General features: G+C 60.8%; 56 protein-coding genes, 2 tRNA genes and 1 pseudogene (1 of these 59 only partly in view). 44 read left to right on the plus strand and 15 right to left on the minus strand.

The window, feature by feature from the left end; all coding sequences use genetic code 11:
- Nucleotides 1–134: 134 nt before the first annotated feature.
- Nucleotides 135–863: a phosphonate metabolism transcriptional regulator PhnF gene (gene phnF, locus FXB40_RS23625; RefSeq protein WP_148774607.1), complete on the minus strand. Its 729-nt coding sequence runs from the start codon at nt 861–863 to the stop codon at nt 135–137.
- A gap of 119 nt (nt 864–982) precedes the next feature.
- Here phnF and phnG point away from each other — a divergent pair, with 119 nt between their 5' ends.
- From phnG to FXB40_RS23670, 9 genes are read left to right on the plus strand one after another with little or no spacing between them, the layout of a single operon-like run.
- On the plus strand, nt 983–1447 hold the full coding sequence (phnG, locus tag FXB40_RS23630) for a phosphonate C-P lyase system protein PhnG (RefSeq protein WP_187437091.1): 465 nt from the start codon (nt 983–985) through the stop codon (nt 1445–1447).
- A 4-nt stretch (nt 1448–1451) separates the two neighbouring features.
- Nucleotides 1452–2060 carry a phosphonate C-P lyase system protein PhnH gene (gene phnH / locus FXB40_RS23635; RefSeq protein ID WP_187437092.1) on the plus strand — a complete coding sequence of 203 codons (609 nt, stop codon included), beginning with the start codon at nt 1452–1454 and terminating at the stop codon, nt 2058–2060.
- A gap of 3 nt (nt 2061–2063) precedes the next feature.
- Nucleotides 2064–3179, plus strand: coding sequence for a carbon-phosphorus lyase complex subunit (locus FXB40_RS23640; RefSeq protein WP_148774609.1), 1116 nt, complete (start codon nt 2064–2066; stop codon nt 3177–3179).
- The gene (locus FXB40_RS23645) at nt 3176–4072 is read left to right on the plus strand and encodes an alpha-D-ribose 1-methylphosphonate 5-phosphate C-P-lyase PhnJ (RefSeq protein WP_148774610.1); all 897 of its coding nucleotides are present in this window, start codon (nt 3176–3178) and stop codon (nt 4070–4072) included. Before FXB40_RS23640 ends, FXB40_RS23645 begins: the two co-directional genes overlap by 4 nt.
- Complete coding sequence (gene phnK, locus FXB40_RS23650; protein ID WP_148774611.1) at nt 4065–4862, plus strand: phosphonate C-P lyase system protein PhnK; 798 nt, start codon at nt 4065–4067, stop codon at nt 4860–4862. Before FXB40_RS23645 ends, phnK begins: the two co-directional genes overlap by 8 nt.
- Before the next feature lie 22 nt (nt 4863–4884).
- Complete coding sequence (gene phnL / locus FXB40_RS23655; RefSeq protein ID WP_187437093.1) at nt 4885–5583, plus strand: phosphonate C-P lyase system protein PhnL; 699 nt, start codon at nt 4885–4887, stop codon at nt 5581–5583.
- Between the two features lie 12 nt (nt 5584–5595).
- On the plus strand, nt 5596–6753 hold the full coding sequence (locus tag FXB40_RS23660) for an alpha-D-ribose 1-methylphosphonate 5-triphosphate diphosphatase (protein ID WP_148774613.1): 1158 nt from the start codon (nt 5596–5598) through the stop codon (nt 6751–6753).
- A complete protein-coding gene (gene phnN, locus FXB40_RS23665; protein ID WP_148774614.1) occupies nt 6750–7346 on the plus strand; it encodes a phosphonate metabolism protein/1,5-bisphosphokinase (PRPP-forming) PhnN in 597 nt (198 codons plus the stop codon). Before FXB40_RS23660 ends, phnN begins: the two co-directional genes overlap by 4 nt.
- 27 nt (nt 7347–7373) lie before the next feature.
- Nucleotides 7374–7985 (plus strand): pyridoxamine 5'-phosphate oxidase family protein, encoded by a 612-nt coding sequence (locus FXB40_RS23670; protein WP_148774615.1) that lies wholly within the window; start codon nt 7374–7376, stop codon nt 7983–7985.
- Nucleotides 7986–8188: 203 nt separating this feature from the next.
- Here FXB40_RS23670 and FXB40_RS23675 read toward each other — a convergent pair whose 3' ends face one another.
- Nucleotides 8189–8920 (minus strand): SDR family NAD(P)-dependent oxidoreductase, encoded by a 732-nt coding sequence (locus FXB40_RS23675; protein WP_148774616.1) that lies wholly within the window; start codon nt 8918–8920, stop codon nt 8189–8191.
- Between the two features lie 386 nt (nt 8921–9306).
- On the opposite strand from FXB40_RS23675, the gene FXB40_RS23685 reads away from it, so the two are divergent.
- Nucleotides 9307–9528 carry a hypothetical protein gene (locus tag FXB40_RS23685; RefSeq protein WP_148774617.1) on the plus strand — a complete coding sequence of 74 codons (222 nt, stop codon included), beginning with the start codon at nt 9307–9309 and terminating at the stop codon, nt 9526–9528.
- 10 nt (nt 9529–9538) lie between these two features.
- Here FXB40_RS23685 and FXB40_RS23690 read toward each other — a convergent pair whose 3' ends face one another.
- The 3 genes from FXB40_RS23690 to FXB40_RS23700 all read right to left on the minus strand — a co-directional run bounded on the left by FXB40_RS23690 (nt 9539) and on the right by FXB40_RS23700 (nt 12513).
- On the minus strand, nt 9539–10321 hold the full coding sequence (locus FXB40_RS23690) for an alpha/beta fold hydrolase (RefSeq protein WP_148774618.1): 783 nt from the start codon (nt 10319–10321) through the stop codon (nt 9539–9541).
- A gap of 4 nt (nt 10322–10325) precedes the next feature.
- On the minus strand, nt 10326–11621 hold the full coding sequence (locus FXB40_RS23695; protein ID WP_148774619.1) for an O-acetylhomoserine aminocarboxypropyltransferase: 1296 nt from the start codon (nt 11619–11621) through the stop codon (nt 10326–10328).
- Nucleotides 11622–11718: 97 nt separating this feature from the next.
- On the minus strand, nt 11719–12513 hold the full coding sequence (locus FXB40_RS23700) for an IclR family transcriptional regulator (RefSeq protein ID WP_148774620.1): 795 nt from the start codon (nt 12511–12513) through the stop codon (nt 11719–11721).
- 130 nt (nt 12514–12643) lie between these two features.
- Here FXB40_RS23700 and FXB40_RS23705 point away from each other — a divergent pair, with 130 nt between their 5' ends.
- The 7 genes from FXB40_RS23705 (at nt 12644) to FXB40_RS23735 (ending at nt 19141) form a co-directional block, all read left to right on the plus strand.
- The gene (locus FXB40_RS23705; RefSeq protein ID WP_148774621.1) at nt 12644–13609 is read left to right on the plus strand and encodes a Bug family tripartite tricarboxylate transporter substrate binding protein; all 966 of its coding nucleotides are present in this window, start codon (nt 12644–12646) and stop codon (nt 13607–13609) included.
- On the plus strand, nt 13609–14226 hold the full coding sequence (locus tag FXB40_RS23710) for a flavin reductase family protein (RefSeq protein ID WP_187437094.1): 618 nt from the start codon (nt 13609–13611) through the stop codon (nt 14224–14226). The genes FXB40_RS23705 and FXB40_RS23710 overlap by 1 nt, the downstream gene beginning before the upstream one ends.
- 49 nt (nt 14227–14275) lie before the next feature.
- Nucleotides 14276–15136, plus strand: coding sequence for a fumarylacetoacetate hydrolase family protein (locus FXB40_RS23715; protein ID WP_148774623.1), 861 nt, complete (start codon nt 14276–14278; stop codon nt 15134–15136).
- 3 nt (nt 15137–15139) lie between these two features.
- Nucleotides 15140–15943 (plus strand): 2-oxo-hept-4-ene-1,7-dioate hydratase, encoded by an 804-nt coding sequence (gene hpaH / locus FXB40_RS23720; protein ID WP_148774624.1) that lies wholly within the window; start codon nt 15140–15142, stop codon nt 15941–15943.
- Nucleotides 15944–15968: 25 nt separating this feature from the next.
- Nucleotides 15969–16361 carry a RidA family protein gene (locus FXB40_RS23725; RefSeq protein ID WP_148774625.1) on the plus strand — a complete coding sequence of 131 codons (393 nt, stop codon included), beginning with the start codon at nt 15969–15971 and terminating at the stop codon, nt 16359–16361.
- A gap of 12 nt (nt 16362–16373) precedes the next feature.
- Nucleotides 16374–17249, plus strand: coding sequence for an amidohydrolase family protein (locus FXB40_RS23730; protein ID WP_148774626.1), 876 nt, complete (start codon nt 16374–16376; stop codon nt 17247–17249).
- Nucleotides 17250–17431: 182 nt separating this feature from the next.
- Nucleotides 17432–19141 carry a methyl-accepting chemotaxis protein gene (locus FXB40_RS23735; RefSeq protein ID WP_148774627.1) on the plus strand — a complete coding sequence of 570 codons (1710 nt, stop codon included), beginning with the start codon at nt 17432–17434 and terminating at the stop codon, nt 19139–19141.
- Nucleotides 19142–19179: 38 nt separating this feature from the next.
- Here the strand turns inward: FXB40_RS23735 and FXB40_RS23740 are convergent, their stop codons facing one another.
- Nucleotides 19180–19521, minus strand: coding sequence for a hypothetical protein (locus tag FXB40_RS23740; protein ID WP_210352177.1), 342 nt, complete (start codon nt 19519–19521; stop codon nt 19180–19182).
- 51 nt (nt 19522–19572) lie between these two features.
- Nucleotides 19573–20574 (minus strand): LLM class flavin-dependent oxidoreductase, encoded by a 1002-nt coding sequence (locus FXB40_RS23745; protein WP_148774628.1) that lies wholly within the window; start codon nt 20572–20574, stop codon nt 19573–19575.
- A 285-nt stretch (nt 20575–20859) separates the two neighbouring features.
- Here FXB40_RS23745 and FXB40_RS23750 point away from each other — a divergent pair, with 285 nt between their 5' ends.
- From FXB40_RS23750 to FXB40_RS23760, 3 genes are read left to right on the plus strand one after another with little or no spacing between them, the layout of a single operon-like run.
- The gene (locus tag FXB40_RS23750) at nt 20860–21363 is read left to right on the plus strand and encodes a peptidase associated/transthyretin-like domain-containing protein (RefSeq protein ID WP_148774629.1); all 504 of its coding nucleotides are present in this window, start codon (nt 20860–20862) and stop codon (nt 21361–21363) included.
- A gap of 11 nt (nt 21364–21374) precedes the next feature.
- On the plus strand, nt 21375–22001 hold the full coding sequence (locus FXB40_RS23755; RefSeq protein ID WP_148774630.1) for a ferric reductase-like transmembrane domain-containing protein: 627 nt from the start codon (nt 21375–21377) through the stop codon (nt 21999–22001).
- A gap of 53 nt (nt 22002–22054) precedes the next feature.
- Nucleotides 22055–22543, plus strand: a complete 489-nt coding sequence (locus tag FXB40_RS23760; protein ID WP_148774631.1) for a Crp/Fnr family transcriptional regulator — start codon at nt 22055–22057, stop codon at nt 22541–22543.
- Nucleotides 22544–23574: 1031 nt separating this feature from the next.
- Here FXB40_RS23760 and FXB40_RS23765 read toward each other — a convergent pair.
- Nucleotides 23575–23649, minus strand: a tRNA-Thr gene (locus FXB40_RS23765).
- A 315-nt stretch (nt 23650–23964) separates the two neighbouring features.
- Between FXB40_RS23765 and FXB40_RS23770 the strand changes: the two genes are divergently transcribed.
- The 5 genes from FXB40_RS23770 (at nt 23965) to FXB40_RS23790 (ending at nt 27889) form a co-directional block, all read left to right on the plus strand.
- Nucleotides 23965–24147 carry a hypothetical protein gene (locus FXB40_RS23770; RefSeq protein WP_148774632.1) on the plus strand — a complete coding sequence of 61 codons (183 nt, stop codon included), beginning with the start codon at nt 23965–23967 and terminating at the stop codon, nt 24145–24147.
- 85 nt (nt 24148–24232) lie between these two features.
- Nucleotides 24233–25900, plus strand: a complete 1668-nt coding sequence (locus FXB40_RS23775) for an FAD-dependent oxidoreductase (protein WP_246207859.1) — start codon at nt 24233–24235, stop codon at nt 25898–25900.
- Between the two features lie 122 nt (nt 25901–26022).
- Nucleotides 26023–26331, plus strand: a complete 309-nt coding sequence (locus FXB40_RS23780; protein WP_063985878.1) for an EthD family reductase — start codon at nt 26023–26025, stop codon at nt 26329–26331.
- A gap of 197 nt (nt 26332–26528) precedes the next feature.
- The gene (locus tag FXB40_RS23785) at nt 26529–27038 is read left to right on the plus strand and encodes a hypothetical protein (RefSeq protein WP_148774634.1); all 510 of its coding nucleotides are present in this window, start codon (nt 26529–26531) and stop codon (nt 27036–27038) included.
- A gap of 26 nt (nt 27039–27064) precedes the next feature.
- Nucleotides 27065–27889 carry an alpha/beta fold hydrolase gene (locus tag FXB40_RS23790; RefSeq protein WP_148774635.1) on the plus strand — a complete coding sequence of 275 codons (825 nt, stop codon included), beginning with the start codon at nt 27065–27067 and terminating at the stop codon, nt 27887–27889.
- Between the two features lie 12 nt (nt 27890–27901).
- Here FXB40_RS23790 and FXB40_RS23795 read toward each other — a convergent pair whose 3' ends face one another.
- Entirely contained in the window at nt 27902–28543 is a 642-nt protein-coding gene (locus tag FXB40_RS23795; RefSeq protein WP_148774636.1) for a TetR/AcrR family transcriptional regulator, read from the minus strand.
- Nucleotides 28544–28627: 84 nt separating this feature from the next.
- Here FXB40_RS23795 and FXB40_RS23800 point away from each other — a divergent pair, with 84 nt between their 5' ends.
- The 9 genes from FXB40_RS23800 (at nt 28628) to FXB40_RS23840 (ending at nt 34579) form a co-directional block, all read left to right on the plus strand.
- Nucleotides 28628–29566 (plus strand): SDR family oxidoreductase, encoded by a 939-nt coding sequence (locus FXB40_RS23800; RefSeq protein ID WP_148774637.1) that lies wholly within the window; start codon nt 28628–28630, stop codon nt 29564–29566.
- Between the two features lie 26 nt (nt 29567–29592).
- On the plus strand, nt 29593–30252 hold the full coding sequence (locus FXB40_RS23805) for an NAD-dependent epimerase/dehydratase family protein (RefSeq protein WP_187437095.1): 660 nt from the start codon (nt 29593–29595) through the stop codon (nt 30250–30252).
- 82 nt (nt 30253–30334) lie between these two features.
- Complete coding sequence (locus FXB40_RS23810) at nt 30335–30784, plus strand: DUF2948 family protein (protein WP_187437099.1); 450 nt, start codon at nt 30335–30337, stop codon at nt 30782–30784.
- Nucleotides 30785–30942: 158 nt separating this feature from the next.
- Nucleotides 30943–32238 carry a histidinol dehydrogenase gene (gene hisD, locus FXB40_RS23815; protein ID WP_148774640.1) on the plus strand — a complete coding sequence of 432 codons (1296 nt, stop codon included), beginning with the start codon at nt 30943–30945 and terminating at the stop codon, nt 32236–32238.
- Complete coding sequence (locus tag FXB40_RS23820) at nt 32235–32732, plus strand: UPF0262 family protein (protein ID WP_148774641.1); 498 nt, start codon at nt 32235–32237, stop codon at nt 32730–32732. Before hisD ends, FXB40_RS23820 begins: the two co-directional genes overlap by 4 nt.
- 5 nt (nt 32733–32737) lie before the next feature.
- Nucleotides 32738–33205 carry an arsenate-mycothiol transferase ArsC gene (locus FXB40_RS23825; protein ID WP_148774642.1) on the plus strand — a complete coding sequence of 156 codons (468 nt, stop codon included), beginning with the start codon at nt 32738–32740 and terminating at the stop codon, nt 33203–33205.
- A gap of 156 nt (nt 33206–33361) precedes the next feature.
- The gene (locus FXB40_RS23830; protein ID WP_148774643.1) at nt 33362–33991 is read left to right on the plus strand and encodes a Maf-like protein; all 630 of its coding nucleotides are present in this window, start codon (nt 33362–33364) and stop codon (nt 33989–33991) included.
- Between the two features lie 145 nt (nt 33992–34136).
- Nucleotides 34137–34319, plus strand: coding sequence for a DNA gyrase inhibitor YacG (gene yacG, locus FXB40_RS23835; protein ID WP_148774644.1), 183 nt, complete (start codon nt 34137–34139; stop codon nt 34317–34319).
- A 184-nt stretch (nt 34320–34503) separates the two neighbouring features.
- Nucleotides 34504–34579 (plus strand) — tRNA-Phe (locus FXB40_RS23840).
- 61 nt (nt 34580–34640) lie between these two features.
- On the opposite strand, the gene FXB40_RS23845 is transcribed toward FXB40_RS23840, so the two are convergent.
- Complete coding sequence (locus FXB40_RS23845) at nt 34641–35678, minus strand: tyrosine-type recombinase/integrase (protein ID WP_187437096.1); 1038 nt, start codon at nt 35676–35678, stop codon at nt 34641–34643.
- A 397-nt stretch (nt 35679–36075) separates the two neighbouring features.
- On the opposite strand from FXB40_RS23845, the gene FXB40_RS23850 reads away from it, so the two are divergent.
- The 4 genes from FXB40_RS23850 (at nt 36076) to FXB40_RS50410 (ending at nt 40105) form a co-directional block, all read left to right on the plus strand.
- Entirely contained in the window at nt 36076–36654 is a 579-nt protein-coding gene (locus FXB40_RS23850) for a hypothetical protein (RefSeq protein WP_148774646.1), read from the plus strand.
- Between the two features lie 137 nt (nt 36655–36791).
- Nucleotides 36792–37799 carry a ParB/RepB/Spo0J family partition protein gene (locus FXB40_RS23855; RefSeq protein ID WP_148774647.1) on the plus strand — a complete coding sequence of 336 codons (1008 nt, stop codon included), beginning with the start codon at nt 36792–36794 and terminating at the stop codon, nt 37797–37799.
- Nucleotides 37789–39834: a phage/plasmid primase, P4 family gene (locus tag FXB40_RS23860; RefSeq protein ID WP_148774648.1), complete on the plus strand. Its 2046-nt coding sequence runs from the start codon at nt 37789–37791 to the stop codon at nt 39832–39834. The genes FXB40_RS23855 and FXB40_RS23860 overlap by 11 nt, the downstream gene beginning before the upstream one ends.
- Nucleotides 39716–40105, plus strand: a complete 390-nt coding sequence (locus tag FXB40_RS50410; protein WP_430647950.1) for a primase-like DNA-binding domain-containing protein — start codon at nt 39716–39718, stop codon at nt 40103–40105. Before FXB40_RS23860 ends, FXB40_RS50410 begins: the two co-directional genes overlap by 119 nt.
- A 1179-nt stretch (nt 40106–41284) precedes the next feature.
- Here FXB40_RS50410 and FXB40_RS23870 read toward each other — a convergent pair.
- The 4 genes from FXB40_RS23870 to FXB40_RS23885 all read right to left on the minus strand — a co-directional run bounded on the left by FXB40_RS23870 (nt 41285) and on the right by FXB40_RS23885 (nt 44901).
- Complete coding sequence (locus FXB40_RS23870) at nt 41285–42571, minus strand: caspase family protein (protein ID WP_148774650.1); 1287 nt, start codon at nt 42569–42571, stop codon at nt 41285–41287.
- Nucleotides 42572–42762: 191 nt separating this feature from the next.
- The gene (locus FXB40_RS23875; RefSeq protein WP_148774651.1) at nt 42763–43092 is read right to left on the minus strand and encodes a DUF3768 domain-containing protein; all 330 of its coding nucleotides are present in this window, start codon (nt 43090–43092) and stop codon (nt 42763–42765) included.
- A gap of 132 nt (nt 43093–43224) precedes the next feature.
- Nucleotides 43225–43758, minus strand: a complete 534-nt coding sequence (locus FXB40_RS23880) for a hypothetical protein (RefSeq protein ID WP_148774652.1) — start codon at nt 43756–43758, stop codon at nt 43225–43227.
- An 87-nt stretch (nt 43759–43845) separates the two neighbouring features.
- Nucleotides 43846–44901 carry a hypothetical protein gene (locus tag FXB40_RS23885; protein ID WP_148774653.1) on the minus strand — a complete coding sequence of 352 codons (1056 nt, stop codon included), beginning with the start codon at nt 44899–44901 and terminating at the stop codon, nt 43846–43848.
- A gap of 933 nt (nt 44902–45834) precedes the next feature.
- Here FXB40_RS23885 and FXB40_RS23890 point away from each other — a divergent pair.
- Genes FXB40_RS23890 through FXB40_RS23905 form a run of 4 tightly spaced genes read left to right on the plus strand, consistent with a single transcriptional unit; the run spans nt 45835 to nt 52202 of the window.
- Entirely contained in the window at nt 45835–49260 is a 3426-nt protein-coding gene (locus tag FXB40_RS23890) for a caspase family protein (RefSeq protein ID WP_148774654.1), read from the plus strand.
- Between the two features lie 25 nt (nt 49261–49285).
- On the plus strand, nt 49286–49909 hold the full coding sequence (locus FXB40_RS23895) for a DUF1353 domain-containing protein (RefSeq protein WP_210352178.1): 624 nt from the start codon (nt 49286–49288) through the stop codon (nt 49907–49909).
- Nucleotides 49876–51132, plus strand: a complete 1257-nt coding sequence (locus FXB40_RS23900; RefSeq protein WP_148774655.1) for a hypothetical protein — start codon at nt 49876–49878, stop codon at nt 51130–51132. Before FXB40_RS23895 ends, FXB40_RS23900 begins: the two co-directional genes overlap by 34 nt.
- Nucleotides 51129–52202: a hypothetical protein gene (locus FXB40_RS23905; RefSeq protein ID WP_148774656.1), complete on the plus strand. Its 1074-nt coding sequence runs from the start codon at nt 51129–51131 to the stop codon at nt 52200–52202. The genes FXB40_RS23900 and FXB40_RS23905 overlap by 4 nt, the downstream gene beginning before the upstream one ends.
- A 380-nt stretch (nt 52203–52582) precedes the next feature.
- Here the strand turns inward: FXB40_RS23905 and FXB40_RS23910 are convergent, their stop codons facing one another.
- Entirely contained in the window at nt 52583–53785 is a 1203-nt protein-coding gene (locus tag FXB40_RS23910) for a caspase family protein (protein ID WP_187437097.1), read from the minus strand.
- 787 nt (nt 53786–54572) lie between these two features.
- Between FXB40_RS23910 and FXB40_RS23925 the strand changes: the two are divergent.
- Nucleotides 54573–55448 (plus strand): annotated as a pseudogene (locus FXB40_RS23925) (IS1182 family transposase); the annotation flags it as partial.
- Nucleotides 55449–55524: 76 nt separating this feature from the next.
- Nucleotides 55525–55659 carry the start of an ABC transporter substrate-binding protein gene (locus FXB40_RS23930; protein WP_148774658.1) on the plus strand. 852 nt of this gene lie beyond the right edge of the window, so only the first 135 of its 987 coding nucleotides appear in the window; the start codon lies at nt 55525–55527; its stop codon lies beyond the right edge, outside the window.

Genomic DNA, 55659 nt, shown 5'->3' on the forward strand with positions numbered 1-55659 from the left:
TCGCGCTATTACAAGGGTGGGTAAAGCGAAGCGTGCCCACCAGCTCTGTCTTGATGTCGATAGATGGTGGGCACGGCGCAAACGCGCCTTTGCCCACCCTACGATTCCAGTTTCGTGGAGAGAGGATCGGCCCCCTACGGCTCGACCAAAAACTCCACCCGCTCCGCCGCGAAGCGCGAGTGCTTCGTCACCAGCGGCTTGCCCTCGAGATCGAGGTCCGTCGCGTCGACCACCAGGATCGGCCGCCCCAGCGGCAGATCGAGCCGCGCGGCGTCGGTGGCGTCAACGATGCCGGCGGTGATCCGGGTGGCGCCGCGGCGGTAATCGCCGATCCCGTAATGCTCGAGCATCTTCGTCATCGAGCGCGTCGCGGCAAACACCGTGCCCGCGCCGGGAAACAGTTCCGCAGACAGCCAGGTGGTGGAGACGCAGATCGGCGTGCGGTCGGCGAGGCGGATGGCCTCGATCCGCACCAGCGGCGCGCCGGTCTTCAACCCCAGTTCCCGCGCGACCTCGCGGGTCGCGACGTCTTCTGACGCCTCGATCATCCGGCCATGCGGCTCACGGCCGTCGGCGCCGACGATCTCCGAGAAGCGCGTGCGCGAGCGCAGCGGATAAGCGAGCTTCTGCGCCTCGACATAGGTTCCGCTGCCGCGCTCGGCGCGCACGATGCCGCGCTCGGCGAGCGCTGCCAGCGCACGTCGCACGGTGTGGCGATTGACGCGATAGGTTTCGGCGATCTCCATCTCGCCCGGCAATTTGTCGCCTGCGGCAAAACGGCCGTCGGCGATGCCGCGCTCGATGCCGTCGGCAACGAGGCGCCACAACGCGACGCCTGAGGAGGCGGTGTCCTGCATGCTCATGTCGGCGGCCAGCCTAGCCCGAAAATCACACGTTTGTCACGAAACAGTCATGGCGCTTCCGTATCAAGTTGTCTATTATCATAGACAACTTGAGTTCGGCAAGTTCTGTCAAAAGGTCGATGGATTCGGTGACCCAGCACAACACCCAGCAAGCCCAGCGCCAGGCCGCCATGGCCGTGCTGGCGCACGCGGAGGCGGGCGAGATCGCCGCCCGCCTCCGCACGATCCCCTTGCCCGGCCATCAGGATTTGCGCGAACCGGAGAACGGTCTGGTGATGCTGCGCGGCCGGGTCGGCGGCGACGGCGCGCCGTTCAATCTCGGCGAAGCGACGGTGTCGCGCGCCGCGGTGCGGCTTGCGAGCGGCGAGGTCGGCTTCGGCTACACGCTCGGGCGCGACGGAGAGAAGGCGCGGCTGATCGCGCTGTGCGACGCGCTTGTCCAATCGCGCGATTTTGGCGGGCTGGTGGAGCGCGACGTTATCGCGCCGTTGCGAGAGCAGCTTATGATTCGGCGCAAGCAGGCGGCGGAAGAGACCGCTGCGACGAAGGTTGATTTCTACACCATGGTGCGCGGTGAGGGGTGAGGCCATGACCACGATTGCGGAACTGCCGCCCGGTTTCGTCGACAAGGTATTGTCGGCGCAATCGACCTTTCGCTCAGTGATGGATGCGATGGCGCGGCCGGGTGCGGTCCAGCGCATCGTGCCGATGGCGGGAACGGCCGGCCCGATGATGCGCGGCACCGCCGCGATCGCGCTGACGCTGTTCGACCACGACACGCCACTCTGGCTCGATGCGGGGATGTCGGAAAGCTCCGACGTCCTGAAATGGCTCAAGTTCCACACCGGCGCGCCGGTGATCCAGGATTCCTCGATCGCGGCCTTCGCGCTGATCAGTGACGGCGGTGCGCTGCCCTCGCTCGAGCGTTTTGCGCTCGGCACCAACGAGTATCCGGATCGTTCGACGACGATAATCATCCAGGTCGAGAGCCTGGCCTCAGGACGGAGCTTCGAGCTGCGCGGCCCCGGCATCGACGGTGTCGCAACGCTCCAGGCGTCGATCAAGCCGTTCGACCTGTTTGAACGTCTGCATCTCAACGAGACGCTGTTTCCGCGCGGTATCGACGTGGTTCTGGTCGCCGATGATGCCGTGGTGGCGATTCCGCGCACCACGCGTGTCATGAGCAAGGGAGGCTGACGCATGTATGTCGCAGTCAAAGGCGGCGAACGCGCCATCGAGAACGCTCATCGCCTGCTCGCCAACGCGCGGCGCGGCGACCAGAGCGTTGCGGAAGTCTCCCTCGACCAGATCTCGGAACAGCTCGGGCTCGCCGTCGACCGCGTCATGAGTGAAGGTTCGCTCTATGACCGCGAGCTTGCTGCGCTCGCGATCAAGCAGGCGCGCGGCGATCTGATCGAGGCGATCTTCCTGGTCCGCGCCTTCCGCGCCACCTTGCCGCGCTTCGGCGCCAGCGCGCCGGTCAACACCGGCGCCATGCGGGTGCAGCGGCGGGTGTCCTCGACCTTCAAGGACATTCCCGGCGGCCAGATCCTCGGACCGACCTTCGACTACACCCATCGCCTGCTGGATCCCTCGCTTAGCCAGGGCTTTGTGCCGGAAGCGCCGGCTGTGGCCGCAGCCTCGACGGCACCGACGCCGCGCGTGACGGATATCCTGGGCCGCGATGGGTTGATCGAATCCTCGCCCCAAGCCGAAGACGGCGCCAGCGTCGGCGATCTCACCCGCGAGCCGCTGAACTTTCCTGCGGACCGCGATCTGCGCCTGCAAAATCTCGCCCGTGGCGACGAAGGCTTTCTGCTGGCGATGGGCTACTCCACCCAGCGTGGCTACGGCCGCAACCATCCCTTCGCCGGCGAGATCCGCTTCGGCGAGGTCGAGGTCGAATTTGCAGCCGAAGATGTCGGCTTTGCCGTGCCGCTCGGCTCGATCGAGCTGACGGAGTGCCAGATGGTCAACCAGTTCAAGGGTTCGGCGACGGAAGCGCCGTGCTTCACCCGCGGCTATGGCCTCGCCTTCGGCCAGAGCGAGCGCAAGACCATGTCGATGGCGCTGGTCGACCGGGCGCTGCGCGCTCGCGAGCTCGGTGAAGAGCTCGGAGCCCCGGCGCAAGATGAAGAATTCATATTGTCGCATTCGGACAACGTCCAGGCGACCGGCTTCGTCGAGCATCTGAAGCTGCCGCATTATGTCGACTTCCAGTCCGAGCTCGGCCTGCTGCGCAAGCTGCGAAAGGAATTTGCCGAAGCTTCTGCCGAAGCCAATGCGCCTGATGCCATGAAGGAGGCCGCGGAATGAACGCGCCCGCCTACAATTTCGCCTATCTCGACGAGCAGACCAAGCGGATGATCCGCCGCGCGATCCTGAAGGCGATCGCGATCCCCGGTTACCAGGTGCCGTTTGCCAGCCGCGAAATGCCGATGCCCTATGGCTGGGGCACCGGCGGCGTGCAGGTGACCGCCGCGATCCTGGGACCGCAGGACGTGCTAAAGGTGATCGACCAGGGCTCCGACGACACCACCAACGCGATCTCGATCCGCAAATTCTTTGCCAAGACGGCCGGCGTTGCCACGACGACCTCGACGGACGAGGCGACCGTGATCCAGACGCGCCATCGCATTCCCGAGGTCGCGCTGCACGCGAACCAGGTGCTGGTCTATCAGGTGCCGATCCCGGAGCCCCTGCGCTTCCTCGAGCCGCGCGAGACCGAGACGCGGCGCATGCACGCGCTGGCCGAATACGGCCTGATGCATGTGAAGCTGTACGAGGACATCGCCCGCTTCGGCCATATCGCGACCGCCTACGCCTATCCGGTCAAGGTGAATGGGCGCTACGTGATGGATCCGTCGCCGACTCCGAAATTCGACAATCCCAAGATGGACAATTGCCCGGCGTTGCAATTGTTCGGCGCCGGCCGCGAGAAGCGCATCTATGCGATCCCGCCCTATACGAAAGTTGTGTCGCTCGATTTCGAAGACCACCCGTTCGAGCCCTATCGCTTCAACGCGCCCTGTGCGCTGTGCGCCGCTGAAAATTCCTATCTCGATGAGATCGTCACCGACGACAAGGGCAGCCGCATGTTCGTCTGCTCGGATACAGATTATTGCGAGGGACGTCAGGCCGCCGGCCATCACGGTGCCCTGAGTGCTGCGCCGTACAAGGACAAGGCGCAGGGAGGTGCAAATGGCTGATCAGGATCTGCTCGAAACCGATCAGCCGCTGCTCGTTGCGAACGCGCTCAGCAAGTCCTACGGCCGCATTGCGGCGTGCCGTGACGTATCGTTCTCGCTCTATCCCGGCGAGGTGCTGGCGATCGTCGGCGAATCCGGCTCCGGCAAGTCGACGCTACTGCAACTCCTGTCGGGCCAGCTTGCCACCAGCGGCGGGCAGGTGTCCTACCGGATGCGCGACGGCGTCACCCGCGACCTCGCCGCGCTTGGCGAAGCCGAGCGGCGCCTGCTGTTCCGCACCGATTGGGGCTTTGTGCATCAGGATCCGGCGCAGGGCCTGCGCATGGCGGTCTCCGCCGGCGCCAATGTCGGCGAGCGGCTGATGGCGGTGGGTTGGAATCATTACGGCCGGATTCGCGAGTCCGCCTCCGACTGGCTGACGCGGGTCGAGATCGACGTCGCCCGTATCGATGATGCGCCGCGCACCTATTCGGGCGGCATGCGCCAGCGCCTCCAGATCGCGCGCAACCTCGTCACCGGTCCGCGGCTGGTGTTCATGGACGAGCCGACCGGCGGGCTCGATGTTTCAGTGCAGGCCCGCCTGCTCGATCTCCTGCGCAATCTCGTCGCCGAACTGCATCTCGCCGTCGTCATCGTCACCCACGATCTCGCGGTCGCGCGCCTTCTGTCGCATCGCGTGATGGTGATGAAGGGTGGCCGCGTCATCGAGACCGGCCTCACCGACCAGGTGCTGGACGATCCGCGCGAGCCTTACACCCAGCTTCTCGTCTCGTCGATTCTGCCGCCATAAGCCTTCTCACATGAGCCTTTCTATGACCGCCATGATCGACATCGCCGACGCCAACAAGACCTTCACGATGCACCTGCAAGGCGGCATCGAATTGCCTGTCGTGCGCGGCGTGAACTTCCACGTCAATCCGGGCGAATGCGTCGTGCTGTCCGGTCCGTCCGGCGCCGGCAAATCCTCGATCCTGAAGATGATCTTCGGTAATTATCGCTGCGACTCCGGCCGCATCGGCATCCGCCATCGCGGCGAGGTGATCGACCTCGCCACCGCCGAGCCGCGGCAGGTCCTCAACGTCCGCCGCGCCACTATTGGCTATGTCAGCCAGTTTTTGCGTGCGGTACCGCGGGTCGCCACAATCGACGTCGTCGCTGAGCCCTTGATCGTCAACGGCATGGCTCGCGTCGATGCGCAGGCGCGCGCAGGCGAGCTCCTGCATCGTCTCAACATCCCTGAAAGGCTCTGGCAGCTTCCGCCCGCGACCTTCTCCGGCGGCGAGCAGCAGCGCGTCAACATCGCGCGCGGCTTCATTTCGGACCTGCCGATCCTGCTGCTGGATGAGCCGACCGCCTCGCTTGATGCCGCCAACCGCGCCGTCGTGGTCGCGCTGGTCGCCGAGAAGAAGCGCCAGGGCGTCGCCATGGTCGCGATTGTGCATGACGACGAAATCCGCCATTTGATTGCCGACCGCATCGTCGATGTCACCAGCTTTGCCGCCGCGGCCTGAAGGAAGAGGGACATGAACGCCAAGCCGAAGGACATCGTGATCGCCAATGCCAGGATCGTGCTGGCTGACCGGGTGATCGAACAGGGCTGGCTTGCTCTCGCGGACGGACGCATTGCCGAGATCGGCGAGGGCAGGGCGCCTGCAGGCGCCGAGGATGCCGGCGGCGATCTCATCATGCCCGGCCTGATCGAGCTCCACACCGACCATCTCGAAGCGCATTACGTGCCGCGCCCAAAGGTGTTCTGGAATCCGGTCGCTGCCGTCATCTCCTATGACGGCCAGCTCGCGACCTCGGGCATCACCACCGTGTTCGATTCGCTGCGGGTCTGGCGCGAGGACGGTGCCGAGGAGGTCGATGGCCGCGCCGGCGTGCTCGCCGCCGCGATCACGACCGCACGCGATTCCGATTTGCTGCGCGCCGACCACTTCCTGCATCTGCGCTGCGAAATCCCGATGCCGAGTGTGGTCGAGGAAGCCAAGGAGCTGATCGACCGGCCCGACGTCAAGCTGATGTCGCTGATGGACCACACCCCCGGCCAGCGCCAGTTTCGCGACGAGGTCAAGCTGCGCGACTATTACCGCGGCAAGGGCGGCGGCAAGACCGATGCCGAGCTCGACGAGCTGTTCGCGAAGCGGTTCGACTACCAGAAGAAATACGCCGCGGCCAATATGCGCGAGATCGTGTCGCTGGCGCATATGTACAAGATACCGCTCGCGAGCCATGACGACACCACCGAGGAGAATGTCGCCGACGCCGTGCGTGACGGTGTCGCAGTGGCGGAATTCCCGACCACGTTGGAGGCGGCGCGCGGCCTGCATCAGGCCGGCATCGATATCCTGATGGGGGCGCCCAACGTCGTGCGCGGCGGCTCGCATTCGGGCAACATCGCAGCGGTCGATCTCGCCCGCGAGGGCCTGCTCGACATCCTGTCGTCGGACTACATCCCGTCCAGCCTGCTGATGGGCGCGCTGCAACTGCCCGAGCATGCGCCCTCGATCAGCCTGCCGGCGGCCGTTCGCACCGTGACCAAGGCACCCGCCGACGCCGTCGGCCTCACCGACCGCGGCGAGATCGCAATCGGCAAGCGCGCCGATCTGATCCGCGTCCACGTCGCAGGCAGCGTTCCCGTGGTTCGCAGCGTCTGGCGGGAAGGGGGCCGTGTCGCATGAGCGAGACCGTCACGACGGCGACGGACGCGGCGGGCGCGATCGGGCCAGGGCGGCTGGTGCTCGTGGTCGGCCCGAGCGGCGCCGGGAAGGACACGCTGCTGCGGCTGGCGCAGGCGGCCTGTGTTGACGATCACGATGTCGTCTTCCCGCGCCGCGTCGTGACGCGCGCGTCCTCTGCCGACGAGGACAATATTGCGGTGAGCGCCGACGAATTCGCCCGCGCGCGCGATCATGGCGATTTCGCCGTGTATTGGGACGCGCATGGGCATTCCTACGCCCTGCCGCTGGAGATCAACGACGACATCCGTGCGGGGCGGGCCGTCGTGTCCAACGTCTCGCGCACCGTGATCGCTGCGCTACGCCAGGCCTATGCAAATGTCATCGTGGTCGCGATCACCGCGCCGCCGGACGTGCTGGCGCAGCGCCTTGCCGCGCGCGCGCGTCACACCGACGGCAATATCGCGGACCGGCTCGCGCGCAGCGTCGATGACGCCTCGGCCAATGCCGACGTCACCATCCTCAATGCCGGCAGCGCGGACTATCACGGCCGCCAGCTTGTGCGCGTGATCAGGAATGAAAGCTGGCGCGAGTGACGGCCGGCGCAACACGGAGAGAGTGGAATGACGGTGATCAAGACGGTCGAGGAACTCGAGGCCATCTACGGCGCCGTTGGTGACGCCTCGACCGTGAAAGTCGCCGACCACGTTACCCCGCTCTACCGCATCTTTATCGAGAAGGCGCCGTTCGCGGCGCTGGCCACCATCGGGCCCGAGGGCATCGACTGCTCGCCGCGCGGCGATCTCCCCGGCTTCGTCCGCATCCACGATCAGCATACTCTGATGTTGCCCGATCGTCGCGGCAACAACCGGGTCGATTCGCTGCGCAACATCGTGCGCGATCCCAGGGTGTCGCTGATGTTCCTGATCCCCGGCTCCGGCAACGCGGTTCGTGCCAACGGCCGCGCGCATCTCTCGGTCGATCCGGACTTGCTTGCTTCGTTCAAGGTCGAGGGCAAGCCGCCGCGCAGCGTCATGGTGATGCATGTGGAAGAGATCTACTTCCAGTGCGCCCGCGCCATCGTCCGCTCCGACCTCTGGAATCCCGACAAGCGCATCGACCCCAAGACGCTGCCGACACCAGGGCAGATCCTTGCCGAGATGAGCCAGAACACGGTTGGCGGCGAGGAGTATGACAGCATCTGGCCGGAGCGCGCCGCGGCGACGATGTGGTGAATGCTGTCTTTCCCTCTCCCCTTGCGGGAGACGGGTGAGGGGTTTGTCTCCGCGAGTCTGGAATCGTAGGGTGGGCAAAGGCGTACTTGCGCCGTGCCCACGATCTCTCCGTGGTCGCGAGAAATGGTGGGCACGCTTCGCTTTGCCCACCCTACGGCGTTCCCCGAGCTTGGAAGAGGAAGCCCGCCGCAGACACCAAACGTCTAATTAAACGCCATCCCGCCGCTCAATGCGATCGACTGCCCGGTCATGTAGGCGTTGTCGACCAGCAGCATCACGGCTTTCGCCACCTCGTCCGCCGTGCCGAAGCGGCCGAGCGGGATGCGGCTGATCAGTTGCGGCTGGCCGCTCATCATGTCGGTCTCGATCAGCGACGGCGCCACCGCGTTGACGGTGATGCCCTCCTTCACCAGCCGCGCCGCGTAACCTCGCGTGAGCCCTTCCATGCCGGCCTTGGAGGCATTGTAATGTGGCCCGATCGAGCCGGCGCCTCGCGCGGCACCCGAGGAGATATTGACGATGCGGCCCCACTTTCGCGCGCGCATCGACGGCAGCACCGCCTGTGTGCAGAGGAAGGCCGATTTCAGATTGACCAGCATGGTGCGGTCGAAATCGTCCTCGGTGAGATCGTCGACGCCGCGCGTGATGGCGATGCCCGCGTTGTTGACGAGAATGTCGATCGGCCCGAGCCCTTTCGTGACACGCTCGACCATGTTGTCGACGGCGTCGCGCTGTGAGACGTCGGCCGCAACCACGATGGCGCGTCCGCCTTGTTTGCCGATCTCGCTCGCCAGCTTCTTGGCCTGTCCGATCTGCTCGCGACAGTTGATGGCCACCGCCGCGCCGGCCTCAGCCAGCGCACGACAGACGGCGGCGCCGATCCCGCGCGAGCCGCCGGTGACGAGCGCCACGCGCCCTTTCAGATCGTCCGCCATATCAGGATCTCCCTATCTTTGCTTTGCGTTAGCCGGAGTTTACCATGCTGACCGTGCGGGCGTATTGAACTCATCACGAGATGAATCCGACTGTCAGCGCTTGTGGCGGGAGAAGCGCGCAAGCGCGCCGCTGCCAAATATGGATAGCCATTTCATTGACCAAACGCGCCAATCACTCGATATTCGAAGCATCGAAACTGCTCCTTGGGTCGAAGCCGCAATATGAGAATCGGTCACCAGCGCAATCACAACGGCATGCACGCGTGCATGATGCGGCGCTGTTTCTCCGCGGCTACCGGCGCTTGTTGTTGCTGACCGCCTTCTAGCAACGCGCCACACCACAAATCCCAAGACAGAAGCGCCGAAAGTCCGGCGAACGAGCAGTCATGTCCCAGCCACAGTCCAACGCCTACATCATCGAAATCCACGATCGCGCCGCCGGCATCATCACAAGAGAAGAGCGCGGCTTCCGTTTCTTCTCGTCCGAGCGCCTGTTCGACAGTCTGGAAGGCCGCCAATTTCGCTCGGCACGCGAGGCCGAGCGTGCCGCCCGCGCCGTGTTTTCCGAGCGGGGCCGGCGCGCAAGTTCCCCGCTCTTTGCCAACTGATCGCTAGGACTCAGCCTTTCAGCGCCGTCAGCAATTCATCCGGGCGCTCGGCCATGATCATGTGGCCCGCGCCCGGCACGACGACGGTCTTCGCGTGCGGGATCGCGGTCGCAAGCGCCTTGCCGGCCTTCGCCGGCGTCATCATGTCCCGCTCGCCGAGGATGAGGGTCGCAGGCACCTTGACGGTCGCGGCCGCTTGAAGCGCATTCGCGTAGGCATTGCAGGCCGACAAATCCTTGAACAGCACGCCGGGCTCGCAAGACTTCAGCACCGCCTGTGCACCGCCATGCATCCAAAGGCCCGGTGCGAGGCTACCGCCGAGTTCGGCGTTGAAGCCAAGGCCCCAGATTGAGACCATGTCGTTGGCATCCTGTGAGTTGGCTTCAGCAGCCTTCAGCAGGTCGGGGCCGACCGTCATGGTCGCGGCCGTGCCGATCAGGCTCAGTGCGGAGACCTTGGCGGGGTGACGCGCGGCGGTTTCCAGCGAGATCAGCGATCCCATGGAATGGCCGATCAAGTGTGCTTTGGCGCTACCTGCCGCATCGAGCAGCGCAGCCGTCCAGTCGGCCATGTCGGCGATGCTTCCGAGCGACGGACCGGCCGAGCGGCCGTGGCCGGGCAGGTCGGGCGCCAGCACGCCAAAGCCGTGATGGGCGAACCAGCGTGTATGCAGCGCCCAGGTCGAATGGTCGAAGCCCGCGCCGTGGATGAAGATGACCGTTGGCAGCGACTTGTCGAATTCGCGGCCGCCGGTTGCGACAAACACCTCGGCGCCGTTAACGGAGAGCTTCATCGTGTCAAACCTTCTGCGAGATGCGCAGCGCCTGCGCGAGATCATCGATGATGTCGGAGACGGTCTCGATGCCGACCGACAGCCGCACCAGCTCCTCGCCGATGCCGGCGGCCCTAAGCTGCTCGGCGTCCATCTGCTGATGCGTGGTCGAGGCCGGGTGGATCACCAGCGTCTTGGCGTCGCCGACATTGGCGAGATGGCTGATCATGCGCAGCGACTCGATGAACTTGCGCCCCGCAGGCCGGCCGCCCTTGATGCCGAAGGAGACGATCGAACCGGCGCCACGCGGCAGCAGCTGTTTTGCGAGCTGATAGTCCGTGTGGTCTTCAAGCGAGGGATGCAGCACCCAGTCGACCGCCTTGTTGGCCTTGAGCGCCTCCAGCACCAGATGCGTGTTCTGCATGTGGCGATCCATGCGCACGCCGAGCGTCTCGACGCCTTGTAGCAGCTGGAACGCGTTGGTCGGCGACAGGCAGGCGCCGAAATCGCGCAGGCCTTCGGTGCGCGCGCGCATGATGAAGGCGGCGGTTCCGAACTGCTCGTCGAAGACGATGCCGTGATAGCCGCCATACGGCTCGGTCAGCACGCCGAACTTGCCGGAGTCGCGCCAGTCGAAGCGGCCGCCATCGACGATGGCGCCGCCGATCGCGATGCCGTGGCCGCCGATCCATTTGGTTGCCGAGTGCATCACGATGTCGGCGCCGAGCTCGATCGGCCGGCTGAGATAGGGCGTCGCAAAAGTGTTGTCGATCAGCAACGGAATTTTTGCCTCATGCGCGATCGCCGCGACCTTCGGAATGTCCAGCACCTCCAGTCCGGGATTGCCGATGGTCTCGCCGATCACGAGTTTTGTGTTCGGCTTGATCGCCTTCCGGAACGCGTCGTGATCGCGCGGCTTCACGAACGTCGTGGTGATGCCGAAGCGCGGCAGCGTGTGCGCCAGCAGATTGATGGTGCCGCCGTAGAGCGAGCTCGACGCCACGATGTGGTCGCCGGCATTCAGCAGCGTGGCAATGGCGAGATGCAGCGCGGCCATGCCGCTCGCGGTGCAGATCGCGCCGACGCCGCCCTCCAGCGCCGCGAGCCGCTCTTCCAGCACGCCGGTGGTGGGGTTGGAGATGCGCGTATAGATGTGGCCGGCGCGCTCCAGATTGAACAGCGCGGCGGCGTGATCGGAATCCTGGAACACGTAGGACGTGGTCTGGTAGATCGGCACCGCGCGGGCGCCGGTCGCGGGATCCGGATGCTGGCCCGCATGCAGGCTCAGGGTCTCGAAGGCAGGCGGTTTTGGCGCGGGCATGCGGGGCCTCGTTGGTCGATCGGCGATGGCGGCCCTTGTGCCACAAAATCGCGCGCTACGTCAGCCCATTGACAGCCTGGCGCGGGCGCGCGCAGCGTCAGGCACTCGCGCGAATGGCCTGCTCGATCACGCGGGCTTCGCGCAACAAGATCTCTGCAACCTCCTGCTCGCGGCGCGGGCCGAGCCTCGTCCGAACGGCGGAGACGGTCATCGCCGCTGCAGGCCGGCCGTCCGGCGTCTTGATCCAGGTCGAGATCGATTTCGTGCCTTGCACGAGACCGATTTCCCGCATGCCATATCCGCGACGCCGCGCCGCGGTGACCTGGCCGAGCACCGTCGCGGCCTCGGTCCGATAGGCTTCGAACCGCTTCTCATTCGCTGTGACGATTTTTCGCGCGTCCTGCGCCGGCAGCGCGGCGAGGATGGCGACGCCCGCGCTGGAGACGCCGAGCGGGCGGCGCGCGCCGACCTCGATCGATAGCACCTGGATCGGATAGGCGCCGATCCTGCGATCGACGCACAGCGTGTCGTTGCCGGTCCGCACCGTCAGGAACAGCGTATCGCCGATCTCGGCGGAGGCGCGTCGCAGCGACGGACCTGCGGCGACCAGCAGCGGCGAGGGTCGGGGGCGCGCAAGCGCCAACTCCGGCACCTGGTTGCCGATCGCGTAGCGACCGGTCCTGTCGTGCCGCTCGACGATGCCTTCTTCGATCAGCACGTGAACGATGCGGTGCACGGTCGGGCGCGTCAGGCCGGTCGCCTGCACCACTTCGGTTAATGGCACGCCGTCTTCGCGGCCTGCGGCAAGAATACGCAGTACGGCAAGCGCGCGGCGGATCGCCTGCGCGCCTTGTCGCGGTTCTGTCGCGCTTGAGGAAGTTCTTCTGTCCATAATATGGACAAGAACGCCACAATTCGCTCGACAGGTAAAGGGCGCATCTGGAGATTGCGCTCCGATCGGGATGCCTTGCGCGACGTCAGGGCAATCGACGTGAAATTGGAAGCGCCGTCGGGAGGTTAACATGAGATTAATCGGGATCGCCATCGCTGCTGTCGCCGCGATGCTGGCGGGGCCCGCGTCGGCCCAGCAATGGCCGGCGCGCAGCGTCAAGCTGCTGGTGCCCTATCCGGCCGGCGGCAATGTCGACAGCGCCGCGCGCATCATCGCCGACAAGCTCCAGGAAAAGCTCGGCCAGCCCTTCATCATCGAGAACAAGGCCGGCGCCGGCGGCATGATCGCGGGCGAGGCTTTTGCGAAATCGGCGCCCGACGGCTACACGCTGTTCGTCGGCGCCAACGGCCCGGTGCTGTTCGCGACCGAGATCAACAAGCGCGATGCCTATAACTGGAAGAAGGACTTCTTGCCGATCTCGACCATCTCGATGACGCCGCTGGTGCTCGAGGTCCATCCGTCGGTGCAGGTCACGAGCTTCAAGGAATTCATTGAGCTTGCCAAGCGCGAGCCCGGCAAGCTGACCATGGCCTCGCCCGGTCCCGGCACCACCAACCATCTGCTCAGCGAGCTGATGCAGTCGAGTCTCGATCTGCAATGGGTCACCGCGCATTACCGCGGCAACGCACCGGCGATCAACGACCTGCTCGGCGGTCAGGTGCAGTTCGCATTCGACCAGCTCACGGTCAGCCTCCAGCACATCAAGGCGGGCCTCTTCCGCGCACTTGCCGTCACCAGCCCGCATCGGTTGAAGTCGCTGCCTGATGTGCCGACCTTCGCCGAGCTCGGCTACAAGGATTTTGACGGTCAGACGTTTACGGGCCTGTTCGCACCCGCTGGCACGCCTGCGCCCATCGTGGACAAGCTGCACGAGACGCTGGTTGCGATCCTGAAAGACCCGGGCGTGATCGACAAGTTCGACAAGCTCGGCGGCGAAGCCGTCGCGATGACGCCCGATGAGTTCAAGGCCTATCTCGAGCGCGAGGACGCCAAATGGATTCCAATCGTGCGCAAGGCCAACATCAAGGCTGACTGATGCGGATCGACCCCACCGAGCTCGGCGCGGAGCGCATCTACCGGCTGATGACCGGCATCGTGGTGCCGCGCCCGATCGCGTGGGTGACGAGCCTGTCGCGCAGCGGCGTGCTCAACCTCGCGCCGTTCAGCGCCTTCACTTTCGTGTCGCAGAAGCCGCCGATGCTGGCCATCAGCGTCGGCCGCAAGGGCGCCGACTACAAGGACACTGCGCACAACATCCTCGATACCGAGGAATATGTCATCCACATCGCTGACACGCCGCTAATGTCTGCGGTGCACGACAGCTCGGTGGAGCATCCGCCTGAAATCAGCGAGGTCGAGCATCTCGGGCTGGAGACGCTCGCCTGCGAGCGCATCAAGGTGCGCAGGCTCGCCGCCGCGCCGGTCGCGATGGAATGCCGCTTTCGCCAGTGCCTCGAATTCGGCGAGGCGCGCAGCCGGCTGATCGTCGGCGAAGTCGTGATGTTCCACATTCGCGACGGCCTTTTGAATGACGGCAAGGTCGAAACCAAAGCACTCGATCCGATCGCCCGCATCGGCGGTCCGCGTTACGCCACTCTCGGAGAGATCGTGACGCTGAACACCGTGTTCCAGACTCCCAAATCGAAGGACTGAGCGCGCGGACGCCTAGCGTACGCCGCCTGAAGACCATTGGAGAACGACGATGCGACTGTTGAGCTATCTTGTTGACGGAGAGCAGCGCTACGGCGCGGCCGTTGATGGCGGCGTCGTCGATCTGACCAAGCGGATCGGCCGCGAATTCTCCGACGTGAAGGCGTTAATCGCTGCCAACGCGCTGGCCGAGGCGCAGGGGGCGGTGGCCGGCCAGAAGCCGGATTATGCGCTGGACAAGCTCACGCTATTGCCGCCGGTGCTGGCGCCGGAAAAGCTCTGGTGCATCGGCGTCAACTACGCCGAGCGCAACGCCGAATATAAGGACAATTCGGACCTGCCCAAATATCCGAGCCTGTTCGTGCGTAGCATGTCGTCCATGACCGGCTCCGGCCAGCCACTCGAAAAGCCGCACGTGTCGGAGCAGCTCGACTACGAGGGCGAGCTCGTCATCGTGATCGGCCAGGGCGGCCGTCATATCGCACGTGAAAGGGCCTGGTCGCACATTTTCGGCATGACGCTGTGCAACGAGGGCACCATCCGCGACTGGCTACGCCACGGCAAGTTCAACGTCACGCAGGGCAAGAATTTCGATCGCTCCGGCAGTATCGGCCCGTGGATCGTCACGGCGGACGAACTCGACCCGCGCGGACCGCATGACATCATGACCCGCGTCAACGGCGAGGTGCGACAGCAGGACACCACCGAGCGGCTGATGTTCCCGTTCGATTTTCTGATTTCCTATCTCTCCACCTTCGCCACCCTGAAGCCCGGCGACATGATCGTGACGGGCACGCCGACGGGAGCGGGCGCGCGCTTCGACCCGCCGCGCTGGCTTAGGGACGGCGACGTCGTCGAGGTCGAGTCCAGCCGCATCGGCGTGCTGCGCAACGTCGTCGCGGCGGAGCAATAGATCATGCTCGACACCGTCACGATCGAACGCCTTGCCGCGCGCCTCGATGAGGCCGATCGCACCAAGGCGCTGATCCCGATGTTCTCCAGGGACTATCCCGGCTTCAGCATCGAGGACGCCTACGCCGTCCAGCGCGCCTGGACCAAGCTGCAGCTTGGCCGCGGCCGCGTCATCAAGGGCCACAAGATCGGCTTGACCTCGAAGGCGATGCAGAACGCGGTCGGTATCTCCGAGCCTGACTACGGCGTGCTGTTCGCCGACATGTTCTATGCCGACGCCACGCCGATTCCGTTCGATCGCTTCCACGCGCCACGGATCGAGGTCGAGCTCGCCTTCGTGCTGAAGGCACCGCTGCGCGGGCCGGACTGCACCATCTTCGACGTGCTCAACGCCACCGATTACGTCACACCCGCGCTGGAGATTCTGGAGACGCGCATGCATCGCGTCGATCCCGAGACCGGCAAGACCCGAAAAGTCATGGACACGATCTCGGACAACGCCGCCAATGCCGCGCTGGTGCTGGGCGGCCGGCCGTTCCGTCCGCTGGATGCGGATTTGCGCTGGATCGGCGCGCTCTTGTTCCGCAACGGCGAGGTCGAGGAGACCGGGCTTGCGGCCGGCGTGCTCAACCATCCCGCCAACGGCATCGCCTGGCTCGCCAATCGGCTGACGCCGCATGACGAGCATCTCGCCGCCGGCGAGGTCGTGCTGGCGGGGTCGTTCACGCGTCCGGTCGATATCCGCCGCGGCGACACGTTCCATGCCGACTACGGCGCCTTCGGCTCGGTGTCGTGCCAGTTCGTCTGAACCAACAATAAAGAGGAAGCGCATCATGACAGGCCCAACACGGCGCAAGAGCATCCATATCGGCGGCTTCAAGCACGCCAATCCGATTCCGAACGCCTGCCGCATCGGCAATCTCGTGATGTCCGGCGTCATCCTCGGTCGCGATGCTGCGGGTGCGATGCCGGAGAGCCTGGACGCCCAGTGCGCCAACATGTTCGGGCACATGAAGGCGACGGTGGAGGCGGCCGGCGGCACCACCGATGACATCATCAAGATGACGGTGTGGCTGAAGGACCGTGCGCAGCGCGCCCCGGTGAATGTCGAATGGCTGAAAATGTTTCCGGATGAGCATTCGCGCCCCGCGCGCCACGCGCTGCCGATGGACAACATGGACGGCGGCGCGCTGGTGCAGTGCGACTTCACCGCCGTGATCGACTGAGGAGTTTTGCGCATGCCGACCTATCTGCCGTTCGATCCGAACCCGCGCCGTCCGATCAAGGCGCCGCCGCCGAAAACCGTCGACAGCCAGTTTCATGTGCTCGGCCCCGTGGACAAATATCCGGAACGTCCTGGCGCGGCCTACCGGATGCCGACCGCAACCTGGGAAGCGGCGCTGCGTGTGCACAAGACGCTCGGCATCGAGCGTGGCATCATCGTGCAGACCACAACCTACGGCGCCGACCATTCCGTCGTGCTCGACGGTCTCGCTGCGATGGGCCCGAACTATCGTGGCTGCGCCAATGCCCTGGTGTTTGCCGAAGCGAACGACGCTTATCTTGCCAAACTGCACGACGCCGGCGTGCGCGGCGCGCGCTTCAGTTTTCGACAGGAGCTGGGCGCGGTATTGTCGGACGCCGATTTCGCCCGCGCCATCGCCCGCATCCGTGAGCTCGGCTGGTACGTCAAAATCCAGCCGGAGAAGGACGGCATCGTCTCCAGCGTGGCGAAGTACGAGAATCTCGACGTGCCCGTGCTGATCGATCACATGGCCCGCCCCGAGCCCTCGCGCGGCAAGGACGATCCGAACCTGCGCAAGATGCTGGAGCTGCTGAAGAAGGGCAATTTCTGGGTCATGCTCTCGCTCGGCGAGAAGACGTCGCAAGCGGGCCCTCCTTATGACGACGTGATCCCGATCGCGCGGACGTACATCGAGGCCGCCATCGACCGCTGCGTCTGGGCCAGCGACTGGCCGCATCCGGTCTCCGTCAAGCAGCCGCCCAACGACGCCGATCTGCTCGAACTCATGTTCCGCTACGCGCCCGACCAGGCGGAGCTGGAGAGGATTTTGGTGCACAATCCAGCGAAGCTGTTTGGGTATCTGGACTAGCGCGCCGTCATTGCTGGGCGCCGCGGCATTAACCCTTCAGTAACACCCGCGGCGCCGTGTGTGGCGCCTTCGTGGCGTAACTGAGTTCTTAACGAATTGCCTCTAGTTTGCGCATTCCCACCTCGTGATGGCCTGCCGCCTGATTCCGTGGGCGCCGCGCCCAGCAACATCGAAGAGGCAGAATGCCGGCTCTCAAGGACCTGTTTTCGCTGCGCTCGATCGGCGCCAAGCTCGCCCTCATGACCGTGGTCGGTGCGATCTGCATGGCGCTCGTCGCTTCCACCGTGCTGTGGATCGCGCGCAACCAACTTGTCACCGAGCGCATCGAAAAGGCGCATGCCGCCGTCGACATCGTCTACAATCTGGCCGATGGCTACTACAAGGCCTACAAGGCCGGCCAGTTGACCGAGGAGGAGGCCAAGAAGCGCTTCCTCGAAGCCAATAATTACGTCTGGTACGAAGACCACAGCAACTACGCTTACATCTACGACTACGAAACCGGGCTGTGCGTCTCTAATCCCGGCATTCCGCAATTCGTCGGCAAGGACATGCGTCCGAACAAGGACGCCAACGGCATGCTGTTCGCAGTCGCGCTGATGGACATCGCGAAGAAGGGCCAGGGCTCGTTGCGCTATTCGTTTCGCCGCAGCGGTAGCGATCCGACCCCGCTGGACAAGGTCGCCTTCACCCGCGGTTTCGCGCCGTGGAACCTGATGATCGGCTCGGCCGAATACATGTCGGAGGTCGACAACTCGTTCTGGTCGATGGTGCAGACGGCCTCGATGGTCATCGCAGTGCTGATGCTGGTCTCGATCATGATCGCCTGGGCCGTCGGCCGCAGCGTGGTCAAGCCGTTGATCAGCCTGAAGGAGCGCATGGCTTCGCTCAGCCAAGGCCAGCTCGAGGCGCCGGTCGCGCATGCCGATCGCCGCGACGAGATCGGGGAGATGGCGCGCACAGTGCAAGTGTTCCGCGACGCGATGCTCGAGACCAACCGCATGCGCGAAGAGCAGGTGGTGGCCGAGAAGCGCCGGGTCGAAACCCGCAAGGTCGACATGAACAAGCTCGCCGATCAGTTCGAGCGCGAGGTCGGCGAGATCATCGAGCTGGTCTCGGTGGCCGCCGGCCAGCTCGAGAAATCGTCGACGACGCTGTCCAAGACCGCCGACACCGTCTCGCAGGTCTCTAACCGTGCCTCCACGGCGTCGGGCGAAGCCTCCGCGAACGTGCACTCCGTGGCCGCCGCAAGCGAGGAACTTGCCTCCTCCATCGGCGAGATCTCTCGCCAGGTCGAGACCTCGGCCAAGATCGCGGGCGAGGCCGTCAGTCAGGCGCAGAAGACCGACAGCCGCATCAGCGAGCTGTCGCAGGCCGCGAGCCGGATCGGCGACGTCGTCGATCTGATCCAGACCATCGCCGGACAGACCAATTTGCTGGCGCTGAACGCGACCATCGAGGCCGCGCGTGCCGGCGAGGCCGGTCGCGGCTTTGCCGTGGTCGCGTCCGAGGTGAAGTCGCTGGCCGAGCAGACCGCCAAGGCAACCGACGAGATCAGCCAGCAGATCAACGACATCCAGTCGGCGACGCGGGATTCGGTTGCGGCGATCAAGGAGATCGGCACGACGATCGGCAAGATCTCGGAGATCTCGGCCGCGATCTCGACCTCGGTCGGGCAGCAGGGTTCTGCGACGCAGGAGATCTCCCGCAACGTGCAGCGTGCTGCCGAAGGCACCTCGCAGGTCGGGACCAGCATCGCCGACGTGCAGCGCGGCGCGTCAGAGACCGGCAGCGCCTCCGCCCTGGTGCAGTCGGCTGCGCAATCGCTCGCCAACGAAAGCACCCGCCTGAAGCGCGGCGTCGCCAGCTTCATGAGCTCGATCAGGGCGGCGTGACGGTCAGCGTCGCGTGCCTGTCCGGACGAAACCGGCGTCTACGACAAGCCGTGCATGAGCCAAATCACTGCGACCAGGTTCAGGAGTGCTGTTCCGGCGGGGCCTAAGGTTTTCATGCGATCATGGATCGTCAGTCCGACGAGGGCGTCGCACCCTTGAACGATGATCATGCTCAAGGCTATGGCGAGGAGCCATTCTGTCGATCCCGTCAGAAGCGGGATCACGCTTGCGATCGCGAGGGCCACGCTGCGGGCGCAAGCATAGAGCGCCATGGTGCGCGCGTTGCCGATTGCGCCCAAGGCTGCGGCCAGCGAAAATCCGAGGCTTATGATCGCGCTGATCAGCGTCACCAACGCACAGAAGATGAACGGTAAGGTCATTCGCGAAATCCCGTCGTTGCGTGGTCTGATTCCCGAATTGGTGCACGGGGATTATGCGGTAGCCGCCAGCCTGTCCCGCACCTCCGCCGCGATCTCGAACGAGCGCAGCCGCGCGGCGTGATCGTAGATCTGGCCCGTGGTCATCAGCTCGTCCGCCGCAGTGTCGGCGATCAGCTCCCTCAGCTTTTCCTCGACGACCGCGGGCGTGCCGACCGCGGAGATCGCCAGCGATTGCGCGACGCCGGCCTTCTCGCCCGGCGACCACAGCGCGTCCATGTCGTCGACCGGCGGCGGCAGCTGGCCGGGCGTGCCGCGGCGCAGATTGATGAACTGCTGCTGCAGCGAGGTGAACACGCGCTGCGCCTCGACATCGCTGTCGGCGGCAAACACGTTGACGCCGACCATCGCATAGGGTTTGTCGAGCTGCACTGATGGCTCGAATCGCGCGCGATATTCGCGCAGCGCCGGCATCATCATCTGCGGCGCGAAATGCGAGGCAAATGCGAAGGGTAGCCCCAGCATGGCTGCGAGCTGCGCGCCGAACATGCTCGAGCCGAGAATCCACAGCGGTACCTTCGTCCCCATGCCGGGCACGGCGCGAATGGCCTGGTTCGGCTGCACGTCGCCGAGCAGCGCCTGCAATTCCAGCACGTCATGCGGAAAGTTTTCGGCAGCTGTCGCAAGATCGCGCCGCATCGCCCGCGCGGTGAACTGGTCGGTGCCCGGCGCACGGCCGAGTCCGAGATCGATCCGCCCCGGATAGAGCGACTCCAGCGTGCCGAACTGCTCGGCGATCACCAGCGGCGAATGGTTCGGCAGCATCACGCCGCCGGAGCCGACGCGGATCGTCTTGGTCCCGCCTGCGACGTGCCCGATCACCACGGACGTCGCGGCGCTCGCAATCCCCGTCATGTTGTGATGTTCGGCCAGCCAGAACCGCTTGAAGCCCCACTTCTCTGCATGTTGCGCGAGATCGACCGAATTGCGAAAGGCCTGCGCGGCGTCGGAGCCCTGCCTGATGGGCGCGAGGTCGAGCACGGAGAAGGGGATCATGGGAGGGCTACCGGAATGGGGGCTGGGGAATGACGGGCAAGGACCACATGTAATGTCAGCGCGTAGGATGGGTAGAGCGAAAGCGAAACCCATCATGCCTCGTCATCGAACAACGCTTTGATGGGTTTCGCTTGCGCTCTACCCATCCTACGAAGCTGTTCGCGTGGCCACCCCGTTCACAAGCCCGTTATTGCGACCCATGGCGCCCGTCGTCTCAGCTGGGCGTTTCGCGCCTGTTGTTGTACCCTCTGTGAAATAACCGCACCGTCGCCAGGAGGAACCGAGATGACCATCGTCGTACTCAGCCGCCGCAGCCTCCTCGCCGCCGGCGGTGCCGTCCTTGCAACCGGCGTTTTGACAAACGGGGTTTCCAGCCTCCTGCCGCCTGCCCGCGCGGATGGTCTAGCGCCCACGGAATCGATGACGGGCGGGGCGAACAACTACCGCAAGGGCGCGGCGATCGTGGACCGGATCGGCAAGGGCGGCTTCTGGATGAGCGGCACCGTGCGCCGCGCCGGTGACGGGGCGCCGCTCGCCGGTCAGCGTATCCAGATCTGGGCGCACACGGTCGAAGGCCAGGAGCACGAGCCGCAGAGTCACGGCGCCACGCTCACCGACAAGGACGGCGCGTTCCGGCTGGAGATGCCGCAGATCATTCCGATCTTCGGCCAGCCGCATGGTCACCTCGCCTATGACAGCGGCGAGTTCAAAACCGTCTTTCTGCGGCCGATCATGCGGAGCGCGAAGGAAACCAGCCTTGAGGCGCACTTCGTGCTTCAGCCGGCCTGATCGCGTTGCAGATGAAGGGGTGGAGATCGGCCCGGGTACCCCTGATCTGGGCCGCCCTTGCTTTGGCCATTGGTGTGCCGATCGCGTTCGCCGCGGCAAGCGAGCAGCTCGCATGGCGCGGCCCGGTCTACATCCTCGCCGGATTCGCAGGCATCGTTGCCCTCGGTCTCGTGCTGATTCAGCCGCTGCTGATCGGCGGATATCTGCCTGGCCTGTCGGCCTATCGCGGACGGCGCGCCCATCACTGGATCGGTGGCGCGCTTGCTCTGGCGGTGGTGATCCATGTCGCCGGTCTCTGGATCACCAGTCCGCCCGACATGATCGACGCGCTGACCTTCGCATCGCCGACGCCGTTCTCGCCCTTCGGTGTGATCGCGATGTGGGCCATCTTCGCCGTCGCGCTTCTGGCGCTACTACGCCGGCGGTTGGGATTGCGGCTGCGAACCTGGCGCATCGTCCATATTCCACTCGCAATCGTCATCGTCGTATGCGGCGTGGTCCATTGCCTGCTGATCGAGGGGACGATGGAGACAATCTCGAAAGCGGTGCTTTGCGCAGCTGTGCTTGCGGCAACCGTAAAAGTCATGGCTGATCTCTGGCGGAAGCGGACGCTGCGCGGCGAGCGGATCCCGGGCTGACCTCATCCTGCGGGCTGATTGCCGCTGATATCGACGGGAGGTATCCTCGCGCGATGACTGCCAGCTCTCCCGATCTGAAAGCATTCCTGCTCGCGACGCCGTTCTTCGGCGGTCTCACGGATGCGAGTCTCGACCTCCTGATCTCGATGCTGGTCGAGTGCCGCTTCGATGCTGGCGCGACCGTCGTGGCGGAAGGCGAGCCGGGACGCTCGATGTTCATCGTCAGGTCCGGTCGACTGGCGGTGAGCAAGCGGGCGACTTCAGGAAGCGTCATCCCGATTTCCGTTCTGGAGCCCGGCGATTTCTTCGGTGAAATGACGCTGATCGAAATGCAGAATCGATCCGCCACGGTGGTCGCGGAAAGCCCGACGGTACTCTACGAGCTGACGGCCCAAAAACTCTACGCCTGCTACAAGGCCGATATCCACGCCTACGTGATCATCCTGCAAAACATCAATCGCGAGCTGTGCCGGCGGCTGCGGCGCGCCGATGATCGCTTTGCGGGACATCAGGTGGGGGATGAGAGAAACTCTGCGAGATGAATGTGCGTCTTGGCGATGCCGCGATTTCGTAGCCCGGATGGAGCGAAGCGCAATCCGGGGCAATTGCGTCCGCGGCTGATGACCCCGGATTACGCTTGCGCTCCATCCGGGCTACGGCGCTACAGCAACGCCATCGAGTGCAGCGAATTTCTGTGAAAGCCGAAGGCAACCAAGCCGGAAAGAAGCAGGGCAGTCCCAGTCACGATCAGGCAAAACGCAAGCACTATTGGAGCCTCTGGTTCGTCATGTCTGACAAAGACGATAATAGATAAAATTTTACCGACAATCGAAAGGAAGAATTAACCTTACCTGCGCGGCCCAATAGGTCGGAAAGTCGGCATTTGGGATCCGGTATGCGCGCAGATCTAAACCGTCGGGCAAAACACCCACCTCTCACAAAACCTCGTCAACCCTCCTCCACAAAAATATTCTACTTTACCGAAATTCGGATTTGCGGCACACTCCCGCCATCCCGACCCCTGGAGAGGGGCGATCGTACGTCGTCACGAACGTGGGTTGGGGTGCGGTGGACGCGGCAGCGCCGGCGCGGATGTGGGAGCAGGGCGGGCAGAGGATTGAGCCGAACCCCGTGAGCTCACCGCAAGCCGTGTCGCACGAACGGCGCCTGTACCCGGCGAAGCCCTTGGGCGAAGCGGGGTCGCTGCGTACGGCAAAACCGTGTGGTCCTGGCTGTCGTTGCTACAGCCAAGCTTTCGCGACGATGCATCGCCCCAACCGGGCGCGGTGCATCAACTGCGTCGCGAAGTGACGGTGACAACAAGAACTCGTCGCCGGGGAGAGCATGGCATACGCCGTCAAACCACCGCGCAGGGAAGGCCGAGTGTTCGGCGTCACCTGTATGCTGCTGTGCGGTCTCCTTGCGCTACACTTTCGCGCAGCGGACCGTGGGTGCCCGTCGGCACCCGGTCTTCCCTGCGCCCTCTTCACGGAGGAGGGCAACGGAAACGAGCAAAACTCGGGCGTTGGGTGCCGCGAGAATGATGATTCATGCGTACTTGCAAGAGATGAAATGGTGCTGCCAGACAGGATTGAACTGTCGACCTCTCCATTACCAATGGAGTGCTCTACCACTGAGCTACGGCAGCATGTGCTGGGATAAGAATCGGCCACCCGAGGGGCCTACCAAGCGGGCCGATATCTGCCACAGGCCTCCCCGCTGTGCAAGCTTGCTAGCCCCGCCAAAGCGAGAAAATCGGGGCGATATCGGGGGCAACATGGCTGTTTTGGCCCGAAACGGTCGACTTTCCGCTCATTTGGTTCCGCTTGCCCCGGCCAACTGGCCAGTTGGCCCGTGCGGCGGATTCGACCCATTTTGAGTTTCGCACGATCGGGGCGGCGCGGGCCTCTTGAGCTGCCGCATTCTCTGGGCATGTTATCGCCAACCGTTGTATGGACCCCTGATGGCTGACGAGAACGACAGAAGCGCGAAGCAGGCGAGGGGATCGCGGGACGACCGCCTGAAATCGGCGCTGCGGGAGAATCTGAAGCGGCGCAAGGCGCAGGCGCGCGAACGCGCCGCAAGCGCCGACCCCTCGCAAGTCGACGATGGTTCCCTAGATGAGGGGACCGCCGAGAAGACCTGAAGTCAGAGACGCGCGGCTAGAATTTTTTGGAGTGCATGCAGTGACAATCGGGCAGGACGACACACACCCAACCGATCGCGACGTGATGATGTCGCGGTTCACCCGTCCCGAGCAGACTTTTCCCGCGCTGACATCCGCCGAGATCGAGCGCATGCGGCATTTCGGCGAGGTCCGCACCTATAAGCATGGCGAGCTGCTGTTCGAAACCGGCAAGCCGGGGCCGGGCATGTTCGTCTTGCTGAAAGGCCGTGTCGCCATGACCCAGCGCGACGGCCTCGGCAATATCACCCCGTTGATCGATCAGGGGCCGGGGCAATTTCTGGCCGAACTCAGCCAGCTCTCCGGCCGTCCGGCGCTGGTCGACGGCCACGCCGAAGGCGATGTCGAGACGCTGTTGCTGCCGCCGGAGCGCCTGCGCGCGCTGCTGGTCGCTGAGGCCGAGCTCGGCGAGCGCATCATGCGCGCGCTGATCCTGCGCCGGGTCAACCTGCTCCAGGCCGGCATCGGCGGCACCGTGCTGATCGGTCCGTCGCATTCGGCCGGCGTGGTCCGCCTGCAGGGCTTCCTCACCCGCAACGGCCAGCCGCATCATCTGCTCTGTCCCGAGCGCGATCGCGATGCTGCCGAATTGATCGCGCGCTATTCGCCGAAACCCGAAGACTGGCCGCTGGTCGTCACCTCTGATGGTGCGGTGCTGCGCAATCCCGGCGAAACCGAGCTTGCGCGCGCGATCGGCATGATCGGCGGCCCGCGCAATGACCGCATCTACGATGTCGCCATCGTCGGCTGTGGACCGGCGGGGCTCGCGACCGCCGTGTATGCGGCGTCCGAAGGGTTGTCGGTCGCAGTCCTCGACACCCGTGCCTTCGGCGGCCAGGCCGGCGCCAGCGCGCGCATCGAAAACTATCTGGGCTTTCCGACCGGCATCTCCGGCCAGGCGCTCACCGCGCGCGCCTTCAACCAGGCGCAAAAATTCGGCGCCGACATCATGATCCCTGTCACGGTGCAGTCGCTCGACTGCACGCGCAAGGATGGCGCGTTTTCGGTCGCGGTCGATGGCAGCGATCCCTTGCGCTCGCGCGCGATCGTGGTCGCGAGCGGCGCGCGCTATCGCCGGCCAGACATCGAGAACCTCGACAAGTTCGAGGGCCGCGGCGTCTGGTATTGGGCCTCGCCGGTCGAGGCGAAGCTGTGCGCCGGCGAGGAAGTGGCTCTCGTCGGCGCCGGTAATTCGGCGGGGCAGGCGGCCGTGTTCCTGTCGGGTCACGCCAAGAAGGTTTTGATGATCATTCGCGGCGGCGGGCTCGGGGCCAGCATGTCGCGCTATCTCATCGAGCGCATCGAGGCGACGCCGAACATCGAGCTGCTGTTCAACACCGAGATCAGTGCGCTCGAAGGCGACGAAGCCTCGCTGTTGCGGCGCATCCGCTTGCGGAGCCGGCTGTCGAGCGACGAGGAAACCGCCGACATCAAGAATCTCTTTTTGTTCGTCGGCGCCGATCCCGCGACAGGCTGGCTCGACGGCTGCGGCGTGACGCTCGATCGCGGCGGCTTCGTCGTGACGGGTGCGCAGTCCGAGCAGAACCAGGGCCGGCTGGTGGCGCCGCTGGAGACCTCCGTGCCGGGCGTCTACGCCGTCGGCGACGTCCGCTCCGGCTCGGTCAAGCGCGTCGGCGGCGCCATCGGCGAAGGTGCGCAGGTCGTGGCCTCCCTGCACGGCTATCTCGGCGACGCCGCAAAACCGGCGCTTTAGTCAAGGACAACACAAGCAAATGGCAAGTCGATTGTGACTTGCCATCTTGCCGTGTCCCACGGACTATCGCCGCGTCGCGCGACCAATCGCGTGGAAGAACAAAGGTTCAACGGGAGGACTAAATGGCCGAACTCGTCGTGCTCTACAAGACGCCCAAAGACGCCGCCGCCTTCGACAAGCATTATGCCGAGACCCACATTCCGCTCGCCAAGAAGCTTCCCGGCCTGAAGAAATACGCAGTCAGCACGGGCGCAGTCGGCTCGCCCGCCGGACCGTCCGGAGTTCATCTCGTCGCCATTCTCAGCTTCGACAGCGTGGGCGACATCCAGAAGGCCTTCGGCAGCGAAGCGGGCAAGGCGGCCGCCGGCGACGTGCCGAAATTCGCCAGCGGTGGCGCCGACCTCTTGATCTTCGACACCAAGGAAGTGTGAGACGCGACGATCGATTCAACTTTCGTCGAAAGCTGCTGTCGTTTGTGACAGCGCTGCAAAAAATTCAGCCATGCGTTTGTCGATTCGCACGATGACGCATGGCTGTGCGCGCATGTGTGATGCCGGCGCAGGTGGCAATCCGATGAGGACCGTAATATCAATCTTCCGGTCTCAATGCAGAGAATAGGAGAGATGTCATGGTTCTCGGGATGAGCCTGCAAGCCTTCACACTGGTCCATGTCATCATCAGCCTGATCGCCATCGTGATCGGCCTGATCGTGATGTTCGGCCTGCTCAGCTCGAAGCCGATGCCGGGCCTCACCGCGATCTTCCTCATTTTCACCATCCTGACCAATGCGACCGGCTTCCTGTTTCCGTTCAAGGAGCTGCTGCCATCGTACATCATCGCCGGCATCTCGCTGGTGCTGCTCGCGATCGCCTGCATCGCGCTCTACGGCATGAAGCTCGCGGGCGCGTGGCGGCCGGTCTACATCGTGACCGCGATGATCTCGCTCTACTTCAACGTCTTCGTGTTGGTCATCCAGTCGTTCCTGAAGGTGCCGGCGCTGGCCGCGCTCGCGCCGGCCGTGCCGCCGAATCCACCGGGAGGTCCCGTGTTCGCCGTGGTGCAGGGCATCGTGCTGGTGTTCTTCGTGCTGGTGACCATCGGCGCCTGGCGCCGCTACAGGCCGATGGCGTTCGCCTGATCGTTTCCGACTAAAGGAGTTCCCCCATGCCCACCATCACCACCAAAGACGGCGTCGAGATTTTCTTCAAGGATTGGGGTTCGGGCCAGCCGATCGTGTTCAGCCATGGCTGGCCCTTGTCGGCGGACGATTGGGACGCGCAGATGATGTTCTTCGTCACCCGCAGCTATCGCGTCATCGCCCATGACCGCCGCGGCCACGGTCGCTCGTCGCAGGTCGCCGACGGCCACGACATGGATCACTACGCCGACGATCTCGCGGCCGTGACCGCGCATCTCGACCTCAAGAACGCCATCCATGTCGGCCATTCCACCGGCGGCGGCGAGGTCGTGCATTACATCGCGCGCCACGGCGAGAGCCGGGTCGCGAAGGCCGCGATCCTCTCCGCGGTGCCGCCGCTGATGGTGAAGACGGAGGCCAATCCCGGCGGCCTGCCCAAGGACGTGTTCGACGGCTTTCAGACAGCACTCGCCGCCGGCCGCTCGGCGTTCTACCGCGACATCGCTGCCGGGCCGTTCTATGGCTACAATCGTCCCGGCGCAAAGCCGTCGGAAGCGGTGATCCAGAACTGGTGGCGCCAGGGCATGATGGGCGGCGCAAAGGCCCATTATGACGGCATCGTCGCGTTCTCGCAGACCGACTTCACTGAGGATCTGAAGAAGATCAACGTGCCGGTGCTGGTGATGCATGGCGACGATGACCAGATCGTGCCCTACGCCGATTCCGCGCCGCTGTCGGCCAAGCTGCTCAAGAACGGCACGCTGAAGACCTACAAGGGCTTTCCGCACGGCATGCCGACCACGCACGCCGAAACCATCAACGCGGATCTGCTGGCGTTCTTCAAGGCGTAAGGCTGAAGCAGATCACTTCAATATCTCTCTGATCGCGTCGAACGTTCGCTTCACGAAAGCCTCCGGCTTGTCGCGCGTGCCTTCGCAGAGCCAGCTCTCGCCGCCGACGCGCATCGCGCCGGTGGCGATCATGGCGACGAGCCGGGCCTTCAGCCGGTCCGACTTGCGCCCCGAGCGTTGCGCAAGTCCGTCCGCCAGCGCGCGTTCGAGCTTCTCGTATTTGAGCTGGTCGCGCGCCTGTAGCGCGGGATTGTCGCGCTTGAGCCGTGCCATCGCCGCCGCCTCGGTCGGATCGAGCCGTTTGACCGCCGCCGCAATCGCGCTTTCCGCGGCCGTCAGCAGGGATTCGTCTGCGGGCCTTGCGATGATCGCGGCGACGAGGGCGGTTGAAGCATCCTCCTGCCAGGCGGCAACCACGTCCTCTTTCGAGGCGAAGTAATGGAAGAAGCTCCGGCGCGACACATCGGCAGCAGTCGCGATGTCGTCGATGGTCGTGGCCTCGAAGCCGCGCTCCAGGAAAAGCGCCATCGCCGCGCGGGTCAGCCGCTCGCGCGTTTCCTGCTGCTTGCGCTGGCGCAAGCCGGTTGCCGCCGGCAATTTCTCCCCAGCGGGCAAGGGCTTGGTGCGTTTTCCGGCCTGTTTCGAAGCCTTCAAATTATTTCACCTCTTGCAAACTTGCACTCAGTGCACATTTAGACCCGTCGCGGGCCTGATTCCAGCCCTGAACGGAGATATGGCATGACCGACTGGACCACGGCAGACATCCCCTCTCTCAGCGGCAAGACCGTCGTCGTCACCGGGGCCACCGGCGGTCTCGGCTACGAGACGGCGCTGGCGCTGGCGGGCGCCGGCGCCTTCGTCATACTCACGGGACGCAACGACGCAAAGGGCCTGCGGGCGATCGAGCGCATTTGCGCGCAGTTTCCGAACGCGCTGATCGCCTATGAGCATCTCGACCTCGCCAGCCTGCCGTCGGTCGCCGATTTTGCGCAGCGTTTTGCCGCCAGCAACGAACAGATCGACCTCCTCGTCAACAATGCCGGCGTGATGGCACTGCCGGAGCGGCAGCAGACCGAGGACGGTTTTGAGATGCAGCTCGGCACCAACTATCTCGGCCATTACGCGCTGACGGCGCGCTTGCTGCCGCAACTGCGCCGCGCCAAGGACGCGCGCGTCGTCAATCTCTCGAGCCTTGCGCACCGCACCGGCGCGATCAATTTCGACGATCTCCAGAGCAAACGGTCCTACCGTCCCTGGCCCGCTTACTGCCAGTCCAAGCTCGCGATGCTGATGTTTTCGCTCGAATTGCAGCGCCGCAGCGATGCGGCCGGCTGGGGTGTGCGAAGCGTTGCTGCCCATCCGGGCTACGCGCGGACCGATCTCATTCCGAACGGCCCGGGCGCCGACGGCCTGTCATGGCGGGTCGGCCAACTGCTCCAGCCCCTCATCAGCCAGTCCGCTGCCGAGGGCGCGCTGCCGACACTGTTCGCGGCGACGTCTGCGGCCGCAGAGCCCGGCGGCTATTACGGCCCCAACTGGTTCTACGAATTGAAGGGGCCGCCAGTCCCGGCGAAGATCATGCCGCGGGCGAAGGATTTCGCGTCTTCCGCCAAGCTGTGGGATGTCTCGGCGACGCTGACCGGTGTATCCTTCGACGAGATCGCGGCCGCCGCATGAGCCGGGATTTGGGTGGGGACGTCCCGATGCGTGTCATCATTTTCGGCGCGACCGGCATGGTCGGGCAGGGTGTGTTGCGTGAGTGTCTGGTCGATGCCGGCGTTGAGCGCGTGCTCGTGGTTGGGCGCAGTCCGATCGGCGTGCGCAACGCTAAGCTCACCGAGATCATCCACGATGATTTCACCGATTATTCGGCCATCGATACCCAGCTCACCGGCTATGACGCCTGCTTCTTCTGTCTCGGCGTTTCCTCGATCGGCATGGACGAAGAGCGCTACCGCCATCTCACCCACGACATCACGCTCGCGGCGGCGACGACGCTGGCGCGGCTCAATCCGCAGATGACCTTCACCTATGTCACCGGCGCCGGCACCGATTCCACCGAGCAGGGCTCGCGGATGTGGGCGCGCGTCAAGGGCAAGACCGAGAACGATCTGCTCAAGCTGCCGTTCAAGGCCGCCTACATGTTCCGGCCCGGCGCGATCCAGCCGCTGCACGGGATACGCTCGAAGACGGCCTGGGTGCAGGCGGTCTACGACGTGACCTGGCCGCTGTGGTCGGTGCTGCGCCGGATTTCGCCCGGGCTCGTCACCTCGACCGAGCAGATCGGCCGCGCCATGATCCATGTCGCGCGGGTCGGCTATCCCAGACGCGTGCTGGAGATGGAGGATATCAATAGCGTCTAGCGCAGGGGGTCGCTAGTTTGCGCGGATATTTCGGCAGCCCTGCGCGTTGAGCCGTCTCAGCCCTCGAGGAGAAGTGTCAGTGATGTCTCCCCAGCTCAAACTGATCGCGCTCGATGCCGACGATCTCGCCGTGATCTCGACCCATGTGCAGGATGCCCGCGTCCAGCCTTCCGACATCATCTGGCGGCAGGGCGAGAAGCGCCTGGTGGTCGGCATGAGTCGGCTGGATTGGGAGCAGACGCTGGCGGGCGAGACCGAGCAGCGCCGGCTGGTGTCAGCGCTCCGCTTCGACCGCGTGCTCGCCTGCAAGTCGCGCAATATCGATCTCGCGACACCTGAGGCGGTCCTTGACCTCGTCGGCATCGAGTTTCATCCCCGGGACGGCCGCGATGAGGAGCCCGGCGGCAGCGCGCTGTTACTGTTTGCCCAGGGTGGCGCCATCCGCCTCGACGTCGAATGCCTGGAATGCGAGCTGACCGATCTCGGGGCGGACGAATTGGGAACGGGGCTTGGGATCGAGGGGGAGGGGTGAGGTTGTCTGTATACCAGCCGAACCGGCTCGGGCCCTCGCCTGAACGGTAGATTTCCAAGGGGACTGCCAAGGGTTGACGCAGCTTCCCCGCCGCGCCATTGAGCAGGGGGCCGGTGAGCCAGACTGCGCCCCCTCAACCAGCAGAAGCCAAGCCCAAAATGCCCGTTCGTCTCGACCGCAGCAGCGCCGATTTTGACCAGCGATTCGCGGCCTTCCTGGCCGCCAAGCGCGAGGTCTCGGCCGATGTCGAGGCCGCCGCGCGCACCATCGTCGATGATGTGGCCAAGCGCGGCGACGCCGCCCTGCTCGAGGCGACGGCAAAGTTCGACCGGCTGACGCTGGACGCGTCTGGCCTGCGCGTCTCGGCCGCCGAGATCGAAGCCGCGAAGAAGGCCTGCGATGCCGCGACGCTGGATGCGCTCAAGCTCGCGCGCGATCGCATCGAGACTTACCATCGCCGCCAGCTGCCGAAGGACGAGCGCTTCACCGACCCGCTCGGCGTCGAGCTCGGCTGGCGTTATACCGCGATCGAATCCGCCGGCCTCTACGTGCCCGGCGGCACCGCAGCCTATCCGTCCTCGGTGCTGATGAACGCGGTGCCGGCCAAGGTCGCCGGCGTCTCGCGCCTGGTGATGGTTGTGCCTTCGCCCGACGGCAAGCTCAATCCGCTGGTGCTGGCGGCAGCCCATCTCGGCGGCGTCACCGAGATCTACCGCGTCGGCGGCGCGCAGGCCGTGGCCGCGCTCGCCTATGGCACTGCGACGATTGCGCCCGTCGTCAAGATCGTCGGCCCCGGCAATGCCTATGTCGCCGCCGCAAAACGTCTGGTGTTCGGCAAGGTCGGCATCGACATGATCGCCGGTCCCTCCGAGGTGCTGGTGATCGCCGACGACACCGGCAATGCCGACTGGATCGCGGCCGATCTGTTGGCGCAGGCCGAGCACGATGCCAGCGCGCAATCGATCCTGATCACCGATTCCGCACGGCTCGCCGCTGATGTCGAGAAGGCCGTCGAAGCGCAGCTGAAGACGCTGCCGCGCGCTGTGATTGCCGGCAAGTCCTGGACCGATTTCGGCGCCATCATCATGGTGAAATCTCTCGCCGACGCCATTCCGCTCGCCGACGCGATCGCCGCCGAGCATCTCGAGATCATGACTGGTGATCCCGATGCGCTCGCTGCAAAAATCCGCAACGCCGGCGCGGTCTTTCTCGGTGCGCATACGCCGGAGGCGATCGGCGATTATGTCGGCGGCTCCAACCACGTGTTGCCGACGGCGCGCTCGGCGCGATTCTCCTCAGGCCTCGGGGTCGCCGATTTCATGAAGCGCACCTCGATCCTGAAATGCGGCCCGGACCAGCTGCGTGCGCTGGGACCGGCTGCGATGACGCTCGGACAAGCGGAGGGGCTGGACGCTCATTCGCGCTCGATTGGATTGCGCCTCAATCTGTCATGACAAAGCCGCCCGAACAGGACGACTCGACCAATCGCATCGTCGCGGTGACCCTCGACGAGGACTCGATCGGCCGTTCCGGGCCCGACATCGAGCACGAGCGCGCGATCGCGATCTACGATCTGATCGAGCAGAATCTGTTCGCGCCGGATGGTGCCGACGGCAAGGGGCCGTTCACGCTGCATATCGGCATCACCGGCAGCCGGCTGATGTTCGATATCCGTCGCGAGGACAGCACGCCCGTGGTCGCGCATCTGTTGTCGCTGACGCCGTTCCGGCGGATCGTGAAGGACTATTTCATGATCTGCGACAGCTACTACCAGGCGATCCGCACCGCGACTCCGGACAAGATCGAAGCCATCGACATGGGCCGCCGCGGCATCCATGACGAGGGATCGCGCACGCTGCAGGAGCGGCTGAAGGGCAAGGTGCGGGTCGACTTCGAGACCTCGCGCCGGCTGTTCACGCTCATTACTGTCCTGCATTGGAAGGGTTAAGTGCGATGGCGGGTTCGCCACGCGCACGCGATCCGCAATCGGTGCTGTTTTCCTGCGCCATGAACAGCGTGCGCTCGCCGATGGCCGAGAGCCTGTTGCGACACATGTTTCCGCAGGGCCTCTACGTGAAATCGGCTGGCGCGAGAAAAGGCGAGCTCGATCCGTTTGCGGTCGCGGTGATGGCCGAGCTCGGCCAGGATATCTCCACCCACAAGCCGCAGACTTTCGAGGAGCTGGAGGACTGGGAGGGGCTGAATTTCGACCTCATCATCACGCTCTCGCCCGAGGCGCACCACAAGGCGCTGGAGCTGACGCGGACGCTCGCCGCCGACGTCGAATACTGGCCGACGCACGATCCGACCACGATGGAGGGCAGCCGCGACCAGAAGCTCGCCGCCTATCGCGAGGTCTGCGACCAGCTCCTGATGCGGATCCGCCGGCGCTTCGCCAGGGTGGGGGCGGCGAGCGGGTAGTATTGGGCGGGCGTAACACCCGCGTCACAGATGAAGGGCACACGCATGTCGGACACCTCGAATCACCAAAGTCCGGGTTCCCGGGTTGTGAAATCAGCCCCCGTCCGATAGGTTCCGCGCGCAATTCACCCCCTGCCTGATCTCCCAAATCACCTGATGCTCGGCCGCCCCAAATTCGTTCTTGCCTCCGGTTCGCCGCGGCGCCTGTCGCTGCTCAACCAGGCCGGCATCGACCCGGACGCGCTCCGGCCGGCCGACGTCGACGAGACGCCGAAGCGGGGCGAGCTGCCGCGCGCCTGCGCCAATCGCCTGGCGAGGGCCAAGGCCGATGCCGCGCTGAAATCAGTGCAACTCGACGACGAGCTGCGCGGCGCCTTCATCCTGTCCGCCGACACCGTGGTGGCAGTCGGCCGCCGCATCCTGCCCAAGGCCAATCTCGTGGACGAGGCCGCGCAGTGCCTGCGGCTGCTGTCGGGCCGCAACCACCGCGTCTACACCGCGATCACCTTGGTGACGCCGCGCGAGGCTTTTCGCCAGCGCCTGGTCGAGACCCGCGTCCGCTTCAAGCGCCTCTCGGAGGACGACATCCAGGCCTATATCGGCTCGGGCGAATGGCGCGGCAAAGCCGGCGGCTACGCCGTGCAGGGCATCGCCGGCTCCTTCGTGGTGAAGATGGTGGGGTCCTACACCAACGTGGTCGGCCTGCCGCTCTACGAGACCACCACGCTGCTCGGCGGCGAGGGCTTTCCGATCCGCTTCGGCTGGCTCAACGCCACCGCCGTCTGATCGCGGCCCGACTAACATCTCGAAAACAACCCCATGCACAGTAGGCCGGCCCTTGGTGGGCTTGAGGAATTTGCTCCCCGCGCGCTCGCTTGAGGCGCGGGGCCAAACCCATCCCATCGCCCGCGATGCGGTGGTACAAGCCCTCATGGTCGACCACGTCAAAAAGCCCGCCGGGCCCCTCAAAACCTGCCCGATCTGCGGCAAGCCGCAGGCGCAGGCCACCCTTCCGTTCTGCTCCTCGCGATGCCGCGACGTCGACCTGAACCGCTGGCTGAAAGGGTCCTATGTCATTCCCGGTCGCGACGACGAAGCTGATGGTGAAGAATAATCAAGTGATATCAGTTATTTAATCGAGCGTCCGTCGTGCCGCGCGCCCGCCGCGGCAAGCCCGCCCAACCTTGTACACAGCCGGGCCGCGCCCGGCGAAGCCTCTTGGCGAAGCCGGGTGGACAGGCCGCTTCCAGCCCACTATAAACCGCCCGCTCGATGGGCTTTGGCCTCTCTTGGAGCACGCCCAGGTAGCTCAGTTGGTAGAGCATGCGACTGAAAATCGCAGTGTCGGTGGTTCGATTCCGCCCCTGGGCACCATCATTTCAATGACTTACGGCCTTGGAAGGTGAGTCGTTAGATCCCGAGCCGGGTTAGACAATCACGTTCGCGATTTGCTCCCCAAGGGGTCCAGTTTTTCAATCACTTCCCGCATTCGCTGCGAAGTATCCGCCGTCTCGGAATAGTGAATCGCCATGGCGAGCGTCTTCTGGCCAAGCCATCGCCGAACTGTGTCGATGTCGAAGCCTGCCTCAATCAGGAGAGTTCCAACAGTATGCCGCAGGCCGTGAAACGTAAGGCCATCGCCGATCTTGCCTGCGCGTTTTAGAGCCCTCATAGCTTTGATGAAGCTGGAATTGAAGCCGCTCTCCGTCCATGGGGTCGCGTTGGTTGTCGCCGCAATAGTCATCGCAATGTGCTGCGGCGAAAGCCTCAATACTTCAGCCAAGTCGGGATGAACCGGAAGCGAAAGTTCCTGGCCCGTCTTGTTCGTTCGCCGCCAAATTCGACCTTCGCGAATCGCGTGTTTTTTTAGCGCTAAGACATCACCCTTGCGGAGACCGGTGAACATTGCCAGCGCCACTGGTAACTTCAGCTGGTAAGGAAGTTCTGCGAGCACTGTTCTACATTCTTCAATTGTCCAGGGTCGATTAGCTGCGGGTGCGCTTCGAGACCTTTTAATACGCTTCACACCCTTGACCGGATTGTCGCGAACGATCCCATGCTCCTTGCCGTGCTCACATGCGACCGACACAACGGCCATTACGTAGTTTGCTTGCCTACGGCCGTTTTTCTCCGCAATCCGATCTCTTAGCCCAGCAATGAATTGCGGCGTCAGTTCAACAAGCGGCATCTCATCAAGCGGCTTGAGCAAATCCATCATCCGCAAATAGCCCTGCTTCGTTGATGAAGCGAGGTCGGCATACGCCGCGGAACTTCTGTAGGAGGAAAAAAGCTTACCGAGCGTTCCCGGTAAAGCCTCGACCTTCTTAAGCCTTCGTTCCAACCCGGCCAACTCCGCGATGAACTCAGCAGTACCGAATTCAGATTTCAGCCTTGTGCCCGATTTCCTGTGGTATGCGTACCAACGTCCTTTAACGCGATATCTTTTTAGGCCCTTAATTCTGAGAACAGTCATCGCTAATCCAATTCGGCTAACCAATCTTTTTCGTTGATCTGTCCACTTCCAAGATGGTCGATCCAATCGTCTAAGCTTTGGCGGTCGAAGCGTTGAAGCTTGCACCCGGGACCTAGAGCGACGGGTTTGATTGGGCATCGATTGCGGAAAGTCGATACGCTGATGCCACAGTAGAGAGCTGCGTCCTTCGCCGTCAGAAGACGGGGCCGAATGCGGCGCTCCTTGCTTTGCATTTCCGAGAACCTAAGAGCCATGTAGACTAGCGCGGTATGAGATGCGCATCGGGCGAAAGGAGACTTAGCGGTTCTCCTGATGATGCCTAGAAACTAAATTTTAGAAGCTGAGATTGGCCGATGACAGTCCCTAGGAAAGTCTGCCAACTCCACACGGGGGGTCGATGACAGAATCGAATTTTTCGAAAGAGCTAAAAGATGCCGTGGCTTTACGTAAGGTGGGCTACGAACAGATGGAGAAGCTGGCGAGCAAGATCCCGACAAGAAGACCGCTATCGTTGGATGAGCCCCTCAGCGCGAACAAATCCCTATTCGTCGCAACTGCATTTTGGTTGGACCCAAAGTGGGAACAGCACCAGAAAGTGCTGGACGCTTTCGAGCGCTTTCAACTTAATCCTCAAAACCCTTGGCACTGGAGGCTTTTTATTGAAGCCTTCATTGAGGTGGGCCTGAAGGGGCCAGGACCTAAAACAAAAACGGTCGCTAATAAATATTCTCAACTACCTGAGCACATCGACGAGCTCAAGCGCGAAGACCCAAACCTTACATCAGCCACTGAAATCGCCAGACGATTGATCTCAGGCAAGCGCTTCAAAAAAAGGTACGCCCATATAACGCTAAGGACCCTCCGCAGCCATGTACGCGCCCTCGACTGGGGATCTCTTGAGGATAATCTTCGCGAGATACGGAAAGCTGTCACTGAAAATGTCGCCTCGAAGCCGACGAAGACCATGCGCAGATAGCTGGCCGCCGTCATCCGATAAGGCGACGCGGCTGTTGGCATCGAAGAGCTTCAATTGTTTGGCAAGAATCCGGGCTAGCTATCTCTCGCCAGCCAAGTCCGATTTTTTAGAGGCTCCCTTAATCTAGGAGCCCAAACGTGAAAAGCAGACTTCCTCAGTCGTCGATCTCGCATGCAAGGGGACCTGTTCGAGTCCTCGGAAACTCCCCCGCGCCTGGCACAAGTCCTTCGTCTGTCGAGACCAAAGTTCAGCGGATTGCCCTATCAGAGCTTGTAGCTGGAGTAGGCCATCGCCCCATAGACATTGACCACGTCGAGATAATTAAAGAATCCATCGAACGTATCGGATTGACCACGCCAATCTTCGTCGTGATAGAGGCGACGGGTGTCGCGACTCTTATTGCTGGGCAGCATAGGGTAGAAGCGATGCGCCGCCTTGAGCGGACACACATTGATGCCATCGTTTTGGATCCTAACCAGTCCAGAAATCGACTTCTCACGATTTCTGAGAATCTCCACCGGCTGGGATACTGCGCCCTTGAAAGGGCCGAAGCAGAAAACGAATGGTTGCAAGCTTCCCAAGAAGAGGCTGGGCAAGTTGCCCAGCCTTCCGGCGGTCACCAACCGAATGAGAGGGGCATCAGCAAGACATCACGCAAACTAGAGGTGTCCCGCAGAGAGTTACAGCGTGCGCAGAGAATTGCGGGTATTTTCCCGGAGGGAAAGCTCAGAGCGCGTGAGCTCAAGCTTCAGGATAACCAGTCGGCGTTGCTCAGGATTGCTGACGGTAAAACAGTGGATGAGCAACTCAAGATCGCGGCAGATATCGTCAAGCAAAAGAAGCCAAAGTCTCGTCCACCGACGACCGAAGCCCCACCCTCGCAGTCAAGGGCCGGCGAACAATCGCCGGCTACGCAAGACTCGCCCGCCCCGAGGGGCTTACCGCCAAGCGACGGCGGCATTCCCGATTTCCTGAAAAGAGGGGACCCGGGAGAGCATTTCAACAGACTTGTCGTGGCGTGGAATGCCTCGCCCGCTTTGCAGGCTGCGTGGGCTGATGGCGTTCCTGCTGCCCGCTCTCGTTTTGCAATAGAAGTGCTGCGTATCGTGCTGTCCGATAGTTCGGAGGCCTGTCATGCCGACTAAAAAAGCTAATTACCGTCCCATTACACTATTGAAGCGAGCACTTCGTTATACGTCCGAAGGGCTGCACGTCATACCTGTCCATTCCGTTCGCGACGGGCGATGTTCGTGTCGCGAGGGGATTGAATGCGCAAAGCCCGGTAAACATCCAATGACACCACGCGGCGTTAAGGATGCAACGAAAGACCGCAAGGTGATCAAGCAGTGGTGGACCGAAAGTCCTGACGCAAACATCGGAATCGCAACAGGCCAGATTTCGAACCTCGTTGTTGTCGATGTCGATGGCAAGGAGGGTAAGAAGTCACTCGCGCAACTTTTCAAAAAGCATGGCAAGCTGCCAAGAACTCCAAAGGTGACGACAGGTAACGGAGTGCACTATTATCTGCGGCCGGGCGATAAATCAGTTCCCAATTCGGTGGGTCGCCTCGGCAAGGGCATCGACATTCGAGGCGATGGTGGCTACGTCGTCGCGCCGGGTAGTGTTCACCGATCAGGCAAGCTGTACAAGTTCTTTCCGGGGCGCGATCTGAATGACATCGAGATCGCCAGAATTCCGAAATCATTGCGGAAAGCCATACTGACGAGAGAACCTTCCCCGCCCGTGTTGCTCTTGCCCATCCCGCCTTCCAAGAGCGGACGTGCCAAAGCTTACATTCGGTCGGCGCTGAACAGGGAGCTCGAACGTCTAGGAAAAGCTCCCGTACACCAGCGCAATGACACCTTGAACCGATGCGCGTTCAAGGTCGGCCAACTTCTTCCATATGGCCTCCTTGATCGCACAAAGATTATCCGGGACCTGGCGCGCGCCGCCGAGGCAATTGGGCTTGAGGATACCGAGATTGGCGCGACTATCGAGAGTGGGCTTAATGCCGGGATAAGATATCCGCGTTTGCTGCCTTTTATTCAATCGAACGATGGTCATGCGGACGCCAAGATGCCCTTGGCTCCGGTTACTCCGGATCTCACCAAGAACCTGTCGAAACTTGGTGAGACTGACACCGACAACGCGCAACGGTTGGCGACGCGCTATGCTAACCGAATCGTCTACACCAGCGGTCGAGGCTGGCTTGTATACAAGGAAGGGCGGTGGCGGCCAAATGCCACTTCTCAGTGTATCGAGTTTGCCAAAGCAACAGCCCGCCTGATTGCAGATGAGGCGCAGTATCTCGCGCGCGATCAAGCGAAGGCAGCAAAGCGCGCTGTATTTGCTCAGAACTCCCTTTCCAAAGGCAGCCTCGACCGTATGCTAGATTTAGCTAAGGGTCTCGTTGGGGTGGACGACGGTCAACTGGATGCCGATCCCTGGCTGTTCAACACTATGAACGGCACGATTGATCTGCGCACTGGATATATCGAGCCGCATGATCCCGGCGACCTGATTACTCAGATTTCTCCAGTCGCCGCTGATCGCAAAGCCAAGTGCCCCAAATTCACGACCTTCGTGAAGCGTATCACCAACAACGATAAAGGACTGCGGCGTTATATCCGCAAGTGCGTCGGTTACAGCCTAACAGGCGAGACAAGGGAGCAGGTATTTTTCTTCTGTCACGGCTCTTCAGGGAATAACGGAAAGTCTACGCTCATTAACCTTCTCCGCGACATGCTTGGTGACTATGGCTGCCATACTCCGACCGAGACGCTGCTGACAAAGCAATACGATAATGCGATCTCAAACGACCAAGCTCGACTTGACGGTGCTCGAATGGTCACGGCCATCGAGGCAAACTTCAATCGGCACTTGGATGAAGCGAAGATCAAAGCAATGACCGGCGGTGACAAGATCACCGCCCGCTTTATGCGTCAGGACTTTTTTGAATTTACGCCAAAATTCAAGCTTTGGCTCGTGGCCAACGATCCCCCGCGTGTTCGCGGTACGGACAAAGCACTTTGGCGGCGCATTCGGGTTGTTCCGTTCAACGTTGAGATTCCTTCAGCGGAAATCGACAAGGACTTGCCGAATAAGCTCAAGCAGGAGTGGCCACGGTATTCTGGCTTGGGCGGTTCGTGGTTGTGTTTGTTGGCAGAAGGAGGGCCTTAAACCACCAGCGGCCGTCCGTCACGCTGCGAGCGAATGGGCGAAGGCTGCAGACCATCTCAAGCGATTTGTCGCTGAAATGCTTGACAAAGATCCCTTCAACCGCGTCTCTGCGAGAGTGATGTACGATCACTACAGCCACTGGTGCGGCAGCAATGGAGAAGTGGCACTAGACATGAAGGCGTTCAAACAGGCCCTCATAGGGACGCACAATTTAACTCACAAGCGTACCAAACTGGGTAGTGAATGGATCGGTGTGAAATTCCGTTCCTAGCTCCGGCCGGCCATGGTTGCAGGAGATGGCAGCATTCTTTCTTCTCTTAAAGCTGATCTTTTGATCTCAAGTCATAATATAAAGTCCTGCCACCCCCTGCCACTCTCTCTCTAACAATGTTTAGTCGCCCGTAGGGCGGTCTCGGCGAGGCAGCCGCCTGCGGCTGCCTTTGGCCGAACATATAATCGACCCACATTCACCTCGTCCCAGTAAATGGTAACTGCCTTATCGCCGTACATCGGCCGTTGGATATCGCTTGACGGAAAACCTTACTCGCAGGTGATTTCTTCCGACGCACGCTTGGGCGTTTTCGAGCGATCTTGCTCGCCAGATCCGCGCATCCCGCGATCCCGTTATGCGCTCGAATGAACCGCACTAGGTCTTTCGGATCGACCTTCTCCCTGACGGCCAGTTCGAGTGCTCGCGTCCAACGGCTCCGCATTTTTAAATCAGGCTGGATGCAACTAGCCTCGACGATCACACGCAGTGGATGCCAGTCCGCTCGCACAGGCGTCATCAGGGTGCTAGGAGCGATTTCCACCAGATGCGATAACAGATCGTCTTCAACAAAGTGGCTGTAGGCTCGCAAAACTGATCGCAGGTATCCGTAGTTCGCGAACCGTTGTTTTCTTGATGCTGCCCTTTCAGCAGCCCTCCGTACCTTTTGAATTCGGGCAACAATCTTTCGAGTCGATGGCCCCAACGACGCTACTGACGATTTCATAAGCACCTCCAAAGTTGAGATGCTCTAAATTAGAATCGCTTGCGACGTTTCGGGCGATGGCTGAGGCGAAATTTTGATTATTTCTATTCCTCTTGCGAAATTTGAGAGATTAGTTGCCGCAATCTGCCATTGGCAACTTTATTGCGGTCTGGCTTTTGTCGAGATTCTGAGGAATGCGAAAGTCTGATTATGACTTCTTTGTTGACGTTTGTGTTGTACTCCATGCGACCAGCATCAAAGACGTAGGGAGCGATCTTGTCCTCAAAGCCTTTGAAGAGCACGGCTTTTGATTAGACACCGTTCTTCCTATCGGAAGGTTAGAAACGAGGTCTTCGCGATTGCAGTGTCTCTAGGCGCTAAGACGACGTCTCAGGCGACGGCCGAGCCGAAGAAGGCCGGAAAGTAGCGGTTTCGCTGCCGCCTTGCGATTTGCGACATTCTGCTATGAGGTTGATTTAGCGAATTGCGCACGTTGATGAGGTCATCGCCCAATCTTTATAAAACGCTTGCTGTCCGAGTTCTGTTGATCGTCCTTCCCACTCAGTAAATCCGGAATTAGGTTCGTTTGTGAGTGTGGCGCGACACCGCCTGCCGGCGAACGCAATAGTTAGCGTCTGGGTCCGATCTTCGAATTTTCTAATTCGTTGGATCGTATTGGCATCAAGAATTTGGAACTGAGCACCGAGCGGGCCTTGTCGGGTTGTGGTGCGTTCGGCAAATTTACCCGTTTCTTGAATCGTCTCTTCGACCTTCCCGCTGGTGGTCACAACGAAGTCCATCTTTACCGAACTGCGGGTCCGTCGTGGTTTTGGCCTTGTTCTGAAGCTCGAAAAGTTTATCGACGCGCTGATCCTCACATCCTGCGTTTGGGCTATAGCCAACGTTGCTCCCGACCTTGAGGCATCTTGAGTCTGATCTGTTGTGCTCTGCCTTTCGATGCTGAGAGTGCTTGGCTGCACGCGCGACTGTAGTTCGGTCTTGGTCTTGGTGTTGAGGTAGATTTCCTCCTTGGAGAGGGAGCCATAAACAAAAGGTTGTTGCTCGCGCTTCGTGGCCATCATCACATCGTCGCGCACTCGACGGAATAAGAATGAGATTTCCAGCCCAGGTGTTTCGAGATGCCGAAGAAGAGCTGTTGTGAAAGGGCTGTTTCGACCGTCACCGTCACTCGCGGTAGTACCATCCCGAGCCGCATAAGCGACAAGGACATTGTCGGAGGGCTCCGAGGGAGCAAGACCGCGAGATACTCCTCGCGTGCTAAGCGAGCGTTTCATTTTCGCAGCGAAGGGGTTGTTGCGACAGGCATCGAGTATAATCAGGCCCAATTGCCTCGCTTTCGATACCTGAGCGCTGACGGATCGCAGACTGATTGCTTCGCTTTCGATATCGGCGTCGCTTCGCAGTTCTGCACCGATTGGAATTAGCCAGTTCTCGCCTCCAACTTCCATTCCGTGTCCAGCATAGAACACGACGGCCATATCGGCTCCTTCGGCAGCTCTGCCGAACTCGATCACAGCCTTTCGCATCTCCTGGGCGGTTGCATTCTTGATCAAGCTGACCTTGAAGTTCAATCGCTCTAATGCACGTCCAATGTCTGTTGCATCACGAGGCGGATTTGGCAGCTCTGGCACCTTCTCGTAAGAGCCATTTCCGACGACGAGTGCAACGCGACTTTCCGCCGAAGCGGGCTGCTGCAAGCAAAATAGAAGAACCAAAAACAGTGCTGTTGTCGTGATGCGCATCCAGATAGCTCCCCGGCCCTAAGAGTTGACGTTATTCACCCGCAAAGCCGACCGCAACAAAGAAAGAAGAGAGCGGCTCGTGCATGCCTTCCGATCATCAGTGGTCTTGGCCTGCAGCACCAACGCACTCGCGAGGCGTTCAACCAATGGGCAGGAGCCGCAACTCGCCGATGGCGAGGCTACTTTCTATGCTAGTACTCTTCTGGCAGCATGAGCGTAATCACTCGCTCTGTGACGCTCGGATCGGCTGGATCGGGCGATTGATAAGTAAGTGACCTGTCGTAATAATCGATTTTGAAAAACAGCCGGTGCCCTTCGATATTGAACATGCCAGCGTCATGTTCTGCCCAAGGATCGTTGGCGTGGTGAAAATCGTCGAAAGCGGCGAGCGCCTTGACGATGCGATCTAGCAGTTCCGGCCCGAGGGCCGCCACGCCGGGCGTCATGTAGGCGCGACCTCCACTTAGATTACGTCGCAGGTCATCATTGAGCGCGCGAATGCGATCCGCGTTTGCGGTCATTTTGAGTCTCCGGTGGTTCAGCAGGTTGGGGAAGAGGGGGGCAGGCGGGCGGGCTCAGGCAAGCAGGTTCGTGCCTTTCGAGGGCCTCTAGCTAATTGGTGTCAGCTACGAAAGGAGAAGCAGGAGTAAGCACTATTGAGGCTTCAGCAGCGCGACCGCGCCAATTGGCCGTACAAACTCGGACTGGCCAGGATAGTCACGCCATCGCAGCGTCAAGGCGTCCGCGCTTCTCTTCGTGATCGTCGCCTCCCACCACCCATCCTCTACACCGTCTTGGGCAAGGACTAGATGGCCAGGTGCAAGTTCCGTCCATGACTTGGGCAGCGATGGAGAGATCGCGCCAGTCTCGCCGCCGACAAGCGAATTGATTTGGTCATAAAGCTTCTGCTCGACACTCGGCACAAGCCCGTTGCCGGTCGCGTTGATCTTCCCGGCGGGCAGTTTGCTTACGACCTCAAAGTGCTTTTTCGAGATCGGCACCGCGAGCCGCATGCCCATCGTGGCTGCTGCTTTGGTCAACAGCGCATCATTCTCTCCTGAGAACCGAGCTGCGTGTGGCTTTCGATCCTTATCTAGACCGAACATGACGACGGTCCGAGCTGCGGGGCGCGGTGTCTTCGATGTTGCGGGTCTCGGCGTTTTCGATTTGGTCGGCTTCTTTGACATTGGTATCTCCTTGAATCAAAAAAGGCCCACCGCGGGCCTTCAGGGTTAGTCTGACGTACTGTCACTCAACTCAAATTGTTGCCCTTCTCAGTCTTCTGCAGATTGACCGCGGAGGGGCACGCGGTCGCAATGCCGAAACAATCCGCAATTCCCATTTCGGCATCGAAAATCATCGTCGATTGTGTTGCCGTTGCAGACGTTCAATTCTGACTGTGCACAATATCGCCAGATCGCGTGCTGGACAAATCTTGGGAAGTGCTGCGGGTAGTTTTGATTGAATTGCTTCGCGTCAATCTGGCGTGCAATTCTTCTCACGATGTCGCCGCATCCGCCGACTGAATAGCAAGCAGTTCCATATGTGTGCTCGGCCCCCAACATACGAGTAATACCCGTTCGGCGGAGAAAGTTATGCACCAGCGTATCGATGGCTATCATGCTGTAGCCGGTTTCGCGCCAGAGAGGTTTGCTTGCCGGGGCCGCCAACAAGATGTCGGCCAGTGTCATGTTGAGCACTTTGTCTGACACGCCGTAAATATTGCGAAGCGGGTCAATCAAAGCATGCCGCATTCGATAGGCTCGCTTCTTCGCCGAGCCCAAATTTGCCTGGGCAAGCGAACGATCCATCCAGTCAACGAGATTTCCATCCGTGACATCGCGAATGAAAAAGAACAGTGAGTACGTGACCTGGTTTAGGCGTCCATTGCGGAGAGCAGAGCGAGGCACCGAACATTTTGCAATAGCTCCAGGCTCAGCGCAGGTCCGGGCGGCTTTCCGATATCCGCATCCGCAGAAGGTCCAGTAACCGCGGAGCTTGGGGCAGGTTGGTGGTCGGCTTGTCGCTTGCTGTAGATCCCGCCAAGAGGGCCGGTCGTGGTTCTCCATGTAGGTCAGGGCGGCACGGTCGCTGATACCCTGCAGCGAGAAGGATCGGACCAGGTGCTCGAATAGATATGGCGTGTCGCCATCTAGAATTGCCCGCTGGAGATGACCGGCGTTTTGCCCGATCAGGGTATCCGAACCGGCCAGGCGGCAGATCGTCTCCACCAGCACAGCGGCATGGTCGAAAGGCTCGGGATGTACGGGAGGCGTGGGACCGTTTCTTGACCGGCAGGGCTGTTTCAGGCTGGTCCGCTTATTCCCCATCCCTAGACCCTCGCAGATGGTCTCGGGGGCGGTGCACGGAATCTCGTAGTCGCTGAATCATTCGCTGCGTGCGGTTGGCCGAAAATGACGCGACGCAACATTATTTCACGCTCTGAACATAGCATCGGAAAAGCCGAGCTACAAGCGAAAAATCATGCTAAATACATGATTTTATTGACAAAAGCGCCTTTTAGCCTACTTTTGCCAGTGAAAAAGTTGTGAAAAGTCGATGAACCAAAGGGCTCCCGCTCACGATCCCACGTGATCGGCCGGACGTTCGTCTTGTAGGGTTCAACGCTCCAAAAACGCGACGGGCCAAATGTGCCGAAGAGCGTAAGATCGGCGACGAAGCCACGAGGCGACTGCGAGAAATCGTGCGCTCGCAACCATTAGACTTCAACTCGTGGACTGTTCGTGTGCACCGGGGACCGAAGGAACGATGGGTGCAACTTCGGGCGTTCGTGTGGGGTACTGAAGGCGACTGGGCGAGACGTTGGACAGATTCTGATCGCCGAGAGCTTGGCTGTCCGTTCCAATGCAGCGCGACACGATGCCCTAAGACACCGAAACCATGGTGTGAACTGCCGCGCAACTAAGGCCCTTCGCCGCTACTCAACGGCCCGGTCCGCGCGACTCCGAGGGAGACCGTTGAGATCGCAAACAAACCAGTCCTGTCTAGCCGCACCAATGTCGTGCACCGCAGCCTCATGTCGCTCACAACGCCTTTTTGCGACTTCACCATCTCCATGTAGACGCCCAGCGGGTCAGGAAACTGTCCCGGTAGCAGCGCGTCGAGACCCTTTAGGTCGCGTCGCCGCAGGGCGAGCGGTGAGGCGAATTCCGGCCTCAACGCTACATGTTCGAACTGCTTGGTAAATTGACTGAAAAGTGTCACATTCCCGCAATAGTTGATTTTTTTATAAGGACACTGACATGAAGCTTGCGATTGCAACCGTGCTGTCGTTCTTTTTCGTCCAGTCTGCCGCAGCTGTTCCTGCCGAATGCCGCGCAACGTCAGGGGCGGACAAAATCGATTCGACGCTTCACGCTGCGGTCACGATCCGCAACGATGCGAGAACCGGCCAGCCTTCGACCCTTTCTTGGCAAATCTCCAAAAGTCCAGAGCTGCGCGATTCGTTTCTTGTAGTCGGTTTTCCAGGAACCACACGTTTTGGTGGAGACGGCTTCGTAGCTCTTCCCCCTACCGCTCGTGCTCCCCGATCAATTCGAGCATACGAAGAGAAGACTCGACTGATAGTGCCTCTGTCGAGTTCGACACCAAGCACAACAGGCTCGGCCAAGATAATATTCTATAACGCAGGCGCTACGAAAATTACTTGGTCCATCGTTGGTCTTCCGCCGAGGGGCGCGCCACCTCCATGCGTTGAAGCAAACTTTTTGAATGGCATTTTGGATGTGCAGGTTACGTCGGGGCCTCCTCAATTTGTGGCGCAAGACCGCTTTTCCTCAGGAGATCCGAAGTTCACGTTCGTTTCAAATCACTCCAAATTTTTGCTATCTGTTTTTCAAGATCGATATCAAGTGATTGAAAAAAACACGGGGGATTTGGTGCTAGAGCGGGCCGGAAGAGAGCCGCGGTTTTCACCTTCGGGGCGATATCTCACAGCACGAGGAGGATCTGGCCGACTGGAAGTCGTTGACCTGCTTATCCAACAGGTTGTTTTCACGACCACTGCCGCCCTTGAAGGAAATTTTGGGGGAGTAGAGGCGGTGGCATGGATGAATGGCGATGCCGTTTTGATACTGGGGTACGGCCGAAAGGGCGCCGTTGGCGTCACGCTTCCGTTGGTCAACGAAAGAGACCTTTTTTGGGGTGAGGGCTGCAACGGATGTCATGGTCTTGGCAGTACCTCGATCTGGTTGGATTGGGACCAAATTGCGTTTTCGGCCTCGGCTGACGATTTCTCTTTGTTGGAGGCCGCGGACTCAGAATCAACAGTCAAATTCTGGGACGAACAGAAGCCGGAAGAAAGAGGGCCTCCGCCGAAGCGACCAACATATTCGATACCGCACATCGAGGAAGTTAGCTTCCTCGCTGATGAACTCGCGGTGCCAAAGACGAGAAGTCGGGAGGAATTTAGTTGGAATTTTTCCGACAAAATTACCTTTGTCCTTTCCAACGCTGACGCCGACGCAGCTTATAAATTGGGAAAGCTAGTTGCAGACCGAATGCAAAAGCCGAACAGAGAAGTTGGCAGCCGACCAGAATCAAAAGTGGCAACTCGCGGCAAGATTTCCAAGCGAATGGTCGAATTGGACGGCAAGCGCGTGTCGCCCCGCAACAACCTTGAGCGATTAGCGGAGGCTTTAGTTCCATTCAAAATTCGAATTGACGACAAGCTTCCGAAGGAGCCATCTCGGCCGATTGTGAGGACACTAAACAACGACAATGCTGTGCAAGCGTCAGCCGTTGCCGTTGTTAAGAGCGCGATGCTAGCGCTTGCGCACAACAGGCCGCCGCTACAATTCCGGGCCGAAGCTAGTAAGAGGACAAAGCAGTCGGTCTACTTTGCGAAATCCTACGGCATGGATCTCGATGCTTGCACTCACGATGAAGGACCGGAAGACGAAGATCAAACAAGTGCCCGCGAGAATGCTAGCGCCGCTCCGGAGACCAAGGAGGAGAACACTGAAGAAGAAAATCCGCCAGTGATTAGTGCGGACCAATTGGTGGCCTTGTGGAAGTTTGAACTAACTTCCGGCGTGCTTGTCGTGGCTCAGCAGCACACTCAATGCGGTACATCCCCTGATCGCTATGGGGATTTGATAGCTGTCTTCTCACCTGCAGATAGTTCTCTACCGTTGCGGCATACTAGAATAGTCGCAGCTTACTCTGACGCTGGAGACCCATCTGATCCTGCAGGTATCGATAAATTGCGAGCAAGCTCGGGGTCGGCTCTTAGGCTTGATTTTCGGCCAGTTTTGGAACTTAATCTTGTCGACCAGCGCTGGCTAATCGTCACGTCCAAAGACGCCGCGACATCTGTGGTATTTGAAGTTCCTTCCTTCAAGCAAACATCCATTGTGTCAGGTCTGGAAAACCCGCTGGATATATCCATTGTCTCGACAACCGCTGACCATCGTAACCTCGTGCAATTGAACGAGAGCGGATCAGTGGGGTTTTACGATTTGAAGACGGGACAACTTCGTCTTCGGGGTAAATTCGTAGATGATGAAATAGTCTTGCTGGACTCTGCTCTAAACTTCGAAGCAACTCCGGAAGGAGCAAGCTACCTTTATGTGCAAGTTCCGGGCAACCCGCAGCTATTTTCACTCGACCAGTTTTCCAGCAAATTACAATCGCCAGGAATTGGTCAGAGGCGTGTCTATCAAGATGAGCCTTTACCAACGCCACCAACGGGCATTGCACCGCCTTCTATTCAAGTCGATCGGGCAGGTACATCATTTGTTGTTACTGCAACCTCGGAAAACGGTCTGTCAGAGCTTAGGGTGATGGTTGACGGGTATTCGGCGGAAACCTTCAAGTTTGAGGGCGCTGCAGGCCGCCAGGTTTTATCGTCCGACTCGTTTGGACCGGCTCGTTGGGTCAGTTTTTACGTCACGGACGTGCAGGGCATAAAGAGCGTTACAAAATCATTCTTGCTAAGCGCAAAGAGCTACAGCGGTACTTTGAGAGTGCTATCAGTCGGCATTAACAAATTCAATGGCGGCGCATATCAGGGCAAAATAGTTTCCGACCTGGCCTTTGCGGCCGGCGACGCAAAGCGTTTTGAGGTCGGTGCAAAGGCGTATCTTTCTCCCTCGTACAGTCGTTACTCCAGCCAAGTCTTTGCAGGGGAGGGGGGCAGTCGCGATAAATTGCTTGAGGCCCTCAGTAGCTTTGCAAAAGCCACGAAGCGCGGCGACACCTTGGTACTTTTTCTTGCATCGCATGGGTTGACTAGTGGCGGCGAATTTTCACTATTGTTACCAAGCCAATCGAAGGGAGCAGATATTGTTGAACTTCCGTTCTCGGCGGTGTCGGATATTGTTAAAACGTCGCAAGGGCGCGTCTTTATTTTTCTTGATGCTTGTCACTCTGCTGATGCGGCCCAGGATGCTGCTTCGGAGCAACTTGCTGCGACTCATCAGAACGTCACAGTCATTTCCGCTTCAAAGGGCCGACAGAGTAGTCTTGAAAGTCAGTCTTGGGGCGGCGGTATTTTCACAACAGCCTTGCTAGATGTTTTGAAGGCAGCGAAGTTTTCGGGGAATCACGACTTAAGTATGGAAAGTCTCTACGCCAACGTTCGCAGGATAGTCACGGCACGAACAAACGGAAGGCAAACACCATGGTTTCGGCGCGCTAGCTGGCAAGGTGAACAATCAGTCGACTGACATTCTTAGCGAACGGAGAACGTAAATGGTCTTGGAAAGTCGGCGTTATATTTTATCTCTGGGTGTGGCTTCACTAAGCCTGGTGGGCGTGTTTCGAACACGCAATGCATTCGCGGTCCAACCTCGAAAACCAAGTAGTATGGCCGAATGGATGGACACTTGGACGGGTGAGTTAGCTCGCAAACCTGAAGGTGGGCTCTTTGTTTATCGGTTCAAAGAACCGATGTGGGCACTCTTAAAGCCGATTGCGTGGGAGCCCGATGTTGGCACATCTAAGATCGCTAGAGTAGAGGTGCCGGAGGGCTTTGTGACGGATTTCGCCAGCATACCCCGCGCGTTCTATTCTCTTCTGCGGCCTGATGGCGATTACACGTACCCTGCCATTTTACACGACTATCTTTATTGGACTCAGGAGCGGCCCAAGGCGGAATGCGACGAGGTGATCCGATTGGCGATGCTCGATTTTAAGATCGACCCGGTGACTGTAAAGGCGATCTATGCTGCGGTTCAGACGTTTGGTCAATCGGCATGGAACGCAAATTCGAAGCTGCGCGCAGATGGTGAAAAGAGAATACTAGCGAAATTGCCAACGGATCCTCGGACCACTTGGGCCGATTGGAAGAAAAAGGCGGAAGTGTTCTCGCAATAAAAGCTTTTGAAGATATCTGCTGGGTGAAGACCGGTGTTATAACAATTGCAACGATAGAGAGAGCGCTGCGTATGGTGTCACTCGATCGACGTTCCCTTCTGTTGAAGATACGGAATTTGGCAGCCCTATCGATAGTTGGCAGCTCAGGTGTTCTCGCAATTTCGACGCAAGCCCAAGCATGGTTCCAGGCAGCACTTGGTGCTCTGTCGGTTATTTCATCGTTCGTACAACGGCCGAGCGGCCTTGCCGCAATGATGTCCGCAATCAACGAAAAGCTTGACGTAATAGTCGAGCAAGCTGCGCAAATTGAGCTAGCCCTGGCGGACATCGCTCTGGCAATTGCTGATCTGAAAGAAAAGCTGCCAGAGATGCTTGAGAATGCTTTCACCGCTGACAAAGTGGGCCGATTGCGGTCCGCTATGCATAATTGGTTCGACGAGCAGATCGATAGCCGCGCAGCGGTGGATGCGCTCGACCCGACACGCCGCGGTATGGTGACAATCACTCTCTCGACGATCGATTCCATCGTTTACGATCTCGCCATTAGCAAAGAGGGGGCGGTCCCGCGTGCTGCGATTGCCGCTCCACTAGCGTTAGGCGTTCACATGAACATCCTGTCGCTTGCTGAGCCGAATAAGATCGGGGCTGCTTTGGCTCGGCATATCAAATGGCACGAGTGCATTCTGTCGCCGGACGTCAAAAACTCTGTTGCATATCAACTTTCGGATTTGAAGGCAAAGCGAGAACTCGTTCTTGATAAGATCGCAAAATCACGTCTGGCGACCGAGAGCGGTTTTGATCGGAAGAAGTGGACATCTGACGGCACGGGAGAAGTATGTGCGGGGTCGGTCGGTCCGTGGTCGACGAGCAGCCCAGATATGCCTGTAGGAATCGTATTTTATGCTTGGCGCTTTGTGCAGCTGACGTCGAGCGGCTATCCTATTATTGCACTCCAGAAGAGTTTTTCTAGCCGGACGCCACCTTGGGATTCGAACAAGGCCTCGCTGGTTTGCATGAGTCGACCCGGAGCCGTCGAGTCTCATCCGGTAATCGTGGCGATAAATCAGGAGATGGAACCACTGCTCGGGTCGCCTACCAGTCCGGAGGGGTTGCTCCCTCAGCTGAATAATCTCAGCGGGCGCATAGCGTTTCTTGAGCAGATCGTCGGCATTGTTGAGGCTACTCGCCGCGAGGCCTTGCGTATGAAGGAGGAGTTTCCGTGAAACGCGCGATGGTGGCATTCGCCTTGGTGACGTTGTGCACTGCGTGGGCTGTCGGCGCGCAGACGACATTGCCGGATCGCGGCGCTTCGGTCGATGCGCAATCCAATCGCGCGACCGGGATGAACGATGCGGGTACCCTAATTCAAGAAGCGACCAAGGATTTACAAGACAAGGCGATTGACAGAAGTGCGAAGGCCGAAATCCAGAAACTTTGGCAAAACGTTGAGGAGGTGTACCCGTATCTCGGCAATCGTGGCCTTCTGCTAGAGGTCAATGTCGTTGTCAATGATGCATCCGCATCCACGCCCTCGCCGCAAAAGCAGGTTGAAAGCGTATTATTCATTGGCGTTGGAGCCGATCCTGCCCACGCATGGGCTGAAAATTTGCGCGATAGGATCGGCCCAGCGAATAAGGGTTATTCTCGATCGTTGGCAGATAGTTGGTTCATTTGGATCACGCCGGGAAGGCGTGGGTGGCCGAAATCTGCACCAAGCTACGTGGAAGCGGCTTCCAAAGAGTTGTTAGATCAACGCGAGCCGCGAAACGCCGTTGTTGTTGAGGGAACCAGAGTTCGCGGAATGTTGCTCGCAGATAATGGGATTCGGCTGGAAACGCAGATGAGCGCCATCGCCGCCACAGCGGAGGCTGCCGAGAGTACCGCAACCAATGCGCCCTTGCGAGCGGCTGCTGCCAAACTCCGAAAGAATGTGGAGGATGCTTCAAAAAGGCTGGCGCAGATCAATGCTCACCTAGAGCACGATATGAGGGCTGTGGCGCGGGCACAGGATGCTTTGGGTGTGCTTGACGGATCGATCGCCTTTGGCAGTGCGGCATCAAAAATAGGCGACGCGCTCGGCATGCTCGGACCGGATGCTCCTTCTTCTCCTAACGCAAACATGACTCAGGATGAGGCCGTCGCCTACGTCAACAAGTTGGCCGATTTCTCAAAAAGATCAACGATCGAATACCAGCAACAGCAGTCCGTTGTTGTTCGAGATATCAATGGACAGGTCGATCTATTCAGACATGATTTCAGAAGTAGCAGCGTTGCTCTTCCTCCGGCTAATTAACCTATCGGCGCTAGCTGCCTCCGGCCGCACGCATAGTCGGGCGGACGGTTGCCAGTGATGCAGACGGAGGTCATGAAGTTAACGACGAGACATCATGGCTAACCGCCAGCTTGCGCGCCACGGCCACGGCAGCTCTTTTGAAGCCGGTCCTCTCCCGGAGCTTCAGACCCCACGTGCGCAGAGTGCTGTAGGTTGAGCTGCGCGTCAGAATGACCGCCTATGAGGCTTTCCAGCACCGCCCATCCTGCAGGCGGCCAACGAAGAACGTCTCCGGAGAAACAAGGGCGTTGTGCCCGCGAATGCATCGATGGCTATGGCGGAATCCTTCGGACTAATTCAAAGGGAAGTTCTTGGCGCGAGCTTGCTCGGCTCCGCGCAACCTATCTATTCTTCTGTGCACTCGATCCTGGTTTGCCGAGCAGCTGCTTGGAAAATTGAAAAATGCATTTTCGTCCACTTGTACGAAGAACCGTTCCAGTGGAGTTTTCCAGCATGCCAGCGGCCCGCCAAAAAACTGGAGTTCCGGGGCGCGTCGCGATAATTGTATGTTTCGGATCGCCTGATAGTCCCGTCGCGGTGACCCGAATTGTGCCATCTGCATCAATAAACCCATTGTAGGTAAGCGAGCCCGGCCTTCCCTCCCTGCCGGTTTGTCCGACTAACACGCCATTTTTGACCGTGCTCAGGAATCGATCCGACCAACCAAGCTGCTGTCCCACTGGATCGCAAGATATTTTGGCATCCCAAAAGCCGTCGAAGGTTTTTACATTTTCCGGGTCAGGTGGTTTGAAGTAGATCAAGTCGCTAGATAGCGAACCGTAAACGTAGGGCTGCTGCTCATCTTTAGTGGCTCTCATGACTTCGTCTCGGACCTTACGAAACAGCGCTGAAATCTCCAGCCCCTGTATCTCGATGTTCGCAAGCAGAGATGTCGTGAAAGGACTATTCCGCCCTATGCCGTCGCTCGCGACCGTTCCGTCTTTTGCCGAAAATGCAATCAGCACGTTTCCGGCGGGTTCGGTGGGCGCAAGGCCCTTGCTAACCGACCGATTAGCCAGGATGCTTTTTTCGGCAGCAGTGGGCGGCATACTGACAGTGATATTCTTGAGAGATTGAACAAATGGATTGTCCCGGCAGGCATCCAATATAATAAGGCCGAGCTGACTAGCTTTGGCGACCTGCGCATTTAGCGAACGAACGCTAACCGCCTCACTGGGGGCGTCGGCTTGAGTTGCTAACTTAGCATCTACGGGAATCAGCCAGTTCTCCCCGTTCGCCTCAATGCCGTGGCCTGCATAAAAAATAACAGCCATTCGAGCACCTTCGGCTTGCTTGCCGAATTCAATAACAGCTTCATTCATCTGGGCTACATTTGCATCGTTAAGCCGAGTGACTTTGAAGTTTAGTCGCTCTAGAGCAGACGCTACGTCGTTGGAATCTCGCGTTGGGTTGGCGAGCTGGGGAACGTTTTGGTAGGCGGAGTTACCGATCACCAACCCGTACCGGTCCGCTGCGCAACTAATAGTAGAAAATGTTATACAGAGCAGCCACGAACAAATGAGCGCACCAAAATAACGGGGCATGGCGTAACTCCGTTTGTTCCCGAATGCGAAACCCATCTTGTCTTGTTTCGCGCCGCCCATTTTTCTTGAACGGACGACGCACCGGTTACGGCATGCACAACGCATATCGCGGGCATTACAGCGCTCACTAGGAGCTCGCGGTCGCCAACAACACCGCTTAATCCGAAGTGGCCGCTCTTGCACCATGGTCGACAAATCCAGCCTTCTTCATTTGTAAGCTGGATCGCGATCCTTACCAAACGCAAGGGGATGACCATCGCGTATCGGCCTATCGAAATGACAGCCGCGCTGCCCTTGTTTGGTGAATCCTCATTACCGACCAATTGCACGGCAACCTACCTCCAGAAAACTCTAAAGCGTGTAGGCGATAATTTAGTGTAGCGCACGGTGTGCTGTATGTTTTTATGCCCAGGTAGTCGTGACCCTTGTTGGCAAGAGCGTAGTCGCAAGCATGTCGCAGCATGTGTGGATGGGCCTTGAAACTAATGTCAGCAACGACGATCTGCCGCGCGGCAGCCGTTTTCTCCCTAAACCATACAGCGCCCATGAAATCGTCGCCGCTCTTCGCGACCTAACCGGCCCCGCCTGACATCACTGTAATCGAGCGCCCCAAGTCAAGCTGTGTGCGGTTGGTCAGTTGCTGACCAACGCTCGGAGAGCCGGAATGTTTGCTTCTGGGAGATAAGCCGACTAAGGCGAAGCAGTCTGCCAAGGGCGGCTTGTGACCCTGGCTGTGTGAAAACGCCGTGCCTGCTATGATTCCCGCACTGAATCGGCGGCGGCTGGCATGACGCGTTTCGTTCAAAGGGCTGATCGCGGGCAATCGACTTTGTTGCCGGAATGCCTGGACGACTGGGTTGCAGATGACAATCCGGTTCGCGTGATCGACGCCTTCGTTGCGGCCCTTGATTTGGCTGAACTGGGGTTCGGTGGCGTTGAGCCTGCCGGGACAGGTAGGCCGTCGTATCATCCGGCCGCGCTCTTAGGGCTCTACATTTACGGTTATCTCAACCGTATCCATTCGAGCCGCCGGCTTGAGCGTGAAGCTGGCCGCAACGTCGAAGTGATGTGGCTGCTCGCCCGGCTTGCGCCCGATCACAAAACGATTGCCGATTTCCGCAAGGACAATGGTCCCGGCATCAAAAAGGTCTGCGCGCGCTTCGTCAAGGTGTGCCGCAAGATGGGCTTGCTCGCGACAGCCAGCGTCGCCATCGACGGCAGTAAATTCAAAGCGGTCAATAATCGCGATAAGAACTTCACGCGCGGCAAAGTCGAGCGGCGGCGCACGCAATTGGAGGAGAGTGTTGCGCGCTATCTCGCTCAGCTCGATACCGCCGACCGGCAGGAGCCGTCGGAAACACTGGAGTTAAAAAAGACCCGGATCAAAGAACGGCTCGAAAATCTGACTGTTGAAATGGCGAAACTCGCAGCGATTGAAAAACAGGTTCGGGCGTCGCCTGACCAGCAAATCTCACTGACCGATCCCGACAGCCGTTCGATGGCGACGAGCGGGCGCGGTTCCGGCGTCGTTGGCTACAATGTGCAGGTCGCCGTAGATACCGAGCACCATCTGATTGTGACGCATGAGGTGACGAACAGCGGCTCGGATCGGGCTCAGCTGGCCAATGTGGCCAAGCAGGCGAAGGCTGTTCTCAAGACCGGACCCATAGCAGACTTCGTCCTTTCGCGAGGTGGGTAGACCGACTAAGCTGCCACCACTAAGCCACGGGAACTAGTGCATGAGGCGACGGGAATTCATTACTCTCGCGGGCGGCACGGTTATCGCTTGGCCCCTCGTGGCACAAGCCGAGGTGAAGGCTTTACTTGTCCCCCGTATTGCTTATCTCGGAGCGTCTAGCCCGGCATCGCTTGAT

Origin of the sequence: Bradyrhizobium rifense (assembly GCF_008123425.1) — a bacterium.
In the GTDB taxonomy this organism is placed as follows: Bacteria; Pseudomonadota; Alphaproteobacteria; order Rhizobiales; family Xanthobacteraceae; genus Bradyrhizobium; species Bradyrhizobium rifense.

Excerpts from the sequence above, each read along its gene's own strand:
- phnF (WP_148774607.1), bottom strand. The coding sequence starts at position 863 with ATGAGCATGCAGGACACCGCCTCCTCAGGCGTCGCGTTGTGGCGCCTC.
- phnG (WP_187437091.1), top strand. The coding sequence starts at position 983 with ATGGATTCGGTGACCCAGCACAACACCCAGCAAGCCCAGCGCCAGGCC.
- phnH (WP_187437092.1), top strand. The coding sequence starts at position 1,452 with ATGACCACGATTGCGGAACTGCCGCCCGGTTTCGTCGACAAGGTATTG.
- FXB40_RS23640 (WP_148774609.1), top strand. The coding sequence starts at position 2,064 with ATGTATGTCGCAGTCAAAGGCGGCGAACGCGCCATCGAGAACGCTCAT.
- FXB40_RS23645 (WP_148774610.1), top strand. The coding sequence starts at position 3,176 with ATGAACGCGCCCGCCTACAATTTCGCCTATCTCGACGAGCAGACCAAG.
- phnK (WP_148774611.1), top strand. The coding sequence starts at position 4,065 with ATGGCTGATCAGGATCTGCTCGAAACCGATCAGCCGCTGCTCGTTGCG.
- phnL (WP_187437093.1), top strand. The coding sequence starts at position 4,885 with ATGACCGCCATGATCGACATCGCCGACGCCAACAAGACCTTCACGATG.
- FXB40_RS23660 (WP_148774613.1), top strand. The coding sequence starts at position 5,596 with ATGAACGCCAAGCCGAAGGACATCGTGATCGCCAATGCCAGGATCGTG.
- phnN (WP_148774614.1), top strand. The coding sequence starts at position 6,750 with ATGAGCGAGACCGTCACGACGGCGACGGACGCGGCGGGCGCGATCGGG.
- FXB40_RS23670 (WP_148774615.1), top strand. The coding sequence starts at position 7,374 with ATGACGGTGATCAAGACGGTCGAGGAACTCGAGGCCATCTACGGCGCC.
- FXB40_RS23675 (WP_148774616.1), bottom strand. The coding sequence starts at position 8,920 with ATGGCGGACGATCTGAAAGGGCGCGTGGCGCTCGTCACCGGCGGCTCG.
- FXB40_RS23685 (WP_148774617.1), top strand. The coding sequence starts at position 9,307 with ATGTCCCAGCCACAGTCCAACGCCTACATCATCGAAATCCACGATCGC.
- FXB40_RS23690 (WP_148774618.1), bottom strand. The coding sequence starts at position 10,321 with ATGAAGCTCTCCGTTAACGGCGCCGAGGTGTTTGTCGCAACCGGCGGC.
- FXB40_RS23695 (WP_148774619.1), bottom strand. The coding sequence starts at position 11,621 with ATGCCCGCGCCAAAACCGCCTGCCTTCGAGACCCTGAGCCTGCATGCG.
- FXB40_RS23700 (WP_148774620.1), bottom strand. The coding sequence starts at position 12,513 with ATGGACAGAAGAACTTCCTCAAGCGCGACAGAACCGCGACAAGGCGCG.
- FXB40_RS23705 (WP_148774621.1), top strand. The coding sequence starts at position 12,644 with ATGAGATTAATCGGGATCGCCATCGCTGCTGTCGCCGCGATGCTGGCG.
- FXB40_RS23710 (WP_187437094.1), top strand. The coding sequence starts at position 13,609 with ATGCGGATCGACCCCACCGAGCTCGGCGCGGAGCGCATCTACCGGCTG.
- FXB40_RS23715 (WP_148774623.1), top strand. The coding sequence starts at position 14,276 with ATGCGACTGTTGAGCTATCTTGTTGACGGAGAGCAGCGCTACGGCGCG.
- hpaH (WP_148774624.1), top strand. The coding sequence starts at position 15,140 with ATGCTCGACACCGTCACGATCGAACGCCTTGCCGCGCGCCTCGATGAG.
- FXB40_RS23725 (WP_148774625.1), top strand. The coding sequence starts at position 15,969 with ATGACAGGCCCAACACGGCGCAAGAGCATCCATATCGGCGGCTTCAAG.
- FXB40_RS23730 (WP_148774626.1), top strand. The coding sequence starts at position 16,374 with ATGCCGACCTATCTGCCGTTCGATCCGAACCCGCGCCGTCCGATCAAG.
- FXB40_RS23735 (WP_148774627.1), top strand. The coding sequence starts at position 17,432 with ATGCCGGCTCTCAAGGACCTGTTTTCGCTGCGCTCGATCGGCGCCAAG.
- FXB40_RS23740 (WP_210352177.1), bottom strand. The coding sequence starts at position 19,521 with ATGACCTTACCGTTCATCTTCTGTGCGTTGGTGACGCTGATCAGCGCG.
- FXB40_RS23745 (WP_148774628.1), bottom strand. The coding sequence starts at position 20,574 with ATGATCCCCTTCTCCGTGCTCGACCTCGCGCCCATCAGGCAGGGCTCC.
- FXB40_RS23750 (WP_148774629.1), top strand. The coding sequence starts at position 20,860 with ATGACCATCGTCGTACTCAGCCGCCGCAGCCTCCTCGCCGCCGGCGGT.
- FXB40_RS23755 (WP_148774630.1), top strand. The coding sequence starts at position 21,375 with ATGAAGGGGTGGAGATCGGCCCGGGTACCCCTGATCTGGGCCGCCCTT.
- FXB40_RS23760 (WP_148774631.1), top strand. The coding sequence starts at position 22,055 with ATGACTGCCAGCTCTCCCGATCTGAAAGCATTCCTGCTCGCGACGCCG.
- FXB40_RS23770 (WP_148774632.1), top strand. The coding sequence starts at position 23,965 with ATGGCTGACGAGAACGACAGAAGCGCGAAGCAGGCGAGGGGATCGCGG.
- FXB40_RS23775 (WP_246207859.1), top strand. The coding sequence starts at position 24,233 with ATGATGTCGCGGTTCACCCGTCCCGAGCAGACTTTTCCCGCGCTGACA.
- FXB40_RS23780 (WP_063985878.1), top strand. The coding sequence starts at position 26,023 with ATGGCCGAACTCGTCGTGCTCTACAAGACGCCCAAAGACGCCGCCGCC.
- FXB40_RS23785 (WP_148774634.1), top strand. The coding sequence starts at position 26,529 with ATGGTTCTCGGGATGAGCCTGCAAGCCTTCACACTGGTCCATGTCATC.
- FXB40_RS23790 (WP_148774635.1), top strand. The coding sequence starts at position 27,065 with ATGCCCACCATCACCACCAAAGACGGCGTCGAGATTTTCTTCAAGGAT.
- FXB40_RS23800 (WP_148774637.1), top strand. The coding sequence starts at position 28,628 with ATGACCGACTGGACCACGGCAGACATCCCCTCTCTCAGCGGCAAGACC.
- FXB40_RS23805 (WP_187437095.1), top strand. The coding sequence starts at position 29,593 with ATGCGTGTCATCATTTTCGGCGCGACCGGCATGGTCGGGCAGGGTGTG.
- FXB40_RS23810 (WP_187437099.1), top strand. The coding sequence starts at position 30,335 with ATGTCTCCCCAGCTCAAACTGATCGCGCTCGATGCCGACGATCTCGCC.
- hisD (WP_148774640.1), top strand. The coding sequence starts at position 30,943 with ATGCCCGTTCGTCTCGACCGCAGCAGCGCCGATTTTGACCAGCGATTC.
- FXB40_RS23820 (WP_148774641.1), top strand. The coding sequence starts at position 32,235 with ATGACAAAGCCGCCCGAACAGGACGACTCGACCAATCGCATCGTCGCG.
- FXB40_RS23825 (WP_148774642.1), top strand. The coding sequence starts at position 32,738 with ATGGCGGGTTCGCCACGCGCACGCGATCCGCAATCGGTGCTGTTTTCC.
- FXB40_RS23830 (WP_148774643.1), top strand. The coding sequence starts at position 33,362 with ATGCTCGGCCGCCCCAAATTCGTTCTTGCCTCCGGTTCGCCGCGGCGC.
- yacG (WP_148774644.1), top strand. The coding sequence starts at position 34,137 with ATGGTCGACCACGTCAAAAAGCCCGCCGGGCCCCTCAAAACCTGCCCG.
- FXB40_RS23845 (WP_187437096.1), bottom strand. The coding sequence starts at position 35,678 with ATGACTGTTCTCAGAATTAAGGGCCTAAAAAGATATCGCGTTAAAGGA.
- FXB40_RS23850 (WP_148774646.1), top strand. The coding sequence starts at position 36,076 with ATGACAGAATCGAATTTTTCGAAAGAGCTAAAAGATGCCGTGGCTTTA.
- FXB40_RS23860 (WP_148774648.1), top strand. The coding sequence starts at position 37,789 with ATGCCGACTAAAAAAGCTAATTACCGTCCCATTACACTATTGAAGCGA.
- FXB40_RS23870 (WP_148774650.1), bottom strand. The coding sequence starts at position 42,571 with ATGCGCATCACGACAACAGCACTGTTTTTGGTTCTTCTATTTTGCTTG.
- FXB40_RS23875 (WP_148774651.1), bottom strand. The coding sequence starts at position 43,092 with ATGACCGCAAACGCGGATCGCATTCGCGCGCTCAATGATGACCTGCGA.
- FXB40_RS23880 (WP_148774652.1), bottom strand. The coding sequence starts at position 43,758 with ATGTCAAAGAAGCCGACCAAATCGAAAACGCCGAGACCCGCAACATCG.
- FXB40_RS23885 (WP_148774653.1), bottom strand. The coding sequence starts at position 44,901 with ATGGGGAATAAGCGGACCAGCCTGAAACAGCCCTGCCGGTCAAGAAAC.
- FXB40_RS23890 (WP_148774654.1), top strand. The coding sequence starts at position 45,835 with ATGAAGCTTGCGATTGCAACCGTGCTGTCGTTCTTTTTCGTCCAGTCT.
- FXB40_RS23895 (WP_210352178.1), top strand. The coding sequence starts at position 49,286 with ATGGTCTTGGAAAGTCGGCGTTATATTTTATCTCTGGGTGTGGCTTCA.
- FXB40_RS23910 (WP_187437097.1), bottom strand. The coding sequence starts at position 53,785 with ATGCCCCGTTATTTTGGTGCGCTCATTTGTTCGTGGCTGCTCTGTATA.